The sequence below is a fragment of the Paenibacillus ferrarius genome, assembly GCF_002027705.1.
GTDB classification, from domain to species: Bacteria; Bacillota; Bacilli; order Paenibacillales; family NBRC-103111; genus Paenibacillus_E; species Paenibacillus_E ferrarius.
Genome location: NZ_MBTG01000056.1, coordinates 1 through 57,671 on the forward strand (window position 1 = coordinate 1; position 57,671 = coordinate 57,671).

General features: G+C 46.7%; 55 protein-coding genes and 1 other RNA gene (1 of these 56 running past the window's edge). 49 read left to right on the forward strand and 7 right to left on the reverse strand.

Annotated elements, in window-relative coordinates:
* The first annotated feature begins 29 nt into the window (after positions 1–29).
* The 19 genes from BC351_RS35240 (at position 30) to rnpB (ending at position 18,766) form a co-directional block, all read left to right on the forward strand.
* Positions 30–1,358 (forward strand): IS91 family transposase, encoded by a 1,329-nt coding sequence (locus tag BC351_RS35240; RefSeq protein WP_167388014.1) that lies wholly within the window; start codon positions 30–32, stop codon positions 1,356–1,358.
* A gap of 1,109 nt (positions 1,359–2,467) precedes the next feature.
* The gene (yqfC, locus tag BC351_RS35255) at positions 2,468–2,746 is read left to right on the forward strand and encodes a sporulation protein YqfC (protein ID WP_079419892.1); all 279 of its coding nucleotides are present in this window, start codon (positions 2,468–2,470) and stop codon (positions 2,744–2,746) included.
* 39 nt (positions 2,747–2,785) lie between these two features.
* Entirely contained in the window at positions 2,786–3,979 is a 1,194-nt protein-coding gene (yqfD, locus tag BC351_RS35260) for a sporulation protein YqfD (RefSeq protein WP_079419895.1), read from the forward strand.
* 6 nt (positions 3,980–3,985) lie between these two features.
* Positions 3,986–4,951 carry a PhoH family protein gene (locus tag BC351_RS35265; protein ID WP_079419898.1) on the forward strand — a complete coding sequence of 322 codons (966 nt, stop codon included), beginning with the start codon at positions 3,986–3,988 and terminating at the stop codon, positions 4,949–4,951.
* A gap of 38 nt (positions 4,952–4,989) precedes the next feature.
* Positions 4,990–7,224, forward strand: coding sequence for an HD family phosphohydrolase (locus BC351_RS35270; RefSeq protein ID WP_079420489.1), 2,235 nt, complete (start codon positions 4,990–4,992; stop codon positions 7,222–7,224).
* 24 nt (positions 7,225–7,248) lie between these two features.
* Positions 7,249–7,782 carry an rRNA maturation RNase YbeY gene (gene ybeY, locus BC351_RS35275; protein ID WP_079419900.1) on the forward strand — a complete coding sequence of 178 codons (534 nt, stop codon included), beginning with the start codon at positions 7,249–7,251 and terminating at the stop codon, positions 7,780–7,782.
* Positions 7,782–8,486: a diacylglycerol kinase gene (locus BC351_RS35280; RefSeq protein WP_079419903.1), complete on the forward strand. Its 705-nt coding sequence runs from the start codon at positions 7,782–7,784 to the stop codon at positions 8,484–8,486. The genes ybeY and BC351_RS35280 overlap by 1 nt, the downstream gene beginning before the upstream one ends.
* A 32-nt stretch (positions 8,487–8,518) precedes the next feature.
* Positions 8,519–8,932 carry a cytidine deaminase gene (locus BC351_RS35285; RefSeq protein WP_079419906.1) on the forward strand — a complete coding sequence of 138 codons (414 nt, stop codon included), beginning with the start codon at positions 8,519–8,521 and terminating at the stop codon, positions 8,930–8,932.
* A gap of 6 nt (positions 8,933–8,938) precedes the next feature.
* Entirely contained in the window at positions 8,939–9,838 is a 900-nt protein-coding gene (gene era / locus BC351_RS35290; protein WP_079419909.1) for a GTPase Era, read from the forward strand.
* Positions 9,839–9,936: 98 nt separating this feature from the next.
* Positions 9,937–10,089: a YqzL family protein gene (locus BC351_RS35295; protein ID WP_079419911.1), complete on the forward strand. Its 153-nt coding sequence runs from the start codon at positions 9,937–9,939 to the stop codon at positions 10,087–10,089.
* A 45-nt stretch (positions 10,090–10,134) separates the two neighbouring features.
* The gene (recO, locus tag BC351_RS35300) at positions 10,135–10,884 is read left to right on the forward strand and encodes a DNA repair protein RecO (protein WP_079419913.1); all 750 of its coding nucleotides are present in this window, start codon (positions 10,135–10,137) and stop codon (positions 10,882–10,884) included.
* 185 nt (positions 10,885–11,069) lie between these two features.
* Positions 11,070–11,885: a pyruvate, water dikinase regulatory protein gene (locus BC351_RS35305; protein ID WP_079419916.1), complete on the forward strand. Its 816-nt coding sequence runs from the start codon at positions 11,070–11,072 to the stop codon at positions 11,883–11,885.
* A 92-nt stretch (positions 11,886–11,977) separates the two neighbouring features.
* On the forward strand, positions 11,978–12,442 hold the full coding sequence (locus BC351_RS35310; protein WP_079419919.1) for a YaiI/YqxD family protein: 465 nt from the start codon (positions 11,978–11,980) through the stop codon (positions 12,440–12,442).
* A 48-nt stretch (positions 12,443–12,490) separates the two neighbouring features.
* Complete coding sequence (dnaG, locus tag BC351_RS35315; protein WP_079419921.1) at positions 12,491–14,338, forward strand: DNA primase; 1,848 nt, start codon at positions 12,491–12,493, stop codon at positions 14,336–14,338.
* 36 nt (positions 14,339–14,374) lie between these two features.
* Complete coding sequence (gene rpoD / locus BC351_RS35320) at positions 14,375–15,490, forward strand: RNA polymerase sigma factor RpoD (protein WP_028558036.1); 1,116 nt, start codon at positions 14,375–14,377, stop codon at positions 15,488–15,490.
* Positions 15,491–15,602: 112 nt separating this feature from the next.
* On the forward strand, positions 15,603–16,433 hold the full coding sequence (locus BC351_RS35325; RefSeq protein WP_079419924.1) for a hypothetical protein: 831 nt from the start codon (positions 15,603–15,605) through the stop codon (positions 16,431–16,433).
* Between the two features lie 3 nt (positions 16,434–16,436).
* The gene (locus BC351_RS35330; protein ID WP_079419927.1) at positions 16,437–17,201 is read left to right on the forward strand and encodes a tRNA (adenine(22)-N(1))-methyltransferase; all 765 of its coding nucleotides are present in this window, start codon (positions 16,437–16,439) and stop codon (positions 17,199–17,201) included.
* The gene (locus BC351_RS35335) at positions 17,177–18,286 is read left to right on the forward strand and encodes a Nif3-like dinuclear metal center hexameric protein (RefSeq protein ID WP_079419929.1); all 1,110 of its coding nucleotides are present in this window, start codon (positions 17,177–17,179) and stop codon (positions 18,284–18,286) included. The genes BC351_RS35330 and BC351_RS35335 overlap by 25 nt, the downstream gene beginning before the upstream one ends.
* 62 nt (positions 18,287–18,348) lie before the next feature.
* Positions 18,349–18,766: RNase P RNA component class A (gene rnpB / locus BC351_RS35340), an RNA gene on the forward strand.
* Positions 18,767–18,906: 140 nt separating this feature from the next.
* Here the strand turns inward: rnpB and BC351_RS35345 are convergent.
* Positions 18,907–20,844: a S8 family peptidase gene (locus BC351_RS35345; RefSeq protein ID WP_079419931.1), complete on the reverse strand. Its 1,938-nt coding sequence runs from the start codon at positions 20,842–20,844 to the stop codon at positions 18,907–18,909.
* Positions 20,845–21,015: 171 nt separating this feature from the next.
* On the opposite strand from BC351_RS35345, the gene BC351_RS35350 reads away from it, so the two are divergent.
* From BC351_RS35350 to BC351_RS35420, 15 genes are all read left to right on the forward strand, one after another.
* Positions 21,016–21,516 (forward strand): YpuI family protein, encoded by a 501-nt coding sequence (locus BC351_RS35350; protein ID WP_079419933.1) that lies wholly within the window; start codon positions 21,016–21,018, stop codon positions 21,514–21,516.
* A gap of 76 nt (positions 21,517–21,592) precedes the next feature.
* The gene (locus BC351_RS35355; RefSeq protein ID WP_079419935.1) at positions 21,593–22,687 is read left to right on the forward strand and encodes a glycoside hydrolase family 15 protein; all 1,095 of its coding nucleotides are present in this window, start codon (positions 21,593–21,595) and stop codon (positions 22,685–22,687) included.
* Positions 22,688–22,734: 47 nt separating this feature from the next.
* On the forward strand, positions 22,735–22,950 hold the full coding sequence (locus BC351_RS35360; protein ID WP_079419937.1) for a DUF1540 domain-containing protein: 216 nt from the start codon (positions 22,735–22,737) through the stop codon (positions 22,948–22,950).
* Positions 22,951–22,971: 21 nt separating this feature from the next.
* A complete protein-coding gene (locus tag BC351_RS35365; protein WP_079419939.1) occupies positions 22,972–23,409 on the forward strand; it encodes a fatty acid desaturase family protein in 438 nt (145 codons plus the stop codon).
* A gap of 333 nt (positions 23,410–23,742) precedes the next feature.
* On the forward strand, positions 23,743–25,035 hold the full coding sequence (locus tag BC351_RS35370) for a hemolysin family protein (RefSeq protein ID WP_079420492.1): 1,293 nt from the start codon (positions 23,743–23,745) through the stop codon (positions 25,033–25,035).
* Between the two features lie 120 nt (positions 25,036–25,155).
* Positions 25,156–25,875, forward strand: coding sequence for a lytic transglycosylase domain-containing protein (locus BC351_RS35375; RefSeq protein WP_079419942.1), 720 nt, complete (start codon positions 25,156–25,158; stop codon positions 25,873–25,875).
* Between the two features lie 123 nt (positions 25,876–25,998).
* A complete protein-coding gene (locus BC351_RS35380) occupies positions 25,999–27,177 on the forward strand; it encodes a cysteine desulfurase family protein (RefSeq protein WP_079419945.1) in 1,179 nt (392 codons plus the stop codon).
* A complete protein-coding gene (gene thiI, locus BC351_RS35385) occupies positions 27,174–28,382 on the forward strand; it encodes a tRNA uracil 4-sulfurtransferase ThiI (protein WP_079419948.1) in 1,209 nt (402 codons plus the stop codon). The genes BC351_RS35380 and thiI overlap by 4 nt, the downstream gene beginning before the upstream one ends.
* Before the next feature lie 68 nt (positions 28,383–28,450).
* Positions 28,451–29,131, forward strand: a complete 681-nt coding sequence (locus BC351_RS35390; protein ID WP_079419950.1) for a TerC family protein — start codon at positions 28,451–28,453, stop codon at positions 29,129–29,131.
* A gap of 124 nt (positions 29,132–29,255) precedes the next feature.
* Positions 29,256–31,676, forward strand: coding sequence for a DUF7408 domain-containing protein (locus BC351_RS35395; protein ID WP_079419953.1), 2,421 nt, complete (start codon positions 29,256–29,258; stop codon positions 31,674–31,676).
* On the forward strand, positions 31,676–32,629 hold the full coding sequence (locus BC351_RS35400) for an ABC transporter ATP-binding protein (protein WP_079420494.1): 954 nt from the start codon (positions 31,676–31,678) through the stop codon (positions 32,627–32,629). Before BC351_RS35395 ends, BC351_RS35400 begins: the two co-directional genes overlap by 1 nt.
* Positions 32,601–33,437, forward strand: coding sequence for an ABC transporter permease (locus BC351_RS35405; protein ID WP_244209286.1), 837 nt, complete (start codon positions 32,601–32,603; stop codon positions 33,435–33,437). The genes BC351_RS35400 and BC351_RS35405 overlap by 29 nt, the downstream gene beginning before the upstream one ends.
* Positions 33,438–33,498: 61 nt before the next feature.
* Positions 33,499–35,235 (forward strand): hypothetical protein, encoded by a 1,737-nt coding sequence (locus BC351_RS35410; protein ID WP_079419956.1) that lies wholly within the window; start codon positions 33,499–33,501, stop codon positions 35,233–35,235.
* A 28-nt stretch (positions 35,236–35,263) separates the two neighbouring features.
* Entirely contained in the window at positions 35,264–36,253 is a 990-nt protein-coding gene (locus BC351_RS35415) for an AAA family ATPase (RefSeq protein ID WP_079419959.1), read from the forward strand.
* Positions 36,250–37,152: a DUF58 domain-containing protein gene (locus tag BC351_RS35420; RefSeq protein WP_079419961.1), complete on the forward strand. Its 903-nt coding sequence runs from the start codon at positions 36,250–36,252 to the stop codon at positions 37,150–37,152. The genes BC351_RS35415 and BC351_RS35420 overlap by 4 nt, the downstream gene beginning before the upstream one ends.
* Here the strand turns inward: BC351_RS35420 and BC351_RS35425 are convergent.
* Positions 37,149–38,357 carry an MFS transporter gene (locus BC351_RS35425; RefSeq protein WP_144028631.1) on the reverse strand — a complete coding sequence of 403 codons (1,209 nt, stop codon included), beginning with the start codon at positions 38,355–38,357 and terminating at the stop codon, positions 37,149–37,151. The genes BC351_RS35420 and BC351_RS35425 overlap by 4 nt on opposite strands.
* A 135-nt stretch (positions 38,358–38,492) precedes the next feature.
* Between BC351_RS35425 and BC351_RS35430 the strand changes: the two genes are divergently transcribed.
* The 8 genes from BC351_RS35430 (at position 38,493) to BC351_RS42550 (ending at position 47,371) form a co-directional block, all read left to right on the forward strand.
* Positions 38,493–40,448 (forward strand): vWA domain-containing protein, encoded by a 1,956-nt coding sequence (locus BC351_RS35430; RefSeq protein ID WP_079419964.1) that lies wholly within the window; start codon positions 38,493–38,495, stop codon positions 40,446–40,448.
* Positions 40,432–43,296, forward strand: coding sequence for a VWA domain-containing protein (locus BC351_RS35435; protein ID WP_079419966.1), 2,865 nt, complete (start codon positions 40,432–40,434; stop codon positions 43,294–43,296). The genes BC351_RS35430 and BC351_RS35435 overlap by 17 nt, the downstream gene beginning before the upstream one ends.
* 100 nt (positions 43,297–43,396) lie before the next feature.
* Positions 43,397–43,879: a hypothetical protein gene (locus BC351_RS35440; protein WP_079419969.1), complete on the forward strand. Its 483-nt coding sequence runs from the start codon at positions 43,397–43,399 to the stop codon at positions 43,877–43,879.
* Positions 43,880–44,044: 165 nt separating this feature from the next.
* Positions 44,045–45,886 carry a translational GTPase TypA gene (gene typA / locus BC351_RS35445; protein ID WP_079419972.1) on the forward strand — a complete coding sequence of 614 codons (1,842 nt, stop codon included), beginning with the start codon at positions 44,045–44,047 and terminating at the stop codon, positions 45,884–45,886.
* A gap of 125 nt (positions 45,887–46,011) precedes the next feature.
* A complete protein-coding gene (locus BC351_RS35450; protein WP_420851030.1) occupies positions 46,012–46,296 on the forward strand; it encodes a YlaH-like family protein in 285 nt (94 codons plus the stop codon).
* Positions 46,297–46,330: 34 nt separating this feature from the next.
* A complete protein-coding gene (locus BC351_RS35455; RefSeq protein ID WP_079419974.1) occupies positions 46,331–46,768 on the forward strand; it encodes a hypothetical protein in 438 nt (145 codons plus the stop codon).
* A gap of 1 nt (position 46,769) precedes the next feature.
* The gene (locus BC351_RS35460; protein WP_079419976.1) at positions 46,770–47,051 is read left to right on the forward strand and encodes a hypothetical protein; all 282 of its coding nucleotides are present in this window, start codon (positions 46,770–46,772) and stop codon (positions 47,049–47,051) included.
* Positions 47,052–47,227: 176 nt separating this feature from the next.
* Complete coding sequence (locus BC351_RS42550) at positions 47,228–47,371, forward strand: hypothetical protein (RefSeq protein ID WP_158082341.1); 144 nt, start codon at positions 47,228–47,230, stop codon at positions 47,369–47,371.
* Between the two features lie 43 nt (positions 47,372–47,414).
* Here BC351_RS42550 and BC351_RS35465 read toward each other — a convergent pair whose 3' ends face one another.
* Entirely contained in the window at positions 47,415–47,960 is a 546-nt protein-coding gene (locus BC351_RS35465; protein WP_079419978.1) for a YhcN/YlaJ family sporulation lipoprotein, read from the reverse strand.
* Between the two features lie 113 nt (positions 47,961–48,073).
* Here BC351_RS35465 and BC351_RS35470 point away from each other — a divergent pair, with 113 nt between their 5' ends.
* Both BC351_RS35470 and BC351_RS35480 read left to right on the forward strand, forming a co-directional pair.
* A complete protein-coding gene (locus BC351_RS35470) occupies positions 48,074–49,405 on the forward strand; it encodes a PhoH family protein (protein WP_079419980.1) in 1,332 nt (443 codons plus the stop codon).
* Positions 49,406–49,958: 553 nt separating this feature from the next.
* On the forward strand, positions 49,959–50,189 hold the full coding sequence (locus BC351_RS35480; RefSeq protein WP_144028632.1) for a hypothetical protein: 231 nt from the start codon (positions 49,959–49,961) through the stop codon (positions 50,187–50,189).
* Here the strand turns inward: BC351_RS35480 and BC351_RS35485 are convergent.
* From BC351_RS35485 to BC351_RS35495, 3 genes are all read right to left on the reverse strand, one after another.
* Positions 50,186–50,470: a hypothetical protein gene (locus tag BC351_RS35485; protein ID WP_079419989.1), complete on the reverse strand. Its 285-nt coding sequence runs from the start codon at positions 50,468–50,470 to the stop codon at positions 50,186–50,188. The two genes, BC351_RS35480 and BC351_RS35485, sit on opposite strands and share 4 nt — an antisense overlap.
* Positions 50,471–50,506: 36 nt before the next feature.
* On the reverse strand, positions 50,507–51,601 hold the full coding sequence (locus tag BC351_RS35490) for a coiled-coil domain-containing protein (RefSeq protein ID WP_079419992.1): 1,095 nt from the start codon (positions 51,599–51,601) through the stop codon (positions 50,507–50,509).
* A gap of 100 nt (positions 51,602–51,701) precedes the next feature.
* Positions 51,702–52,667 carry a hypothetical protein gene (locus tag BC351_RS35495; RefSeq protein WP_079419995.1) on the reverse strand — a complete coding sequence of 322 codons (966 nt, stop codon included), beginning with the start codon at positions 52,665–52,667 and terminating at the stop codon, positions 51,702–51,704.
* An 87-nt stretch (positions 52,668–52,754) separates the two neighbouring features.
* Here BC351_RS35495 and BC351_RS35500 point away from each other — a divergent pair, with 87 nt between their 5' ends.
* Positions 52,755–53,885 (forward strand): class I SAM-dependent methyltransferase, encoded by a 1,131-nt coding sequence (locus BC351_RS35500; protein WP_244209287.1) that lies wholly within the window; start codon positions 52,755–52,757, stop codon positions 53,883–53,885.
* 46 nt (positions 53,886–53,931) lie between these two features.
* Here BC351_RS35500 and BC351_RS35505 read toward each other — a convergent pair whose 3' ends face one another.
* Positions 53,932–54,162 carry a DUF2626 domain-containing protein gene (locus tag BC351_RS35505; RefSeq protein WP_028558057.1) on the reverse strand — a complete coding sequence of 77 codons (231 nt, stop codon included), beginning with the start codon at positions 54,160–54,162 and terminating at the stop codon, positions 53,932–53,934.
* A 370-nt stretch (positions 54,163–54,532) separates the two neighbouring features.
* On the opposite strand from BC351_RS35505, the gene BC351_RS35510 reads away from it, so the two are divergent.
* From BC351_RS35510 to BC351_RS35525, 4 genes are all read left to right on the forward strand, one after another.
* Entirely contained in the window at positions 54,533–55,186 is a 654-nt protein-coding gene (locus BC351_RS35510; protein ID WP_079419998.1) for an RsfA family transcriptional regulator, read from the forward strand.
* Between the two features lie 104 nt (positions 55,187–55,290).
* Complete coding sequence (locus BC351_RS35515) at positions 55,291–56,238, forward strand: ketopantoate reductase family protein (protein ID WP_158082342.1); 948 nt, start codon at positions 55,291–55,293, stop codon at positions 56,236–56,238.
* A gap of 13 nt (positions 56,239–56,251) precedes the next feature.
* Positions 56,252–56,653, forward strand: coding sequence for a DUF3397 domain-containing protein (locus BC351_RS35520; RefSeq protein WP_079420003.1), 402 nt, complete (start codon positions 56,252–56,254; stop codon positions 56,651–56,653).
* A gap of 400 nt (positions 56,654–57,053) precedes the next feature.
* A protein-coding gene (locus BC351_RS35525; protein ID WP_079420005.1) for a peptide ABC transporter substrate-binding protein crosses the window boundary here: on the forward strand, positions 57,054–57,671 show its 5' end (the start). The gene runs 1,062 nt beyond the window's last position; 618 of the gene's 1,680 nt are visible here — the first part of the coding sequence; its start codon is at positions 57,054–57,056; its stop codon lies beyond the right edge, outside the window.

Genomic DNA, 57,671 nt, shown 5'->3' on the forward strand with positions numbered 1-57,671 from the left:
TTATTTAAAATTTTTGGTAAAATAGAGGTATGGACCCGAACGTAATGAAGCGAATATTTTTTGATGAACATCGGCATTGGGATGCCTTTGTAGAAAAGCATAAAGAACATATGAGGCCAAATGTCATCAAAGAGGTACAAAAGTTCCGTGGCTGTGGTGATCCTAGAAATGGATTCAAAATTTTAGTCTGTGAAGGATGCCATGACATAAGGAGAGTGCCGTACCGCTGTAAAGGCCGTTTTTGCACAACATGCTCCTGTGGCGAAACGGAAGAATGGAGCCGCGTGTTGATGGAAGATGTCTTCCAAGTCAATCATCGACATGTGGTATTTACCATTGATGAAGGGTTATGGCGCGTCTTTTTGCAGCATCGGAAAATGTTGAAAGAATTCATGGACGAGGCCGTGCGAATCATAAAAGAACATTTTGAAAAGAAACATAAGATTACACCTGGCATCATTGCGGGAATACATACCTTTGGCTCACGTCTGAACTTTAATCCACATGTCCATATGCTGGTGACGATGGGTGGAATGAAATCAAATGGAGAATGGAAAACGTATGATTACGTGCCGTTCGAAATGCTTAGAAAACAGTGGCAAACTGTGGTGTTAAAGCTCATTCGAAGAAGCTTGAACGAAGAAGAGAAGAAACAAGTACAGTCCAGACTGCAGCAAGCCTACTCGGCCAATGGGGAAGGTTTTTATGTGCATGCGCCGAAACAAAAAGGGAACGTAAAGAACCAGCTAGGCTACATAGGACGCTACATAAAGCGACCAGCTATTGCGTTAAAGCGAATCCAGTCCTATGACGGGGAATACGTCGTGTTCAGCTACCACGATAAAAAAAGTGGGGAAGAGAAGACGGAAAAAGTAACGGTCGAAGAATTTATTGCAAGGGTCATACGGCATATTCCGGATGAAAACTTTAAAACAATCCGGTATTATGGGGTCTATTCGCGCAGGCTGAAAAAGGTAAGTAAAATGCTGGTGACAAGTTGGCAAAAAGAAGCAAGGAAGTGGATCGTACGCGCTCAAAGACGTCTGAAGCGCAGAAATTGGAGAGAACGAATACAAAGAATAACGGGTAAAGACCCGCTGGTGTGTCCAAAGTGCGAATGTTACTATGAATACAAGGGGGAAGTCTGTCTAGAAGAAGGCAAACTAACGATTAAATATGCAGTCTGCGAGAGAGCGCGAGGCTGTTTAGAAAGGATGATTCGAGATCTCACCGGGAAGCAAAAAAACAAAAAGCAAAAAGAAGAAACCCCAGTTGTCCCTAAGCAACTACGTGCTGTCGAAACAGACAGTGAAGTATATATGTTTGACTTGTTCGGAAGTGGAAAGCATACCGCTTAATGTCGTGCAAGATTTTGATCGAATGGATCGAGGGGACCGGGCAGTACCGCCACAATTTACATGTGAAAGCTGTGGAGGAGCTATGTATCCAGAGTATTACAAAGGGATATATGGATACGAATACCGGGTCTCAGACCGGTTAGAGAACAAAGAAGTGGAAGGCAGCTCAAAGTAGAATAGAAGAGGGATGGGTGTGAGGGTGGAAAGTTTACGTGCCGCCTTTGAAATCGTGTTTATACCGCGTAATAAATTCAAAAAACACGATTTCAACAGCGGTTGGAACCCCACATCCATCCCTCCCCATGAACAAAAGTATGGGTTTACACGTAAAAGGACCGTCAGGATGTTTTCCCTGACGGTTTTTCTTATTCTAGCTAAGCCTCCAAATTGAAACGTCGAAATCCTCGGTTTTCTTTAGATCCCCAAACCACTCTCAGGCTCAATTATTTGCTGGATGCGGATAGCCATCTTCGCTTAGCAGCGCCACTTGTGCTTGGCTTTTTTATCGTTCCTGCTCCAAGCCTCCTTTATTTTCTCGATTGGCGGTTGTCGTCCATTAAGGTTTGAGCTTACATCCCTCACAGTGTCTCTGCCATCCCCAGGATTGGATAGTCTTTAGCTAAGGAATTGAAATTCCTGCTAAAGTGCAGGCTTTTTCAATCAAATCGTTTAAAAAAGGGGGGATTCCTGCAATTGTGCAGGCTTTTGAAGCTTTTCTCTCTTGAAATTAGAATGGAGACTCAAATGCCTGCATTTTTGCAGGCATTTCCGAATTCTGGCGCATTTGACGAAAAAAAGATGTCTATTTGCAGGTTTTTCATAACCGCAGCCCACTTTTCACATTGAAGCAGAGGCAGTACTTAAAATTCACCGTTACGCTTAGCTTACCCATTACGCACTGCTCACCGTGAGTTCGCCCGAGATTTGCAATTGTACAGTAACCAACTCCATAATCCAGCGGCGCTTTAAACAATTAAACTTGGCTAGGGTACAGCCCCTGCTTTGCAGGTTTTTCACATAAATTTAGCTCACTGAGCATAATTTGGTAGAAAGTCTATGCGCCTTTTCTGTCGTGATGATCATCTAGTTAGAGGGGGTACTGCCCAGCTATGCGTCGCTTGACCCGCAAATGGAACCAATTCACGGCCAAAATCCTCGATCTTCCGCAGGATGTTGTCCAGGACGTGCCGCGAATTACGATGATCGGCAACGTGCAGCTTTATGTGGAAAATCACCGGGGCGTGCTTCATTTTTCCAGTGAAAATTTGAAGCTTGAATTGACGAAAGGAACGTTGGAAGTGTTCGGCCAAAATTTGGTGATTCGAGCGATTCTTTCGGAGGAAGTTTTTATAGAAGGCATCATTGACCATGTGAAATACCTGCCATAGAGGGGCTAATGAAGATTAATGTACACAGGAGGCTGAGTTATGAAACAATCATTGTTCATAGCCCGTTTGCGCGGGTATGTGCGCATTCAGATACGTGGCACAGCGTGTGAAAAAATAATCAATCCCATGATGGAGAAGGGGCTCTCCATATGGGATATTCAAGTCACTTCTGAAGGGAAGCTGGAGCTTCTCATTCTGCTCAGAGACTTCTTCCGGCTTAAGCCGCTTCTGAAACGGACAGGCTGCAGGATGCATGTACTTGAACGGTACGGACTTCCTTTTTTTATGGACAGACTGGGTCAGAGAAAGTTCTTTTTCGGTGGGATGGCTGCATTTATCATTGGCTTGTATGTGTTGACTTCATTCGTTTGGCAGGTTAGCGTGGAAGGAAACGATCGCATTACGGAAGCGGAAGTTTTGCAAGCTGCCTCCAAACAAGGCATCTATCAGTTCCAGTGGAAGTTCAGGCTGAAGAAAACCGAGGATTTATCGCGTGAAATTCAAAGCTTGCTTCCGACTACAGCATGGGTGGGTGTGGAAATTCGCGGCACTCATGTTACAATCAAGGTAGTAGAAGCGACAATCCCTGAGAAACAGCAATTGATGAATCCGCGGAATTTGGTTGCCTCCAAGAATGCATTAGTTACAGAGATTATTTCGGATAAAGGAAAACCGATGGTGAAGCCGAATACGTATGTAAGAAAAGGGGACGTGCTGATCTCGGGCACCATTGGCGATGAGCAAAATAATAAAGTGGTGGTGGCTAGCGGCAAAGTTAAGGGAGTTGTCTGGTATACCTCCCGAATTGAAGCTCCTTTGACGAAAACTTATAAGGTGTACACGGGTGAAACCACGAATCGCAATTATCTTGTATGGGGGACCAGGGCATTGCAAGTCAGCGGGTATGGGAAGCTGAGGTTTGAGCAGTTTGAAACGATTCCTGAACGTAAAACACTTGCTTGGCGATCATTTACACTCCCGCTAGGTTGGCTGCATGAGAGAGTGCTGGAAGTTAATTTCGTAGAGGAGCCGATCGAAGCTGCGAATGCCAAAAAGTCAGGCTTGGAGCAGGCTAGAGCCAAACTACTGAAGGCTTCGGGGCCTGATGCTAGACTTGTAGGTGAAAAAATTTTGCATGAAAAAACAGAGAATGGTAAAATTTATATAGACGTTCATTTTGAAGTCGAAGAAAACATTGCTGAAGAACAACCAATTGTGATACAAGGAGAATGAGGCCTGTTGGTAGAAAACGCGCAGTCAGTCAAACTTACATTGAAAAATCCGGCTGAGGGACTTGCTCTATTCGGTCCGCAAGACAAATTCCTGCACGTGATTGAAGCGGAGATTCCTGCTCAAATCTTTACGCGTGAAGCCGAAATAACGATACAAGGAGCGGCTGCGGAAGTAAACTCACTTCAGCAGCTTTTTGAAGTTCTTTTACAGCTCATACGCAATAATTACACCTTAACTGAACGGGACGTTATTTACGCGGTAGAACTCGCCAAACAAATGAAAGCGGATCAATTGCTTGATCTGTTCAAAGGCGAGATCACAACGACCCATAAGGGCAAGCCTATTCGCGTGAAAACGATCGGACAACGGAAATATGTGGAGACGATTAAGAAAAAGGATATCGTATTCGGAATTGGACCTGCAGGAACAGGTAAAACTTATCTCGCAGTGGTACTAGCCGTTACTAGGCTGAAAGAAGGGGCTGTCAAGCGGATCGTGCTGACTCGCCCGGCGGTTGAAGCAGGGGAAAGCTTAGGCTTCCTGCCTGGCGACCTTCAGGAAAAAGTTGACCCCTATTTACGCCCATTGTATGATGCTCTTAATGACGTGCTTGGCCCCGAGCAGGTTGCCAAATCCTTGGAGCGCGGTTTAATTGAAATTGCTCCTTTGGCGTATATGCGCGGCAGAACACTGGATGATTCCTTTATCATTTTGGATGAAGCCCAAAACACGACACCTGAACAAATGAAAATGTTTCTGACAAGACTTGGTTTTGGCTCCAAGATGGTTATTACCGGGGACGTCACACAAATTGATTTGCCGCGAGGGAAATCCTCCGGACTTGTTGAAGCTAATCGTATTCTCAGTGGAATTGAAGAACTGGGCTTTATCTATTTTGATGAGCAAGACGTGGTAAGGCATTCGCTCGTTCAGAAAATCATTGTTGCCTATAATGCTGAAAATGAAAAGTAATTGTGCAGGTTGTTAGGTAGAGAGGAATGACCTCCGTGATGAAAAATGAAGTGCAAATGAAGGGCAAATTTCATTATCAGCTGAGTGGCTGGAAATACAGTACTGGCATTCGGGTACTGTTGTTTCTTTTGCTGGCTTTTGGTTTCTACATGTCCCTTTATGCTAAGCTCGTCCCGCAGGTGTATGATATTGTGCTTGGAACGACGAGCGAGAAAACGATCTATGCCCCAAGACAAATCGAGAATGCAATTGCAACGGAACAGGCCAAGGAAGACGCAGCCAAACGCGTGCAGCCTGTTTATCGGATTGTGAATCTCAAGAATGATGCGCTGATTGATGCTATTTATGATAAGTTATTGCAAATCAATGCCGACGACGAAGTGAAGTTTGACGACAAAGTCAGCATATACCGGCGTGTCATTCCGCAGCTTATCAGTGATTTGGAGAACGATTCTGTCAAATCATTCCGTGTCAGTGCGCAGTATAATGATTCGTTGCTGGAACAAATCCAGCAAGGGCTGGCGGAGCAGCAATATGCACTGCCGGAGGAGTCGTATTTTAAGCTGCCGCGCTTAACCAAGGAAGATTTGGCGGCGATGCGTCCGGTTACGAAGGATATTGTCGCTAAGCTGATGAATGATCAGATTCTGGATGCGCAAACCGCGAGAGCCAAAGTCGCAGAGCTTGTGAATACGTCGAATCTGACGAAGAATACCTCGCGTGAAATGGTGACGGAAATTGCGAGAGTCGTGATTACGCCTAATAAATTTTTTGATCAAAAAGGTACGGATGATGCTAAGGGACAAGCTCGCGAAAACGTAAAACCAGTCTATATCAACAAAAATGATGTGCTGGTCAAAGTGGGCGATAAGATTACAGAAGAGATCTACGCGAGGCTGGATAAATTGGAATTGTTGAAGGACAAAGCGAATTATTTGCCCCAGCTCGGCTTGAGCATTCTTTCAGCTTTGTTGTCCTTTGTTGTTTTTATGTTCGTCAAACAAAGCACACTTCCGATTAAGTACAATAATTCTCAGCTTGTGATGCTTATTCTGATTTTTATCATCAACGTAGCCTGCATGAAAATTATTTCGCTCGTTCAAAATTTGGACTACCCCTATATCGGATATTTGGCTCCAACGGCACTTGGCAGTATCTTGATCGCCATTTTACTGGACGCGCAGCTTGCTTTTATTTCATCGGTTTTATTTTCGCTGATGGCGAGCATTATTTTTAATACGGAGCATACGCTGTTGTTTGACTTCCGCTATGGGTTAGTCAGCTTAGTCATCTGCTTCTGTGCGGTGTTCACGATTCAGCGGGCCAGCCAGCGCGCAACGATTTTGAAAGCGGGTGTGATGATTGCTTTCTTCTCCATGCTGACGATTACGTCGATGCTGTTGATGGAAGATCACTTCCAGCAAAAAGAAGCGCTCATCTCATTGGCGTTTGCCGCTGCCGGCGGATTGCTGACCGTTGTGTTTGTAATCGGGCTGCTGCCCTTTTTCGAAGTTGCTTTCGGGATTCTGTCTCCGCTCAAACTTGTGGAGCTCTCTAACCCGAATCATCCGCTGCTGCGCAAGCTTCTTACAGAAACGCCGGGAACTTATCATCACAGTGTCATGGTTGGCAATTTATCCGAGGCTGCCGCTGAATCCATCGGAGCTGACGGTTTGCTCTGCCGGGTAGGTTCGTATTATCACGATATCGGAAAGACGAAGCGTCCTAGCTACTTTATCGAAAATCAGACAAATATCGAAAATCCGCATGATCGGATTGACCCGAATTTAAGCAAATCCATCATTATTGCCCATCCGCGTGATGGCGTTGAGATGCTGAAGGATTTCAAAATGCCCAAGCCGATCCGCGATATTGCTGAGCAGCATCATGGGACGACCTTGCTGCATTATTTTTATCACAAAGCGAAGAAGCAAGCGGAAGAGGAAGGCAGCGACAAGGAAATTCGCGAGGAGGATTTCCGTTATCCAGGCCCCAAAGCACAATCCAAGGAGGCTGCGGTTGTCGGAATTGCGGATAGTGTTGAAGCAGCCGTCCGTTCGCTGCGCAATCCGACCTTGGAGCAGATTGATTCAATGGTGCACAAGATCATCAAATCTCGGTTGGATGACGGCCAGTTCAACGAATGCGACATCACGCTCAAGGAGCTGGATAAAGTCGCCAAAACGTTGAATGAAACCTTGTTGGGAATCTTTCACTCACGGATTGAGTATCCGAGTGAGCTCTCGCCCAAGAAACCAGCAACACAAAGTTAATAGCTCTATAAGGAGGGCACAAGAATGGCAAGCTTAGATTTAACCTTAGCGTGGAGCAATGAACAGGAAGTCCAAGAAATCACGCCTGCTTTTATAGAGAAAGTGGAAGAACTGCTGCGCTTGGCCGGTGAATTGGAAGGGATTGCCGCTGGCGAAGTTGCACTTACCTTTGTCGATGATGAAACGATCCAAGAGCTTAACAAGCAATACCGTGATTTAGACAAGCCTACTGACGTGTTATCTTTCGCGATGAGTGAATTTGGCGAAGATGAGCTCCAGATCAATTATGAAGATGATGGAGCTGACACAGAGGGATTGGATGACGAGGAATTAGTGTCTGAGTCGTTCATCGAGCCTCTGGGGGATATTATCATTTCGGTTCCGCGTGCGATTGCACAGGCAGAAGAATACGGTCATTCCGTAGAGCGTGAGCTTGGATTTCTGTTCGTTCACGGCTTCTTGCATTTGATCGGCTATGATCACCAAAGCGAGGAAGAAGAGAAAGTCATGTTTGCTAAGCAGGAGGATATTTTGCTGAAAGCAGGTTTGACACGCTAATGACAGACGGCTTCCGTAAATGGCGCAGAAGCTTCAGGTACGCCTACGAAGGAATCAAATATGCTCTGGATACGCAACGCAATATGAAATTCCATTTTTGCGTTGCTTTTCTTGTTTTGCTGGCAGCGCTTTTTTTCAAATTGCCCAAAACGGATATTCTATTTATTTTGTTAGCGGTCACTTTGATGATTGTAACGGAACTCATTAATACGGCTATAGAAAAAACGGTGGATTTGGCTATGCCAGATCGCCATCCGCTGGCCAAAATTGCTAAGGACGTCGCCGCGGCGTCCGTCTTGGTGTCCGCCGGCTTTGCCGTCATCGTAGGCATGGTTGTATTCTATGAGCCGATTGATCGCTTGCTTCGGAAGTCAAGTACGCAGGAAACTCAAATTTCCGCAGGAACGACGTGGGTGTTGCTTGCTTTAGTCATATTAACGGTTATTGTTATCGAGACTCGCTTTTCAGATAAAGGGAAGTTGGTTCGTCCAAGTTTGTTGACCGCAATTGCCTTTGCTATAGCAACGGTAATTGCGATTTTCGTCTCACAGACCATTGTTGCTTTGCTTGCTTATACGATGGCAGCACTTATTTTTATTATGTTATATGATAAAAAAACGAGACCATTTCCTGCTTTATTTCTGGGAGCCTTAATTGGCGTAGTGGTAACAATCCTCGCTTTTTCCTGCCTAAACATGCTATAACTTACTATACAAAGGAAAGAAGGCTGCCCTCTATGAATCAACAAGAACTCATTGAACACGCGAAAGAAGCGATGAAACGAGCTTATACGCCTTATTCCAATTTTCAAGTAGGTGCCGCGCTGCTTGATGCAGACGGCCATGTTCATTATGGCTGCAACGTTGAGAATGCAGCATACGGACCAACCAATTGCGCGGAGCGCACAGCGATGTTCCGAGCAATCGCGGATGGACACAAAGCAGGCTCCTTCAAAGCCATTGCAGTCATGGGAGACACCGAAGGACCGATTTCTCCTTGCGGCGTTTGCCGGCAGGTGCTTGTTGAGCTGTGCGCGCCGGATATGCCTGTATATTTAGGCAGTCTTAAGGGCGATTTTGTAGAAACAACGGTGTCCGCTTTGCTGCCGGGCGCTTTTACAACGAAAGATTTGCATTCAAATGGAGGATAACTAGAAGTGGCTAAAAAAGAATTTAAATCAGGTTTTGTCTCTATCATCGGACGTCCGAATGTAGGGAAATCGACACTTATGAACCAAATCATCGGACAAAAGATTGCGATTATGTCCGACAAGCCTCAAACAACGAGAAACAAAATTCACGGAGTTTACACTTCGCAGAACGGTCAAATTGTATTCCTGGATACACCGGGTATTCATAAACCTACGTCCAAATTGGGCGATTACATGAGCAAAGTAGCGCATGGCACTTTGGGCGAAGTTGATGCTGTGTTGTTTCTGGTTGATGTTGCAGATGGCATTGGCGGCGGAGACCGCTATATTATTGAGCAGCTGAAGCATATTGAAACACCTGTCATTCTTGTGCTGAACAAGATTGATCTGGTGCAGCCGGAAGCTTTGCTGGCGGTTATAACGAATTACAAAGACTTGTATAATTTTGCGGAAATCGTACCCGTCTCGGCGCTTAAAGGAAACAATGTAACAACGCTGCTGGAGCAGATTATTCGTTATTTGCCTGAAGGGCCGCAGTATTACCCAGCGGATCAAATTACAGATCACCCAGAGCAATTTGTTTGCGCGGAGCTTGTTCGCGAGAAAATTCTGCATATGACAAGAGAAGAAATTCCACATTCTATTGCTGTACAGATTGAGGATATGCGTGTGGAGCCTAATGGCGTTGTTCATATTTCTGCGGTTATTTTTGTTGAGCGGGATTCACAAAAGGGTATTGTTATCGGAAAACAAGGTGCCTTGCTCAAAGAGATTGGAAGACAAGCGCGCAGAGATATTGAGACATTGTTAGGTTCAAAAACATTCCTCGAACTTTGGGTCAAGGTAAAGAAAGATTGGAGAAATCAAGACAGAGTCCTGAGAGATCTGGGCTTCCGTCATGATTGATGCTTCGATGACCTAAACAGTTCCAGTTATTGTCTCGCATAGAGATGCATTCTCTGCACATCCTATGAACATCACGTTCGATGGGGAGGATGCTGAACATGAAAGACTTTTCGTGGACGTATTTTTCAAAGACCGGTGATGTAGACGCCTATTTACTGTACAAACAAGTTACCGGAGAACCAGGTATGGATACCGATGTGCAGGAAGAGGATCAAAGTAACGAAGAGCCGCTCGAGGGTTTGAATATGTAAGCCAATGTTCATAAGATCAGAGCGGCATTTCATGGGGGAAATCATTTGCTGCGTAGTGTACAGGGGATCGTGCTCCGTAGTATGGACTACGGAGAGGGGAACAAGATCATAAGTCTGTTCACCCCCGAGCTGGGTAAGGTTGGCGTTATGGCTCGGGGTGCGAAGAAAGTGAAAAGTAGACATGCCGCCGTTACGCAGCTTTTTACGTACGGCGATTTTGTTTTTTTTAAACAAAGGGGTCAAATGGGGTCGCTGAACAGCGCGGAAATTATTGAAGCTCATCATGCCTTGCGCGAAGACTTGCATATGTCCGCACACGCTTCCTATTTAGTGGAGATGACCGATCGCATGTTAGGCGAAGAGGAAGGCAGCACGTATATATTTGAACAGCTGAAAGCTGGATTGATGGCGATTGAAGAGGGGAAGGACATGCAAATTGTCGTTCACCTTTATGAAATGAAAATGTTTGATTTGGCTGGCTATTTGCCTGTAACGGACGCTTGTGTATCCTGCGGAGAAACATCGGGAATCACGAGTTTCAGTCCTGCTATGGGAGGAACGTTATGCACGCGCTGCCGTTATAAGGACGCAATGGCTATCCCTATTGCAGAAGGAACGTTGAAATTGCTGAAATTATTCCCCCGAATGGATATGCGCAGACTTGGAGCCGTCCAAGTAAAAGAAGAAACGAAAGCCCAGTTGAAAGCCTGTATGCGAGCATATATGGATGTTCATATAGGCGTACAATGGAAATCAAGAGGATTTATCGAACAAATGGAGAAGTATAATATATAGCACGATTGTGCCAACTCTGTGATTTGACATGTGATTTGGCCTCTGCTATGATGTGGTGGAAATCACCTCGCCCTTGTGCTGCCCGCATATTGGTGAGTTTTTTTATGCTTTCGTTCTGTTCTCGTACACGTGACATACAAATGACAATGTAGGGCCTCGTCCCTGCTGAAAGGGGCTATGGGAATATGGATCATCCATTACCTACGCGCGTATATGTGGTATCTGACTCTGTTGGAGAGACCGGGGAGTCTGTCGTTCGTGCGGCTGCTATGCAGTTTCATCCAGTTCCAGTTGAAATTGTCAGAGCTCCATTTATTCATGATTTTGAGGGGATTGATAAAGTCGTGAATGCCATACGCATTCATGGAGGCATTGTTGTCTTTACCCTAGTGATTCCAGAGCTGAGAGATGATCTCATAGCGAAAGCGAAAGAGTTCAACATTCCGCATATTGATCTTCTTGGCCCCATTGTAGCTACCCTTGGGCAAGCTTTGCATCAAGAGCCGCGCAGGCAGCCAGGTATGATCCATCCACTGGATGAGGATTATTTTAAGAAGGTGGAAGCCGTTGAATTTGCGGTTAAGTATGATGATGGCAGAGATTTCAGCGGGATTCAGAAAGCGGATATTATTCTATTAGGGGTGTCTCGTACTTCTAAAACTCCTTTGTCTATGTATTTGGCACATAAAAGATTCAAAGTAGCCAACGTGCCTTTGGTTCCAGAAATGCAGCCACCTGCTGCGATCTATACGGTTCCGAAGGATAAGATCATCGGGCTGCGCATTGACCCGGACAAATTGAATGTGATACGTCAAGAACGCTTGCGTACACTTGGATTAGCAGAAAATGCAACCTATGCCAATGTAGAACGTATTAAATTAGAACTGGCTTTTGCTGATAAAATTATGAGCAAAATTGGCTGTGTGATCTTCGACGTCTCCAACCGCGCTGTGGAAGAAACAGCAAGTTTGGTTATGGATCATATTGAACGAATTCAATAAGGTTTTTATGTTTGTTCTAGCAGGATTTTTTGCAAGTTCATCGTATATAATAGTACGGTGAGATTTCATTTAATGGGCAGGGGCTGAAGGAAATGCGCACAAGAAGCATCATCGTTGATGCCGATGCTTGTCCTGTGAAATCTGAAATTGAGCTTGCAGGTAAGCAGTTTGGTGTACAAGTTGTCCTAGTTGCTTCTTTTGATCACCGAATGAAAGAAAATCCAGGTGTTAAGGTCGTACAAGTTGATCGGTCAGATCAATCTGTCGATCTGTACATTGCCAATCAAATTAAACCTGGGGACATTTTGGTCACACAAGATTTCGGTCTTGCGGCATTGGGATTGGCCAAAGGATCCATTTGCTTGACGAATCGAGGGCAGGAATATACCAATAGTTCGATTGATTTCCTATTGGAACGTCGCCACGTATCGGCAAAAATGCGCAGAAGCGGCAAGCATAGCAAGGGTCCAAAACCTTTTACCGAAGAAGATCGTAAAAATTTTCTACATGGTTTGACAAAACTTTTAAAATATTTGCAGGAAAACGAAAATGAGTAGCGAATAGTAATTAGTCGGAAAAGCGACCTGAATTGTAGGTGGAAGAAAATGAGGTACGGACGCATACCTGAAGAGGTCATTGAGGCTGTACTGGGACGCCATGACATCGTTGATGTGATTGGCAGGCACGTGCATTTGAGCAAGCAAGGGCATTATATGAAGGGACTATGTCCTTTCCATTCCGAGAAAAGTCCTTCCTTCACGGTTACACCGGAGAAACAGATCTATCGTTGCTTTGGCTGTAACGTAGGCGGCAATGTCATTCGCTTTATTATGGAGATTGAAGGGCTTAGCTTCGCTGAAGCCGTCACCAAGCTTGCCGAAGATGCAGACATCCCGATCACATGGGAAGAAGCAACAGAAGAGCAGAATGAACAGCAGCAAGAGAAAGCAAGCTTGCTTAAAGCTTACGATTTTGCAGCAAAGCTGTATCATTTCATTCTTGGCAATACCGATCAAGGCAAAGCAGCCAAAGGTTATTTAACTTCCAGAGGCATATCGGATAAGCTGATTGATACATTCCAAATCGGCTATGCCCCGGCCATGTGGGACACCCTTGTTCAACAGCTTGATAAACGCGGATTCGATTTGGCGTTGATGGAGAGAGGCGGATTGATCTCTGCCAAACACGAAGGGAATGGCTATGTTGATAAATTTCGGGAACGCGTCATATTTCCGATTTGCGACGCAACAGGCAAAGTCATTGCATTCGGCGGCAGATCAATGGGAGATGCACAGCCCAAGTATTTGAACAGTCCGGAGTCGGTTCTTTTTAACAAGAGCAGAACGATGTACAATCTACATCAGGCTAGGCCGAATATGCGCAAACTACAACAAGCAGTTCTCTTCGAGGGCTATGTGGATGTGATCAAAGCATGGGAAGCCGGAATCAGCAATGGCGTTGCCACGATGGGAACGGCATTAACGAAGGAGCATGCCGCACTTCTGAACCGAAACGCGGATCAGATCGTCGTTTGTTATGACGGAGATCAAGCAGGACAATCCGCAGCTTTCAAAAGCATCCCGATCTTGGAAGCGACAGGGAGTCGAGTCGCCGTAGCGATGCTGCCTGATGGCAAAGATCCTGATGATTATGTAAGAAATTATGGTTTTGACCGATTCGTACGGGAGATTATTGAACCTGCCGTGCCATCGATGAAATATAAGCTGCTCTACATCCGCAAAAATTTTAAGCTGCACGAGGATGGTGACCGACTTCGTTATTTGCAATCCGCTGTGAAATTAATCAGTGATCTCCATTCTCCAATGGAACGCGAACATTATTTGAAACAACTGGCTTCTGAATTCCCAGAATCTTCCTATGAGTCCATGAAGTTGGATCTTCATGAAATCTTGCTGCAATCGGAAAAAAACCGACCAGATGGGGATAATAAACCAATTCTGTGGAATAATGTTATGAATAATGGGAGAACAGCGGAACGAACACGCAAGAAAACGCCTTCTCTTTTGCCTGCTTATCACAATGCAGAACGATTAATTCTTGCTGTAATGATGCATGATCGAGATGTTTGTACCCATGTGGAAGCACAGTTGGGTGATCAATTCAATGTTGAAGCTCACGCAGTCTTAGCTGCTTATTTATATGCTTACTACGCTCAGAATGCTGAGCCGGATGCAAGCCGATACATTGCCATGCTGCAAGATGAACAGCTGGAGAGCTTGGCTAGTTCCATTGTTATGATGGGAGCTGGTCATGGAATGAACGAACAAGTGATTGACGACTATATTCGCCAAATTCGCAAAGTTCCCATGCAAGAAGAAGTTGAACGCAAGAAAGAAGAAAGAGTTCGCGCCGAGCGCGCGGGCGACCATCTAAGAGCAGCACAAATAGCAATTGAAATTATCGCCCTAGAAAAACGATTGAAGTCAACTTAGAATTGCTGAATGACTAGGGAGGAGGGAGTCCGTACTATGGCGAATGATCAGCGTACAGAACTAGAGACAGAGTTGACCCTGGACCAGGTGAAAGACCAGCTTATTGAGCAGGGTAAAAAGCGGTCCTCACTTACTTACAAGGATATTATGGAGAAATTAGCTCCCTTCGATCAGGATCCTGAACAAATCGATGAGTTTTTTGAACAGCTTTCCGAGCAAGGTATCGATGTTGGGAATGAATCCGATGAGGATTCCATGAATCCGGAAGAAAACGAGCGCGATGAATTCAATTTCGATGATGATCTGGCGTTGCCGCCGGGAATTAAGATTAATGATCCAGTTCGGATGTATTTGAAGGAAATTGGTCGTGTACCGCTTCTTTCTGCGGAAGATGAAGTTGGTTTAGCCAAACGCATTGAAAATGGGGACGAAGAAGCGAAGAGACGCCTCGCCGAAGCAAACTTACGACTTGTTGTGAGTATTGCCAAGAGGTATGTAGGCCGCGGCATGTTGTTCCTTGACTTGATTCAAGAAGGTAATATGGGTTTAATTAAAGCCGTTGAAAAGTTCGATCATACAAAAGGCTATAAATTCAGTACCTATGCAACTTGGTGGATTCGTCAAGCAATTACTCGTGCCATTGCAGACCAAGCGAGAACGATTCGTATTCCTGTACATATGGTCGAAACGATTAATAAATTAATCCGTGTTTCTCGTCAATTGCTGCAAGAGCTGGGGCGCGAACCTACGCCGGAAGAAATTGCCAAAGAGATGGATTTAAGTACGGATAAAGTTCGTGAAATCATGAAGATCGCACAAGAGCCTGTGTCGTTAGAAACACCGATTGGTGAAGAAGATGATTCGCATTTGGGAGACTTCATTGAGGATCAGGAAGCACTTGCTCCAGCGGATGCTGCTGCATATGAGCTTCTGAAAGAACAGCTTGAGGATGTCCTGGACACGTTGACAGAAAGAGAAGAAAATGTGCTTCGGTTGCGTTTCGGACTTGATGATGGACGTACGCGTACACTAGAAGAAGTAGGTAAAGTATTCGGTGTTACCCGCGAGCGGATTCGTCAGATTGAAGCTAAAGCGCTGCGTAAGCTGAGACACCCTAGCCGCAGCAAACGATTGAAAGATTTCTTGGAATAAATCGCTGTGAGAGGGCCCTGCCAAATTCGGCGGGGTCTTTTTTTCTTTTGAAGCTGCTATAAAAATTAAGCCTAAAATCACCGATAAAGTAGCTAGGAAGGTGAGCGAATAAATGGATGCAGAGAAAAGGAAAGTGATTGTAAGGGAAATCGATCATTGGCGCAGAAGCAAATTGCTTCCTGAGCATTATTGCGATTTTCTTTTGAATTTGTATGTAGATGAGGCAACGCCTAAACCGGCTTCATTAATGGGGATATCGGCAACCTCGGTTACAAACAGTAATTGGAAAATATGGTTAGTCATTATGGCGGTGATTGCCGCTCTGGCCTTATCTGCTCTTAATTTTAACTCTTTTGGAATGCCAATGCAAATTGGAATTTCCGCACTTTTTGTTATCATTTGTTACGCGTTTGCCTATCGGCAATATAATAAAGCGCCGGTCGTTTCCTACTTGCTTTGCGGTGTTTCTTCGATTGCCTTGCTTTTGCTCGGTTTATATTTAATGGATATATACGATGTGCATTCATCGTTTTCATACATTGGATATTTAGCTTTTTGCAGTGTTGTTTGGTTATTTAATGGGCTAATAGGGCGTATGGCTATTTTCCAGATATGTGGATGGATGGGCTTGGTGGGAACCTATGGCTGGCTGCTTCTGCATAAATTTGAGAATCCTGGTTGGTTCTCACTTGAAATTAGTTGGATTCCGGTTAGTATTGTACTTATATGGATTGCATGGCTTGCGCATCATACAAATAAGCAAGCGGCGAGTGTGCTGCTCTTAGTAGGAGGCATCGTTTGGTTTGCGCCTGAAGCGATGACGTTTTTGGCGGATGTAGATATGAGCTCTCGCGTTATTCAATTGTCTTTTACAGGGAAGTTGGTTTCAGCAGGCGTAGCGTTATTTTTGCTGCGTAAAAAATGGGTAGAGTGGGTAATGTAAACGATGGTGAAATTGTCAAAAAGATTGCAAATGATTGCAGATCGTGTTCCAGCAGGATCAAGATTAGCGGATATTGGGTCAGATCATGCCCTGCTGCCAACGTATTTGGCGCAGCAGGGTGTTATTTTATTTGCGGTGGCAGGCGAAGTAAATCCAGGTCCTTTCGAAGCGGCAACACGTCAAGTGCTTGAAAGCGGATTGTCGAAGAAGATTAGTGTACGCTCGGGAGATGGCTTAGCGGTTATTGAAGCAGGCGAAGTCGAAGTCATTACCATTGCCGGTATGGGCGGGAGCTTGATGGCGAGTATTTTGGAAGCCGGAAAGCATAAGCTGCAAGGAGTTACACATCTCATTCTGCAGCCGAATGTCGGGGAAGATTATGTGCGCCGCTGGCTGTTAGAGCAAGGATGGAAGCTGGAGTCAGAAACAATTCTGGAGGAGGACGGCAAAATTTATGAGATTTTGACGGCTTCGGCGGTACCAGATGAGGAAAAGGCGCAGCTCAAGGAGCTATATGCCGATCGTATTTTATCAGAGGGAATCAGGGTAACGAAGGAGCGTTTGCTTCAAATGGGCCCTTACCTGATCCGTCAGGCTCCAGCGGTCTGGTTTACCAAATGGGGTAACGAACTGGACAAGTTAGCGATGATTGTCGATCAGCTCGGACGATCGAGCGCAGAAGCGTCGAAAGTGAAAGCTGAACAAGTCAGCCAAGAAATGAAGGAAATAAAGGAGGTACTCGCTTGTTTGCAAAAGGTCAAACCGTAATCCAGCTGTTTGAACAGCTGGCACCGAAGCATTATGCGATGCCTGATGATAAAATCGGATTACAGCTGGGTTCGCTGCAAAAGGAAATTCAGAAGGTGCTTGTTGCCTTAGATGTTACCGATGAAGTTGTGGAAGAAGCGATTCAGCTTGGGGCAAATCTCATTATTGCCCACCATGCCATCATCTTCAGACCGCTTGCACATCTGCAGACCGATACACCGGCAGGCCGCTTATATGAAAAACTAATTAAAAACGATATCGCCGTGTATATTGCCCATACGAATCTGGATGTAGCCGAAGGCGGCGTCAATGACTTGATGGCGGATATGTTAGGCCTATCGGAGCTTACGCATCTAGAGGATGTACATACGGAAAAGCTGCAGAAGCTTGTGGTCTTCGTGCCTGAGACGCACCATCAGGCGGTGCTGGATGCCCTATTCACCGCAGGAGCGGGGTGGATCGGGCAGTACAGCCACTGCAGCTTCAACATCCCCGGAACGGGAACGTTCCTTCCGCAGGAAGGGACGCACCCGTATATCGGGGAAGCGGGCAAGCTGGAGCGCGTACAGGAAGTACGCGTTGAGACCATTGTAACCGCCAGCGTTCAGCGCAAGGCGGTTCAGGCAATGCTGAAGGCCCACCCCTATGAGGAGGTGGCCTATGACCTCTACCCGATGGATCTCAAGGGTAGAGTGTTCGGTCTTGGCCGCGTGGGCAAGCTGCCCGCGGCCATCACGCTCCGCGAGCTGACGCAGCTCGCGAAGCAGGTCTTCGACGTGCCGGCGGTGCGCGTCGTTGGCGATCTAGCGCGGCCTATACGCAAGGTGGCCGTGCTGGGCGGCTCTGGCGGCCGTTACATGCGGCACGCCATGTTCGCCGGCGCCGATGTGCTGGTCACCGGCGACATCGACTACCACACCGCGCATGATGCGCTCGCGGCGGGACTTACGCTCATCGACGTTGGTCACAACGTCGAGAAGATTATGAAGCGCGGCGTCGCCGAATACCTTGCCAAGCAGCTGATCAAGTCCGATACGCAGGTGATCGCTTCTGCTATAGACACAGAACCATTTCAATTTCTGTAGTATTGGAAATGAAGAATAGTTGTAATTCAAAGTCATTCCTAGTATACTAGCAAATGCGTCGGAAAGTTTGACAGACAATCGCTGGCTGTGGGTAAGCCACAGCGAGAGGAAAGTCCGGGCTCCATATGGCAGGGTGCTGGATAACGTCCAGTCAACGCGAGTTGAAGGATAGGGCCACAGAAATGGACCGCCGATGGCTTGTCTTCGGACAAGATCAGGCAAGGGTGGAACCGTGGTGTAAGAGACCACGAGGTTCTATGGTGACATAGATCCTGGTAAACCCCACTTGGAGCAAGACCTAGAGGAACGCTAGCCGCTTTCGAGGCGGCAGTCTTCGCCTGAGACGCGTTCGGGTTGGTCGCTTGAGCTGTGCAGCAATGTATGGCCTAGATAGATGATTGTCGCTTCAATGGTGGCAGGGGACAGACGCCCGTTACGACCACCGGAAGTACAGAACCCGGCTTACGGCAAACTTTCCATACTGTCGGTTACCCGCAAGGCTTAGGCCTTGCGGGTATTTATTTTGTCCGAGAGCGTGTTGGGTTCTGCCCTTATTATTGAAACAGGGAAGGGCTGCCCACAAGGTCATGTGACCTTCGGGGCAGCCCTTTGTATTGCTGTTACTTGGCAAACTTCTTCGCCATCAAGCGTTGTGGCAGGAACCAATTTTGCGGAAAAGTGAAGGCAGTACTTGTCCGCTGTTCTGCCAGTTGAATCGCTTTGGCAACGTCAATTAATCCGTAACCAAAGTATTTGTCAAAACCTTTTGTACCTAGATCTCGGGCAGAGTCTCGCATAATTTGATAAACTTCCGTATTTTTCAAGTTGGGATTGGTCGATCGAATCAACGCGGCTAAAGCTGTTACATGCGGGCTAGCCATGGATGTTCCTGATAAAGCGGCATATTGATTGTCAGGATACGTACTTGCGATGCTGACACCTGGCGCGGTGACACCAATATAATCCCCATAATTCGAGAAGGAAGCTTTCTGATTCTGAGAATCACTGGCCGCTACGGCAAAAACCTCGGGATAAGCGGCAGGATAGCCAGGTCTTTCGGTATTGTCATTGCCGCTGGCCGCGATAAGCGCTATGTCTTTGTCATACGCATATTTAATGGCATCGTGCAGAAATCCAGAGTCGGCATAATTGCCCAGACTAAGATTCATCACTTTGGCGCCATGATCGGCTGCCCAAATGATCCCTTGTGCAACAGAATAGGTGCTTCCAGCTCCTGTCTGATCAAGAACTTTGACGGGGAGAACTTTGTTGTACCACGTCATCCCGGCAACGCCTAAATTATTGTTGACTAAGGCTGCGATGACGCCCGTGACGTGGGTGCCATGTCCAACATCGTCTTGGGGGTTGTCATTGTCCTTTATCACATTGTACCCAGGCAGCAGTTGCCCCTTCAAATCTGGATGCTGCAGGTCCACTCCAGTGTCTACTACAGCAATAACGACATCTTTGGCTCCGCGATTGAGCTGCCAGCCTTGGACAGTCTCCGTCGAAGGAAGGTTCCATTGATACTTGCTGAACAAGTTATCATTTGGTTTGAAATTGGGCGAAATACTGGATGTTTGTGTATCAGTAGAAACGGTGCCATGCGAATAATTGGAATCACTTGAATTGGCATCTGTTGAATCGGTGGAATCAGCATCTTGATCGTCATAATAATCATTGGTTAGATATAAAAAATGGGGCTCCACATAAGCGACATCCCATTTGCCGAAATAAGCCATCAGCGCTTTGGCTTCCATCCCTTCGGTACGGAAAACATAAGTGTAACCAAGCTTTTGAACAGAAGTGGCTTTGATCTCATTTTTGATCTGAGCAAGCTGGGCTTCAGTGGGGTTCTGCTTGAATTTGACAACAACTTCATTCTGATGGTAATGACTTGTTCCTTGATTATCTTCGGGATGATCGACGACCTTGTCTTGCAAGGTATCTGTATCCACAGACTCAACCTTCCAGCGATTTTCATTAGGATAAGGCTCAAGGCGCAGATTCTTCATTTGGTGATCAGTGACCTGATGCAAAATATCTTGATGAATGACGCCAACCAGCGAGCTGTCTCCTGCTGACGAGGGCATGCCTTGTACAAAATAAACTTGCTGCGCCGCACCGAATTTGGGCGATTGATAATGCCTGCCGGCATCGGCTGCCCGCTTGGCCTCAATTAAATAGCTGTTTGCTTGCTCTTTATAAGAAATAGGAATTTCTCCTGCTTTGATCCCCTGGTCCATGGGTTGATTGGTTTTCGACCAAATGAGGAGATCCATTTTCTCGTGCTGTGTCTTCATTGCGCTGAGTACTTGCGCCGCAGGCTCACCAGCTTCGATTTGACTTAGCACTTTGCTATAATCGGTTGAGCACTGGGTTCTGCACAGATCATCGGTTAGCTTCACATCTTGCTCCAGAAGAGCTAGTTTGGAATTGGTTTCGTGTTTGGCACTATACACTTCCGGTCCAGGTTTGTTCTCATTATTGGAGTGGTGAGGAAAGAGGACAATACCCAAACCAAGAGCTAGAGTTATAGCAGATAGATAACGCCGCATGAATAGACCTCCTTCTAGGTTTGCTTCGTATTCCGTAGACGAAACGATTACCTTTCCTTAGTGTTAGGCGCAGCGGAATGTTTTATGCTTGGAAACTGACGTATTGCATATACCTTTTCAACTCAATTTATGGTAGGATAGGAATAGCGCAATTAGAGGAGGTCTTCATAGATGGCTGTTTTTAATGTGAAAAATATTTGTGATTCAACGCGTACGAAGTTAAAAGAAACAACTGCCAAAATGGAGCTGTTTCTGAATCAACATTCGCTCTCACTGTTAAATGTGGAGAATGATCCCGCTATGGATGAATTTTACCGAGGTTATCTTCAAGATACTCGTCATCTTTTAGTATTCTGTGAAGTCGCGTACGAGAAACTGGGCGTTAGCTTGAGACGTCCTACTTTTAATGTGGATTTTTCGGAAAAAGTGCTGTATGAAGTTTATCATACCTGCGTTAATACATTTTTCTATCCCAAAAATGAATGTTATTCCGAAGATGGCCGTTACGCTTATACAGGACAAGATGCTATTCGTTTCCGCAAAAAGCCTTCGCGTGACGTGCGTGATTTGACGATTGAGCTGTCCAAAGTATTTGAAGAGCTTCGTGAGGATCTTTCTTATTATGAAACAGATTACATCACACAGCGTCGTATGCAAGGCGAGAAAGTATAATTTAACAGTAGCAACAAAAGATAAAAGAGATGCCGATACTCGCGCATCTCTTTTCTTTTAAAAGGGGAGCGAATGGATGGAACGTGATTCATTAATCAAAACCAGTATCTCACTTATTAAATGGAACCAGCATCCCCGCGGAGGCTATATTGCCTCGCCGCTCTTTCCTACATATGCGTATAGCTGGCTGAGAGACGGCACCTTTATTGCGAATGCGATGGACCGAGTGCGCGAAGCGGAAAGCGCAGCCCTCTTTTATAGATGGGTTGGCCGTGTACTGAAGGATAAGCGAGCTCAAGTCAATCTTCTGATTCAAAAGCATGAACGAAAAGAATGGATTGATCGTTCTGAATTTATGGGAACCCGCTATCATTTGGATGGACGGGATGACGTTTCGGAATGGGGGCATTTCCAGCTTGATGGTTATGGCGCTTGGCTTTGGGGACTAACGGAGCATGTTAGACTAACAGGGAATCAGGCAATTCTGGAAGAGTTGAGAGAAAGTGTTGAGATAACGGTTGATTATTTGACGACGTTCTGGCATTACCCGAATTTTGACTGCTGGGAAGAATATCCCGATTATGTGCATCCTGCAACCTTAGCCTGCGTATATGGCGGTTTGAAGGCGCTTGGCGAGCTGGAGCATCGTACGGAGCTGCTGGAGAAGGCCGCAATGATTAAACGGTTTATTCTAGATCATTGTACCGAGGACGGCCGCTTCGTGAAATCCATTCATTGTGTGAACGAAGTTTGGCAGCCTGCGCTGCATGGCGTTGATGCGAGCCTGCTTTGGCTTTCGGTGCCATTTGGCGTATGTGAAGCTGATGATCCTATTATGGTGAAAACGGTCCAAGCCATAGAAGCTGATCTAAAGCATGGCGGTATTCAGCGCTATGTGGAAGACCGCTACTTTGGAGGAGGCGAGTGGATCCTGCTGACGGCGTGGTATGGATGGTATCAGACCAAGCTGGGGAATATTGAAGCTGCGCAGCGCGCGCTTACATGGATCATAAGCCAGGCCGACTCACTCGGGCGATTGCCTGAACAAGTCGCAGATAACTTAAGAGAACCTTCTGCCCATGCGGAATGGATATCCAAATATGGCGAGCCCGCTGTCCCATTGCTCTGGTCTCATGCTATGTTCTTGGTGCTTTCTGACAGCTTGCAGTGAGCATAGATCACCCTGATGACGGGCAAATTGTTAGAGGGGTGATGACGATGCCAGATGTGAAATGTTCAGTTGCCAATTGCGAATATTGGAAGCAAGGCAACAACTGTAACGCAGGGACAATCATGATTGAAGTTGATCAGCATGCAACCGCCAATTACAAGGAAGAGTTTGCCGGGGAATCATTCGATACCGATCATCAGGATGCTGCAAGTAAAGTTGCGAATACATGTTGCCACACATTTAAAGCCAAAAAGAAACATTAGGTTGTTCAGCGTGGAGGCCGTATGACTCAAACCGACGAACCTTTAGACAAAGCCACGAAGGAGCGATTCCAACGGGATCAGCTTCGCACTGAAAGCGGATTGAACCATAAGGAAGAATACGCAGCCGAAATCACAGCACCTTCACCGCCGCGAAGAATTCAATACGCGGAACCGTATGCAAGATCAGCGGCAGCAAGCCGGAATGCCCAGTCTGAGGTTTCCGATGAGGAAATTGAAGATTTGGTTGAAGTTGTGACGCGCAATAAGGCAGTAGGTTATATCGCCTTGTTCGTAGCCTTGGCTTCACTGTTTGTCTGGCCCGTCTTGCTGGGTATCTCGGGAATTGTGCTGGGGATTATTGCGATCGTTATGGGAAACAAGGGGTTGGGCTCATGGTCCATTGCCCTTGGGTTTATTGCCGCCGCCGCCTATTTTTTACTAGTTCCCTATTATGGCTAATGGAAAAAACAAGCCGACTTATCGGCTTGTTTTTCTTTTTGTATGAAAAAATCAGGAGAATTCGGGATTCAGCGGGATAAATAGCGGGTAATGACTCATTACAGCATCATTTTAGTGCTTATACTCCCATTTGCTCGTACTATTTGGCTTCAGGAGTCATATTCGCACCTTTGAATGCTTACAGTATTATTATATAATGAAAAGTGATATTTCAAATTCAAATCGAAATTAAGGGAGGTGTACCTATTCTCCTTGGTGCGGCTTCGCGCTTGATAGGGGATAGGTAAGGTATTGGAAGATCCTTTGCCCGAAACGTTAATTAGTTTTCTATTAATGTTTGGACTGGTATTGTTAAACGGTTTTTTTGTTGCTGCTGAATTCGCGATGGTCAAAGTAAGAGGTAGTCGAATTGATTCACTTGTCGGTGAAGGTCGCCGCAATGCTAAATTCGCTCAAGGAATCATGAATAATCTCGATGCCTATCTAGGTGCATGTCAGCTTGGGATTACACTCACTTCGTTGGGACTTGGTTATGTCGGGGAGCCGACGTTCGCCAAAATTCTGGAACCGTTATTTGCACCGCTGCATTTGCCGGATTCGGTGTTCCACACGATTACTTTTATTATTGCCTTTTCCTTAATGACGACATTGCATATTACGCTCGGTGAACAATTCCCTAAGACTTATGCAATTCGGAAAGCAGAACAAATAACGCTGCTCTCAGCGGGACCTATGGTTTTATTTTATAAAGTGATGTACCCGTTTATTTGGATCCTGAACGGTATTTCCAACTGGATGCTTCGCCGTGCAGGGATTGAACCTACAACGGAGCATGAAGCAGCGCATACCGAGGATGAAATTCGAGTCCTCATGAAAGAAAGTCACAAAAACGGACTTATAGATAATACAGAGCTCACGCTTGTTGATAATATATTCGGATTTGCGGAAACCACAGCCCGGGAGATCATGATTCCAAGAACAGAGATGGAATGTCTGTACGCTGGACTTTCCTATGCGGAGAATCTGGCGATTGCGATTAAAGAGATGCGCACGCGCTACCCCGTTTGTGACCCTGACAAAGACAACATCATCGGCTTCGTTCATATCAAGGATTTGCTCAAGCCAGATGCCAATCTGAAAGGGATTAAGAAAATTATTCGACCGATTACTACGGTCCCAGACTCTATTCATATCAGTGATTTGCTGAAAATGATGCAGAAAAGAAAGAGCCAGATGGCCTTGCTGATCGATGAGTATGGCGGTACATCGGGTCTTGTCACACTGGAAGACATTATGGAAGAGATTGTTGGCGAAATTCAGGATGAATTCGATGAAGAGCGTCCAACGATCGAAATCAAAGATGAGATCAGCTTCTCCATCGACGGCTTATTGCTTATTGATGAAGTTAACGAATACTTCGGACTTGAAATTGAATCCGATGACTATGATACGATCGGCGGCTGGATCTATTCCCAAACAGAGATTCCGCCAAGTAAGAACCAACAGGTCAACTATAATGATGAATTCATGTTCATCGTCGAAGAAACGGATCATTTGCGGATTTCGCGTGTCATTGTCCGCAAGTTGACAAATGAGAATGAAATGTTGCAGCAAAATATTTCTTGACCGGAAAGAGGGACAGTCTAATGACTGTCTTTTTTTTGAAATTTGGGGATGGTCGTCAGGGCGCAAAACGTGTACAATATACCTAACAATGATAAAAATGGTAGAAACGAGGCCTGACGGATGAACAGCACGAACAGCATAGACCCTAGAGTGATGAAAGAATTACTCCAGCTTCAGATGCTCAGTAAAATGAGCTTGCTCTCCGGTGACAACGCAGCTTCAAGCAAGGATGACTCGAACGACTTCAGCGCACTGCTTGAGACGGTCATGGGACAAGCTGCCGGAGCAGGAATTTCCGGTCAGTCAAGCACAGACACGCTCAGCTCGCTGCTAGGTAATAACACAATGAATAGCGTTCCAGGCCCCTTGGCCGCTCTGAACAAGGCCTATTCACCTTTACATTCAACCAACAGCAAATCCATAGCCACTCAATATGAAAGTATTATTCAAGAGGCTAGCAGCAAGTACGGGATTGATCCTTCCTTAGTTAAGGCGGTCATTCAGCAAGAATCGGACTTTAATCATAAAGCCGTCTCTTCCGCCGGTGCCAAAGGGTTGATGCAGCTCATGGATGGAACGGGCAGCGGTTTTGGCGTGACGAATCCGTTTGATCCCAAGCAAAATGTAGATGCAGGGACGCATTTTCTCAGCAGCCTAGTTAAGAAATATAATGGAAATGAAGGCGTAGCGCTTGCCGCTTACAATGCAGGTCCAGGTCGAGTGGATCGTTTAGGCATTAAAACAGATCAGGATCTGTCCAATAAGCTGCATTTGTTGCCCGAAGAAACACAAGCTTATGTATCCAAAGTGTTTAATCGTAAGCAGAATTTCTCACTCTAATCAATGATGTTCAGAAGCTGATTTCCGCGAGTATCATGCGGCGATCAGCTTTTTGCGCTGCGAGGGAAGCTTGAGTTATGAGTGATAATAGGCTTTAATGGGAAAAAGGGGACTCAGTCAGTTATGCTTTATTGGGACTACGCGGCAACATCGCCGTTATATGAAGAAGTGATAGATACCATAGCGGAAGTGATGAAACTTCACTATGGCAATCCATCTTCCATCCATCGCCTAGGCGTTCAAGCGGAGAAGCTGCTGCATAGCTCGAAAGAAGTCATTGCAGGAAGCTTGGGCGTGCTGCCGACTCAAATTATTTGTACATCAGGTGGGACCGAGAGCAATAATTTGGCGATTAAAGGTGTGGCTTATAGCTATCGCAATCGCGGCAAGCATCTGATTACGACACAAATCGAGCATCCTTCTGTGAAGGAAGTGTTTCTACAGCTAGAGCGCGAGGGATTTCGAGTCACTTATATACCTGTTAATCATAAAGGCTGTGTGGAGCTTGATGCTCTAAAAGCGGCTATTTGCGAGGATACTATTCTAGTCAGTGTGATGTTTGTCAATAATGAAGTCGGAACGATGCAGCCCATTCAAGAAATTGGTCAATGGCTGGCTAATTATCCGAAAGTATTGTTCCACGTCGATGCTGTACAGGGAATTGCCAAGCTGCCTTTTCATCCGAAGGAGTGGGGAGTGGATCTTTGCAGCGCATCTGCACATAAGTTTCGGGGCCCCAAAGGTGTTGGATTCTTATACCGCAGAGAAGGTGTACAGCTAGCGCCGCAGCTTGTCGGCGGAGGACAGGAATATGGTCTTCGCTCAGGCACGGAAAATGTCCCGCTCATTGTCGGTATGGCGAAAGCGCTTCGGTTATCTATGGAGCATCTGCAAGCCAAAATGGAGCAGAAATATCGCGTCCGGCATTTGCTGGTTGAAGGAATCAGCAAGATTCCTGAACTCACGTTGACGGGTTCGGATCTGGCCGAGGAAATGGCTCCCCATATCGTTCATTTTGCTTTTGCCGGGATGAAGGCAGAAGTTGTTGTACATGCCTTGGAGCAAAGAAACATTTACATATCGACCAAGTCAGCATGCGCCTCGGACGAATCAGACCCGAGTTCGGTTATGTTAGCTTTAGGCTGCAGTCGGGAGCAAGCGGTAAGCGGCTTAAGAGTCAGCTACTCGGAAGAACATCAAGAGAAAGAGGCGGAACAGTTTCTTGCAGCCCTTCGTGAGGTTGTGAAGGAACTGGCCCCGCTGTCAAAACAAGCATCGGAAAGAAGAGGGAAGCGAAGATGAAACCGGATTGTTTGATTTTGCGTTTTGGCGAATTAACACTAAAAGGGAAAAATCGCAAACGATTTGAGCGCAGCGTAATGGCGCAAATTCGTAAAGTTTTGGGGTCTTTTCCCGATTTAAGGTATATTTCTGAATACGGACGCGTATATGTGGAGCTAGGGGGAGCAGCTTACGAAGAAGCTTCGGCGGCTTTGCAGCGCGTATTTGGACTGGCGTCTTTCAGCCCTGCCTATCATGCGCCCATGGAGGTAGAAGCTATCCAAGAGATCGCTTTGCAGATCATGCAGGCTCTTCCGAAACAACCAAAAACCTTCAAGGTAACGGTACGCAGAGTAAATAAATCATTCCCGCTGGATTCGCAGCGAATGAATTATTTGGTAGGCGGGTATGTCCTGCAAGCGAGCCCTGGTTTACAGGTTGATGTGCATCAGCCTGAGGTCGAGCTTCGCGTAGAAATTCGCGAGGAACAGGTGCTTTTGTATGCGGAAGTGATTGAGGGGGCAGGCGGCTTCCCGTCCGGAACGAGCGGCAAAGCGCTGCTAATGCTATCAGGCGGTATTGACAGTCCAGTTGCCGGATGGCTTGCCATGCGCAAGGGGCTTACGATTGAAGCGATTCACTTCCATAGCTTTCCTTACACAAGTGAGCGCGCCAAGGAAAAGGTCATTGATCTGGCGCACCAGCTAGCTTCGTACACGGACTCGTTGAAGCTTCACCTTGTTCCGTTTACTGAAGTCCAAACTTCGATTCACGGCGCTTATCAGGACAATTTATTAGTAACGCTTATAAGAAGAGCGATGTACCGCATCGCAGAGCAAATTGCTGATCGCGAAGGGTTAAACGGCTTGGTCACCGGAGAAAGCTTGGGACAAGTGGCCAGCCAAACACTGCCAAGCCTGAATGTCATTGGACGAGTGGTTACATTGCCGCTGCTGCAGCCGCTGATGATGATGGACAAGCAAGAGATTATTCGTCTGGCTGAATCCATCGGTACTTTTCCAATCTCCATCTTACCTTATGAAGATTGCTGTTCCCTCTTTCTTCCGCCATCCCCGAGCACGAACCCGAATCTCCGGATGGTTGAGAAAATTGAGAATAGTATGGACTTCTTGCCAGAACTCATCGAGAGAGCCGCAGCGCAGACAGAAACCATTGAAATTGTTCATGGACAGTTGAAGAAGGTGTCAGACGCGCATTTATTCTAATGCGTTTATCGGCCTTCCGAAGGTGACCCCCGTCGCCGGCTAACCATGCATTCCGGGAGGTTGTTAGCATGTTGGATGCGCTCATTTTATTTTTGCAGATTATGTTAATCAATATTGTGCTTAGTGGGGATAATGCCGTTGTGATTGCGCTGGCGAGCAAAAATCTGCCAGTCGAGCAGCGCAAGCTTGCCGTCTGGTGGGGGGCATTCGGAGCCATTGCATTGCGGCTGGTCCTGACCTTAGTAGCCGTAAGCTTGCTGGATATCCCTTACATACAGGCAGGCGGCTCGATTCTGCTCTTCTGGATCGCCATTAAGCTGCTTACCGATGATGACAGTCATGCGAATGTGAAAGAGGCGTCAACGCTTGGCAAAGCGATTTGGACCATTATCGTGGCCGACTTTGTGATGAGTCTGGATAATGTGCTAGCCATCGCGGCTAAAGGAAACGGGAATAACACCGTCATTATTCTGGGCATCGGGCTCAGCATCCCTATCATTATTTGGGGGAGTACGCTTGTTATGAATCTGCTTCAGAAATATCCGATTCTGGTATTCATGGGTGCAGGAATTCTAGGCTATACGGCCGGTGAAATGTTCGTGAAGGACGAGAAGATGATTGATTGGGTGCTGATTAATTATGAATATCTGCATGTCTGGATACCGATAGCAGCTGCAGCGCTGGTTATTATGATCGGATTAAGCGTCAAAGGGCTGCGGATGCATCAGCTTAAAACCAGAAACGAATAGATGGGAAGGAAAGCGCCAAGCTGGTGATGCAGCTTGGCGTTTTTTTTATACGACAAAATTGAAACTTTTTTCCAAATTTGCCGTCTATTTATGAGACAAGCAAGTTGAGAAGGGAGTCAATCGCGTGAATGTTAGTCCGATTACCAAAGCTTCATTTCGTTTGATAGGTAAGATAGCATGTTTGATCATTGCCTTATGGCTTCAAGGAAACGCACTTTTTTTGGAGAAAGCTCATGCTGAAACCGCGATGATTGAGATTCAATCGGAGATCGGATTTGGAGCAGCGAACGTGAAACAAGGGGCTTGGACCCCGGTCAAGATAACTCTGCGCAATAATGGCACTGATCTATCGGGCGATTTGGTGATCAAGGTGGCCAATCCCAATGGGAACAAGGATTTTAGCTATGCGCAGCAGGTTGAGCTGCCCAAAGGCAGTACAAAAGTGGTCACGCTTCTGATACCCGGCTATTCGTATACGAGCAGCAATAATTCCATAGCATTGTATGAAAAGTCCGTTAAAAGCGGGAAGAAAGTCCCTTTAGATGGCAAAACCTATTTGGAAGCCTTCCAGTTCCCTAAGGAGACACTGCAAGTAGGCGTCTTAGCTCGGGATGTAGATACAATGAATTTCCTGAGCTTGCTTAACCAAGCGGGGAAGAAACTAAATCTCATTCACCTGAAGCAGCAGGAAATACCACAGGAGGCACTTGGGTTAGATAGCTTTGATGTGCTCGTTTTCAATGATTTTGCATCCGATACATTGTCCAAGGAACAAGTGCAGGCTGCCAAGCTATGGGTGAAACGAGGCGGCACGCTTCTTCTAGCTGGAGGCGCAGGGTACTCGAAGACAGCAGCTCCGTTTGCTGAGATGGCTCCTGTGGCCTATCAAGGAACAGAGTCGGTCCAAGCACTCTCCGAAGTGGCTAAAATGGGTGAGAAGGAGCTGCAGCTTACACAGCCTTTTACGCTTTCCAAAGCGTCATTGACGAAAGGCTCCGTAATTGTATATGAGAATACGCTGCCTATCTATGCTCGCAGCGCTTACGGAGACGGTTACGTGGCTTATGCTGCGTATGATTTATCTCTGAATCCAATGGCCTCGTGGAACGGTAATGCGCGATTATGGGAACAGCTATTAGCTGAGCCAATTGAAAAGGCAAACGCCTACAACTTGAATCAAATTCGTAATGGCAATAACGGTTACTGGGAAATGAATCAGGCATTGGAGTACTTTCCGTCTTTGCTGCCGCCCAAATTAGGTGGACTTGCCATCGTACTTCTGATTTATGCGATCGTAGTTGGACCGCTGCTTTATTTGATTTTGCGCCGCTTAGATCGCAGAGAATGGGCATGGTATGTCATTCCGTTAGTTGCGATTTTTACAAGCGTTGGAATATTTCAATTCAGTGCCTCCAATCGGGGGAACAAGATGGCCCAGACGTTCAACACGGTCGCTTTGAATGGATCCGGTTCCGGAATGAAACAATCCATGACGTCTGTCTTTCTGCCAAAGGGTGGGAATCTTGAGCTCAACTTCCCGGAAAAGGGAACGGTTTCTCCGTTCTTCCAAAGCGATGTGTATCCAAACTTGCAGCTGCATGACAGCAATGAGTTTACTATTCGCCAAGAACAAGAAAGGACAATCGTTGGTCTCCAGGATATTCCGTATTCTTCCGTCAGCAAATTAGTCTTTAACGGAGAGCAGCCAATAGAGCTGGGAAAACTTGACTATCACATTACAGAGTTGTCAGCCAACGGGACAAAAGGCGAAATTACGAACAACACCAAGAAGGATTTAACAGACGTTGCACTTCTTATCAATCAATCTTATGTCAATCTAGGAGCTGTAAAAGCCGGTGCTTCATCGAGTTTTGACACAGCGATCGGCAATCGTAATTCGAATGGGATGAATTATGGACAGCTGGCTTTTCCATTTCCAACTACGAACAGCAATCTGGATGACAGCTTACACCAGCGTGCCATGTTAAACACGTTTATCCAACGTAAATCCAAGATTTCCGGAGGATTCACGCCGATGATTATTGGTTGGTACAAGGAACAATCATCGTTGTCGCTTACTTCGAACAGTACGGTGCCAACGGAAGAAATTACGCTGGTTGCACAAGAGATGAAGCTTGACTATGTCGCGCCTGACGGTAAAATCGTAATTCCTAGCACGGCGATCCTGCCAGAATTCGTGGATAACCATTTGAAAATGAGTGCTGTTCAGTTTCAGGAGGGACCTTACATGCAGCTAGGCAGCGGGGATATCACGCTGGTGTACCACCTGCCTACTCTGCCAGGGGCTGTCTATCACAAGCTTGAGATAACTGGAGATCCTAATCCGGAAGTAAGCTTGGAATTATGGAATGCACAAACGGGCGCATGGGAGCCATTCCCCTTAAAATCCTACCAGACATGGGAGGGAGATAAGCTGCAGCCTTATATCGTAGAGGGGAAAACGATTCGGATGAAAGTTGCGACGGTTCAAAATAATACGATGTTCCGCATTCCGGCTGTTTCTCTGGAAGGATCGGTGAAATGATGATTATAACCAAGGAGTTAACAAAACGGTATGGGAATTTTACGGCGCTGGATTCTTTAACCATGCAGATTGATAAAGGTACCGTATTTGGCTTTGTAGGTCCCAACGGAGCCGGCAAATCAACCACGATGTCGATTCTGGCTACACTGCTGAACCCAACCTCCGGTTCGGCTCAAGTTGGCGGGTATGATGTCACCGAGAAACCAAAGGAAGTTCGCAAACTGATCGGCTATATGCCTGACTTTTTTGGCGTCTATGACAATTTCAAAGCAACGGAATATCTCGATTTCTATGGTGCCAGTTATGGCATATCAAGAGCTGACCGCTTGAAGTTGATTCCACAGCTGCTGGATCTTGTCAATTTAACGGAAAAAGCAGATTTCTACGTGGATTCCTTATCACGAGGCATGAAGCAGCGTCTCTGCTTAGCCAGATGCCTAGTCCACGAGCCAGAGGTGCTGATTCTCGATGAACCGGCCTCAGGGCTTGATCCAAGAGCGCGAATTGAAATGCGAGAGATCCTAAAAGAACTTAAGGCGATGGGGAAAACGATCATCATCTCTTCGCATATTTTGCCGGAGCTGGCAGAGATGGTTGACGAAATAGGTGTTATCGAATATGGCAAATTGATTGCCAAAGGCAAGGTTTCAGATATTCAAAGCCGGATGAAAGCCAATCGTGTGCTGCAAGTTCGTTTGGCAAGCAGAGCGGAGGAAGCTGTCGTCTATTTGCAGCAGCAGCCGCATGTGACGATGGTGCTTCAAGATGAGAAAGGGCTGCATGTCCATTTTGGCGGGGCGGACGAGGATCAGACGAATCTGCTGGCGCGATTAATTCAAAATGGGTTTCCTCTCCTGTCGTTCAGCGAAGCATTAACGAATCTGGAAGATGTATTTCTGGAAATCACGAAAGGGGGCGGCGCACATGATGAACAGCAAGTTAAATTGGATTAATCCTGTGATGGAAAAAGAATTCCGCTTGCGGATGCGGACAATCCGATCACCGATATCCATACTGGTCTATCTGCTGGCGATTGGCTTGATTGCGCTTGGGTTCGCCTATATCAACATGAGAAACATGCAATCCGGTGTGCTTAGCACGGCTAATAGCAGCCAATTATTTTATTTCCTGAGTGGAACTCAATTAGTTCTTATCGCCTTCATGACGCCGGGTCTAACGGCTGGGGTCATCAGCGGGGAGCGGGAAAAACAAACACTCAACATGCTTTTGACGACAGAGCAAAGCTCTGGGACGATTATTTTGAGCAAGCTGTTTGCGTCGCTTAGTTTTATGCTGCTTACGGTAGTGGCGACAATGCCGTTATACAGCATAGTGTTTCTATATGGCGGAGTATCTCCGCTGCAAGTGCTGTCTGTTTTTGTTTTTTATATCTTTGTGATGCTGCTCTTAGGGTCAGTTGGGATCTTTTTTTCCACAATTCTTAAGAAAACAGTCATTTCGGTTATTGCTACGTATGGCTTTGTGCTTTTCATTTTTGGATTTACCGCATTGGCGGGACTATTTTTTGGCAATATTGGCCGCAGAGGAATGAATGAAGAAGTGCTGGGTTACTTTTTGAGCTTTAATCCGATGGCCGTTCTGGTCAGTTTAATGGTGCCGGATTTTGCCAAGGAGTTGTTTAAGGGACATACGCATCTGCAAATGTGGCATATTTTCGTGGCCGCGTACGCCGTGCTGCTGAGCCTCTTACTTTGGCTGAGTGTAAGATATTTGAGACCGATTATGAAACGTAGAAAATAAATGGGTGATACAAGAAAAGGTGTAATTATCGATAAAGCCATCAGGAAGGAGCTGTCTGCTTATGAAGTATACCTCGCTGGATGATCTGCTTCAGTCTGTGAAGCTGCGTCTCTTGAAAGCGAAAGGGTTGGACTACCTTTTTCGCAGTTTGACTATAGGCATTGCCTTTGCCTGTCTTTGGCTGCTTGGCGGACGGTTCTTCCTGATTAGCGGTTATCGGTATGGAGCAATCATTAGTGTGGGTGCTGCGGTTGTTATTGGAGCTGCTTGGTTATTCCTGCAGCGTCCAAAGATCATTGATGCGGCAAGGTTATTGGATCAACATGGCTTGGATGACCGTATTTCGACGGCGCTCCTAAGCACCCGGCAAACCTCAATCGTTGCCGCCTTGCAAAGGCAGGATGCCCTTGATCAAGCAAATGGCTTTGTGGCAAAACGGTTAAAAGCCGTTGTTGCGTTCTCTGTCCCGAGAAGACGTTGGATTCCCGTTGCTGCTGGTTTAATGATCGCAGGAGGACTATTGATTCTGCCGAATTCAAATGATGCTGCGCTTCTGCATGTCAAGAAAGACAAGCAATGGATTGAAGACGAGCGGAAACAGGTCGCTGAGCTCGTGAAGGAATTGGCCGCAAAACCGTCTCCACTGCCAGTGACCAAGCAAATGACGGAGGATCTAAAGGAGCTGGAGAAGCGCTTAAGTCAAACGCCAACGACAGCTAAAGCATTGGAGGAGCTGGAGAAATCGCTGAAGAAAATGGAAGCAGCCGTAGGAGAGCTGGAAAAACAACAACGGCATGCCGAGCAGTGGGCCGAATCGATGCAGCGGACAGAAGCGCTGCGCGAGTTAGGCAAATCTCTTGCACAGAAGAATGCGGAAAGCGTTCAGCGCGAGGCTGCTAAGCTTGCTGAGCAAGTGCAGAAGATGACGCCGCAGCAGAAACAGCAGCTCGCCAGTGAGCTCGAGCGCTTGGCAGCCTCGGCTGCTGCCGGCTCGCCGGATGCAGAGCAGCAGCTGCGCCAGCAGCTTCAGCAGGCCGCCAGCGCGCTGCGCAGCGGTGAGGACGCTGCAGAGCAGCTAAGCCAGCTGCAAGCCGGCCTTGCGGCTGCCAGCGCCGCGCAGCAAGCTCTGGCGCAGCAGCAAGCGCAGGCGGCGGGGGCGGCGGCAAGTCTCGCCGCCGGAGCCCTGCCGCAGGCTCGCGAGCTTGCGGCAAGCGGGGCGCAGCCGGGGCAGGCGTGGGCGACCGGCGGCCGCGCAGAGCAGTTGGCCGCTGCTGGCAGCACGGCGGCCCCAAGCGCCAGTGCTCTGCCAGCCGCAGGCGTGGCGGGAGCGAGCGCTGCGCCGAGCAGCGGCGCGGGTGCTACTGCGCCCGGAGGGGGCGCAGGCACGAGCGGAGCCGCTGGAGCAAACGGAGCCGCTGGCGCAGGTGCAGGTGCAGGTGGAGCGCCCGGGGGCGGCACAGGAGCGAATGCCGCGGCTGGGGCCGGCGGCGCATCTGGCGGCAGCGGTGCTGGTGGGACGCAAGGCGGCACGGGCGCGGGTTCGCGCGGGCTTGTAGCGACGCCGAGAGAACGCTTCGGCACCGGAGGCACCTACATCGATGGCGGGCCAAGCCGCGGGGGCGGCGAAGTCAGCCAAGGCGGATCGGCTCCGGCCATTGATGGAGCCTCGCGTCCGTACGAAGATGTCTATGCCGATTACGCGGCAGAAGCTTCAAGCTCGCTGAATCGCACCGAGCTCCCGCAGCATATGCAAAATATCGTGCGAGATTACTTCTTGGAAATTCAACCACAACGGTAGTTTGAGAGGAACAGGAGGGGCAGAATTAATGGTCGAATCCAAAGAACAATTAGATAGCTGGAGAGCAGCGGTCGAGCAAATGAAAGAGCAGATTGGTCAAGTCATCGTTGGCCAGCAAGAAGTCGTCGAGCAGATGCTTTGGTGTATTTTAGCTGGAGGGCATGCGCTGCTTGAGGGAATACCAGGTCTCGGGAAAACCATGCTTGTGAAAACGATCGCGGACACAGTGGATCTTAGCTTTTCACGCATCCAATTTACACCGGATTTAATGCCTGCAGATATTACAGGAACGAATGTGATTCAATTTGGGACTCAAGGTGAAACTTCTTACAAGTTCCAGCACGGTCCGTTGTTTGGTCATGTCGTTCTCGCAGATGAAATCAACCGGGCAACACCCAAAACCCAAAGTGCTCTGCTCGAAGCCATGCAGGAGAAAACCGTTACGGTGGGTTCCGAAACTTACAAGCTCCCGACGCCCTTTTTTGTTTTGGCCACACAGAATCCATTGGAGCAAGAAGGAACATATCCGCTCCCTGAAGCACAGCTTGACCGATTTTTACTTAAAATTCATGTCACGTATCCAACGAAAAACGAACTAAAGGAAATTGTTATCCGAACAACCTCGGGTCAGCGGCTGCAGGCCGAAAAAGTAGCAGATGGCTCACTCTTGCAAGATATTCAATCAGGACTCAAAGAAATTCTTGTTTCTGATGAGGTCCTTGACTTTGCGGTTCAATTGTTAATGAATACGCATCCAGAGGAATCTACGGCACCTGATGAAGTCAAAAGATACATTCGATATGGGTCAGGACCTCGTGGTGTCCAAGCTATGATTTCCGTGTCAAAAGTTAGAGCATTTCTCGCTGGTCGTTATCATGTCTCGAAGCAGGATGTGTGTGTGGTCGCTGTTCCGGCATTGCGACACCGTTTATTTCTTAATTTTGAAGGTCAGGCTATGGGGATTTCGCCGGATCTTATTGTTCAAGCCATCATTAGCTCAATGGAGAATGGACGATGAGAGGTGGTTTAAATTTACTGGATCCCGCCCTAATGCGGCGATTGGATCAGATGAGTATCGCTGCAAAAAGCCGCATTCGCGGAACTATGCAGGGCAGTAGACGCTCTAAGCAGTTAGGTTCATCACTCGAGTTTGCGGATTATCGTTTATACACGCCAGGTGATGATACACGTCAATTAGATTGGCATGCCTACGGGCGAACAGGAAAACCGTTCATTAAGCTATTTATGGACGAGCAGGAGCTTCAGGTTCATTTGTGGTTGGATGCTTCAAAATCGATGGATTTTGGACGCAAAGAAGGGGTCATCCCTTCTAAGTGGGAGTATGCCAGACAGTTGGCGGCAGGCATTGGTTATTTGTCATTAAACCGTTATGATCGCGTAAGCGCTGCAACGTTCACGAATGAGGTTACGAAGCAACAGAAGCTGCTTCGCGGGAAAGGGAGTTCATTGCGGCTTTTTGAATTTCTGGCAAGCACTGAACCAGATGGGATCGGGGATATTAGCGCTGCATTTCGCAATCCAGCGATTTTACCCCGGCAGGCAGGGATGACTTGGGTGTTTTCGGATTTTTTTTACGAACAAGGGCTTGAAGACGCTTTGAAATATTTGCTTGCAGCGAAGCAAGAAGTGGTAGTTGTCCAAGTGCTGGCGCCTGATGAGCTTGACCCTTTGCTCACGGGAGAGCTGCGTTTGCTTGACAGCGAAACAGGGGCAGCCAGAGAAGTGGCGATGAGCAGCAAGGTGCTTCAAGCGTATAAAGAGGCAGCATTTCAGTATACACAGACGCTTAAGTCGTTTTGTTATGAGCGTGGGATCACTTATCTCCTTGCCTCAACGGATGTGCCTGCGGCTGATTTTCTGCTTGGAGAGTTAAGGCGAAATGGGCTTGTTCGTTAGCGCTGTGCCCCTTGAGCCCTGCTGCGTCTCGCATGCCAGTAGCACCAGCCATAAATTAGGATGAACACCACGATAAGCACAGTTGAGCAGCGGTACATGACTGCATAGCTTCCACTGAAACTGGCCAAAGCACCTAAAGCCATCGCACCTAAGCCAATGCCCAAATCGTTAGCTGAAAAAAAAGTTCCGTTAGCTGCGCCGCGGCGGCTAGGCGCAGCTCGCGCAATGGTCCAGGCCTGCAAGGCCGGCTGTATAGATCCGAAACCAACTCCATAGCACAGCGCAGAAACTGCGAGGCTTACCTCGGAATGCGCATAGGACAGCAGAAGCAGTCCAGTGATCGTGAACAGAGCACCGGGAAGAAGTACCCACTGAGGTCCTTTTCGATCAAACAGTACTCCTGTTATCGGTCTTACGATAAGGACCATCGAAGCATTGCAAAGAAAAAACCAGCCGACATTAGAAATACCCGCTTCATGTCCGAACAATGTGATGAAAGTGACAATACCTCCATAACAAATCGCGGTGCATAGTAATAAAAAAGAAGGCAGCAAGGCAGTTCGCTCCCACAAACGATCCGTGAATTTCGGAGGTTGAGCCGACTTTTCTGGAGGCAGCGGTTTACTGTATGTAATAAAAAGCGAACTAAATAAAGAAAGCAGTGCCAGACAGGTTGAGATTAGCAGTACGCGGGGGAACCCATAGGTTTGCAGGATCCATAATCCGGTTAAAGGCGCCAGCGCCATGGCAAAAGTGTTGGAAAGTCCGTAGTAGCCCATGCCTTCTCCTCGCCGCTCAGGCGGGATAATATCAGCGATGACGGTGCCTAACGAGGTCGTTGACAGGCCCCAGCCGATACCATGGACGAAGCGGGCAGCGAGAATCAGCGCAACCGCAGCCATATAGGAATACCCAGCTATCGTCAACGTGCAGATGGCTAATCCAACTAGCAGAACGTGTTTTCTGCCCAGTAAATCAAGTGCTCTACCAGCGAAAGGCCGGGTAATCAGTGAAGAAATGGTGAAAATCCCAATCACGAGACCGACTTGCACATCGCTGCCTCCTAATTGTGAAACATGAGTCGGAATAGTGGGAATGAGCATTTGAAAGCTGAAGAAAAGCAATAAGTTTGACAATGATGTGATTAGAAAAGCTTTGGTCCAAAGCGGCTTTCTTTTCTTATCACTTACAGATACTGATTTCATGTTGCCTCCCATGTTGTTCATAAGCAAAGGTGTTAGACGAGGGAAAAACAGGTCTACGCCAAGTAGTATGCCCAAGCGATGATATTCGAACGCAAGATAAATAGAATGACATTTGCCGTGGAAAGGTGAGTACTTATGCAATTCGCATCGTTAAGCGGGCTATGGTTCTCGCTGGCTATCCCCGTTATCTTATTGCTGTATATGTTAAAGCGCCGGTACACGGATACCGTGGTACCCAGTCACATGCTTTGGCAGCGGATTCTTCGAGAGCAAGAGGCTAATCGGCCTTGGCAGCGGCTTCGCAAGCATCTACTGCTGTTTCTTCAATTGTTGGCAGCCATATTGCTGATACTTGCTTTGATACAGCCTTTGATTCGAGGCCAGCAGGCAGCGGCGAAGGCTCATGTCTTTTTCGTTCTTGATGCTTCAGCAAGTATGCAAGCCTCACCCGGCATGAAAACAAGGTTGGATGCCGCAAAGCAAGGGATTCTTGATTATGCGTCGGATGCAGCCGGGAACCGCAGCTATTCTCTTTTAGTTATGAAAGATCAGCCCGAACTGATCTTGCAGAAGGAAGCGAGTGTGGCGGCGCTCCAGAATGCGCTTGAGAAGGTAGTGCCTTTTTATGGCAAAACAAAGGTGCAGGAGGCACTCTCGTTAGCTTCGGCATTAACACGCGAAGAAGCAGACGGAGAAGTGCGTATCTACACGGACCGGCAGTGGACGGATAAAATCGAGGGCATCACGTTTGCTATCCCAGTAAGTATGCAGGATTTCGGGGACGCTTCGGTAAATGTGAAAGGAGACGGAAACCAGGGAGGGAACCAAGCGGACCAAGGTTTGACCAATGTGAGTATCGTCCAATTTGGGGTAAAGAGCAGCGCGCAAGCTGCGGATACAAGAGCAGTAGCTGTGTTGAAGAACTGGGGGACTGTGAGCACGGCGGTCAAAATGACGTTATATGCGGATTCGCAGCCGGTTCACGAGGAATCCCTTCAACTTAAGGCTGGTGAGCAAAAAACATATGCCATACAGCAGATGCAAGCGGCTAAAGTGTACAAGCTCCATTTGGACGTCAAAGACGCCTTGGAGACAGACAACACAGCTTATGCTTTTCCAGAAGGAACAGGCCATTTGCAAGCTGTTTATGTGGGCGAGGGGAATTTGTTCATGCAAAAAGCTTTGTCTTTGGCAAATGTAGATGTGCTGCAAATGCAAAAAGGAAAAGACGGAGCTTACCCTATCCCTTTGGGGCTTGCTCCTGATTTGATCGTTCTGGATGGGATAAGTGAAGTGGATTCAGCCTTGCAATCAAACCAATGGCAGCAATTACTGCGGTCTAAGCCGTTGTGGGAGCTGGCATCTATGGCTGAAGCGGAAGTCGCTGTGCCTCAAAAAGCATCCTTTACGATAGCGGAACATCCGGTAACTCGCTACCTTCGTCTTCAGGATGTCAACATTGTGAAAGCTCAGCTCAACTCACGGCTCTCTTGGGGGAAAAGCATTGTTTCATCAGCTGAAGTTCCGTTGATCCTTGCGGGTACAGAGAATGGCCGTCCAAGGCTTTCTTTCAGGTTTCCGCTGGAACAATCCGATTTAGCGCTGCGGTCTGAATTTCCTATACTTGTTCAAAATGCGGTCGCTTGGCTGACTGAACATCAAGGTGGCAATCTAGGTCGGATCATAGCAGGCGAACGCTTGAGCATTGCGCTCCACCCGGAAGCTGTGAAAGCGGTTTGGCAAACAGGGATGTCAGGTGTTCCGAAGCAAGAAGCCGAGCTGGTGCAAAAGGGGTTGTCAGGCGTTCAAACGGTGCCGCTGCTTCCCGGTTTATATGACTTTGTAGAGTATAATCTTGAGGGCCGTGAGCTGCAGTCGCGATTGCTGGAAGTCATTATGGACCCTAGGGAATCGAACATCAACGCGAAGCAAGAAAGTTCTCTGACGTTTCAATCAGTTCAAGGGAATGCGGAGAAGTCCAACACGGGGGACAGGGTTGGTTTTATTGGTCTTCTACCTTGGCTCATTGCAATTTTGCTGGCGTTACTAGTTGTCGAATGGGAGGTGTACAGACGTGGGTATTCAGGTTGAGCATCTTCGCGTCCTGCTGCTGCTGCCGCTGCTTCTTATCTACATCGGATGGTTGTGGATAAGTCTTCGCCGTCTCCAAGGTCCTAGGAAAAAAGCAGTTGTTGCACTTCGCTCTATGATGTTGATCCTGCTTGTTTTTGCTCTGGCAGGCACACAGCTGTTCACAAAAACCAACCAAAGAAGTGTTGTGTTCGCAATTGACCGCTCTGAAAGTGTCAAGGAAGATAGGAAAGAGTTAGCATGGATTCAAGAGGCGGTGAAAGCGCGGACTTCAGAGAAAGATCAATCAGGAGTTGTCTCGGCTGCGCTGCAAGCTTCCATTGAGAAACCCGTTGATGCCAGAAACTTGGATGGATTTCAGTTTACCGCCGAAGCCAACCCGCAGTTTACTAATTTAGCTTCCGCTCTCCAGCTAGCAGCTGGATTACTTCCAAAGGGAAACTCAGGACGTGTAATTATGATGTCGGATGGCGAAGAAAATGTGGGTGACCTTCTAAGCCAAGGCAAGCTTCTGCGCGATCGCGGCATTCAAGTAGATGTGGTTCCGCTTGTGGGCAAAGAACGTAAAGATGCTGCGATTGAAACGGTTCGAATACCAGACAAGCTCTATCAAGCGGAAGCTTACACGCTCCAAGTGGTCATTCGTTCCACAACCACAGGTCCAGCGCAATTGCGAGTGTTCGAGGACAACCGCGAAATGTCGGTTCAATCGGTGCAATTGAATAAAGGGGAGAATGTATTCGCTCTGCAATCTCTTGCCAAGGAGCCGGGATTCCATCGGTACCGAGCGGAGGTTTATCTGGAAGGCGATGAGCAGTCGGCCAATAATACACAGTATGGATTCAGCAAGGTTCAGGGTCCTCCGAAGGTATTGATCGTGGAAGGAACGGCGGGCAGCTCTCAAAATGTAGAAAGCGCTCTGCAAGCTGCAATGATTCCTTTTGAAACGATCGCTCCTGAGCTGCTTTCCAACGCTTTGGTCACCTACACGGGGTATGAAAGTATTATTTTAAATAATGTAGCCGCAACCCAAATTCCGCAGTTCAAAATGGACATGATCGAGCAGGCCGTGAGGGATTACAGCATTGGCCTTGTCATGCTGGGAGGGGATAACAGCTACGGTCTAGGCGGTTATTTCAAAACACCAATCGAGCGGGCGCTCCCTGTATATATGGATTTGCGGGGAAAACGAGAAATTCCATCGCTGGGTATCGTGCTCGTCATCGATAAATCGGGCAGCATGTCCGGTGAGAAAATGAAGCTGGCGCAAGAAGCCGCATCACGCACGGTGGATTTGCTTAGAGAGAAAGATACGATAGGCGTGCTTGGCTTTGATTCGTCGCCGAACTGGTATGTAGAACCTCAAAAGCTGACAGATAAGAAGGGGATTATTCAGAAAATTAATGCGATCCCAGCAGACGGAGGGACGGAGATATATACAGCCGTTGAAGAGGCTTATTCCAAGCTTTCCAAGGTAGAAGCTCAGCGGAAGCATATTATTTTACTGACGGATGGTCAGTCTGCCACGAATCAAAGTTATGCAGCTCTTACCGAGAACATGCAAAAAGAACAAATCACCATGTCGACAGTCGCCATTGGAACGGATGCGGATCAATCACTGCTCAGTAAGTTAGCCGAGCTGGCAAAGGGAAGGTATTATGCGGCAGTGGATCAGAGTACGATACCGGCTATTTTTAGCCGCGAAGCTGTATTGATTTCGCGGACTTATGTCGTCAATCAGCCTTTTGTACCTACCGTAACCGGTGGTTCGGATTGGCGCAGTTTTATGGGCCAGGTTCTTCCTGTTCTGAATGGCTATATAGCCACAACGCCCAAAGAAGCTGCTGAGGTTGTTCTTGCAAGCTCCGAGCCGGATCCGGTTTTGGCTAGATGGCAGTATGGCTCAGGACGTTCTGTTGCATGGACAAGTGATGTGACAGGAGCGTGGTCGGCCAATTGGGTCACGTGGCCTGCTTTCCCCCAAATGCTTGCGAGTATGGTCAAATGGACATTTCCGCAGTTTCAATCCTCTCCGATTGACCTGCAAACACATCTGACAGGCAATGAGTTGTCGCTGGAGGCTTCGAGTGGGAATCCAGAATGGATTGGCGGCAGCGGTGATGAGGAGCTTCGAGCGATCGTGACGGATGAATCTTTGAGCACGCAGGAGATCAGCTTCACCTCTACAGCTCCAGGGAATTATTCAGCACAGCTGCCTGTGGATAAGTCAGGCGTATATATGGCGAAGACAGAGCTCCTTGCATCCGGCGGCGGAGAGGGAGCAGAGAAGCGCGTCATCGGCAGTTCGACGACCGGGTTCGTGATTCCCTATTCTCCGGAATATCGGATCACGGAAGGTCAAGGGCTTAGCAAGCTTCAGCAGCTTGCTGAGCTTACAGGCGGACGGATGCTGTCGCTGGAACATCCGGAAGAAGCCTTTGCTTTCGCTTCTGCTGCGCAGAAGCGATTCACCCCCATCAGCGTGTATCTGCTGATGGCGGCGCTCGCGCTGCTGCTGATGGACATCGCAGCGCGTCGCTTGTCGCTGCCGCCCGGCCTGTGGGCCCGGGCGTTCAACGGGCGGGCCGCGGCGGCGGGCCCGCCAGAGCAAGCGGAGACGCCGATGGGGCGTCTGCGGGGACGCAAGCAGCTTGCGGAGCATAAGCTGCAGCGCAAGAGTGAGCGCCTCGCCGAAGGCGGCGCTCTGCGAGCCGCGGCTGCGCCGCCGCGGCCGATCCCGGAGCAGCCTGCGGCAGCAGCTCCGGTGCCCCCTCCAGCGGCGGCTGTGCAGACGCCGCCGGACAGCATGAGCCGTTTGCTGGAAGCCAAACGGCGGGGCCGCAAATAGGAGATGACCCTAGCATTTTCGAAGAAGGTGCGATACACTATTTGTAGAAGGGTGTCGAAAGCGGACGCCTTATTGACAAGTGAATTAGGAGGGGATTTGATTGGCTAGAAATAGCTACTCCATCGGTGTCCTGTTAATCGGCCTGGCCGTCGTATTGCTTCTCGGAAAACTAGGTGTTTTTCATGTGCTTCTTTCCTTTTTTTGGCCGCTCGTTTTGCTCATTCCGGGGCTCTTGTTTCATTTTTTGTTTTTCAACCGCACGCTGCCGGTTGGCGTTCTTGTGCCGGGCGGCATCTTGACGACGTATGCCGTCATGTTCTTCTATTGCAATCTTTTTGGATGGCATTCCATGAGTTATCTTTGGCCTGGCTTTATTCTAGGCGTAGCCATTGGTTTATACGAGCTTCATCTGTTCGATCGCGGAAGTGATCGCGGTGTACTAATCGCCGCCATGATTTTGGGAATTATTTCAGTTGTCTTTTTTGGACTCACTTTGCTTGTCCACTTAGGCGTCTATGTAATCGCTTTGATCCTTGTTTTTGCAGGACTTTTTATGATGTTTCGCAAGCGGAAAGTTTGGTAGTTACAGACAGCTGTATGTAAAAGTTTTATGTTGGTTGGGTTTTTACCTTGCATAATGTCGTAAATCTGCGTATAATAAGGGTAAATGTCAAGCGTCGGCGCTTATGTCCGACGCTTGTTTTATGAACAGAGACGAAAATTATAGGGTAGAGAGGGTTTGACATTCATGCACGCAAGAGACAAGATTCGCAATATTGCTATCATCGCGCACGTTGACCACGGCAAAACAACACTCGTAGATAAATTGCTTCAACAATCCGGAACATTCCGCGATAACGAGGCTATTCAAGAAAGAGCAATGGATTCCAACGATCTAGAGAGAGAACGCGGTATTACCATCCTTGCAAAAAATACGGCGATTAACTATAAAGATTACTTGATTAACATTGTAGATACACCTGGACATGCTGACTTCGGCGGAGAAGTTGAACGTATCATGAAAATGGTAGACGGCGTATTGTTGGTTGTTGATGCTTTCGAAGGCACAATGCCACAAACGAAGTTCGTTCTGCGTAAAGCATTGGAAAGCAACCTTTCTCCAGTTGTTGTTGTTAACAAAATTGACCGTCCAAACGCACGCCCTCAAGAAGTTGTGGATGAAGTTCTTGACTTGTTCATTGAACTTGGTGCAACGGATGAGCAGCTTGATTTCCACGTTGTATATGCTTCCGCTCTTCAAGGTACGTCCAGCTTGGATGCAGAGAAGCAAGATGCTAACATGGAAGCTATTTATGAAACAATTGTTAGCCACATTCCGGCTCCTACAGAGGATGTTGAACAACCGCTTCAGTTCCTTGTTACATTGATGGATTACAATGAATACCTGGGTCGTATCGGTGTTGGCCGTGTGAACCGTGGTAAAATTCGTCAAGGGCAAACTGTTGCGGTTATGACGCGTGAAGGCGGACAAAAACAAGCTAGAATCGAGAAATTATTCGGTTTCACAGGCTTGAAACGGATTGAAATTGAAGAAGCAGCTGCAGGGGATATCATTGCGATTGCAGGGATCAAAGATATCAATATTGGTGAAACGGTCGCAGATCCTGCGAATCCGGAAGCATTGCCTGTCTTGAAAATTGATGAGCCTACGCTTCAAATGACCTTTATCGTAAATAACTCACCGTTCGCAGGACGTGAAGGGAAATGGGTAACTTCCCGTAAAATCCGCGAGCGTCTATACAAAGAGCTTGAAACTGATGTTAGTTTGCGCGTTGAAGATACAGACAGCCCGGATGCGTTTGTCGTATCAGGCCGCGGCGAGCTTCACTTAGGTATTTTGATTGAAAACATGCGTCGTGAAGGTTTTGAATTGCAAGTTTCCAAACCAGAAGTTATCATCCGTCAAATTGACGGACAAAAAATGGAGCCAATCGAGCGTTTAATCATCGACGTTCCAGAAGACAGCATGGGTTCCGTTATGGAGAGCTTAGGTTCCCGCAAAGCGGAAATGGTTAACATGATCAACAACGGCAGCGGCAACGTTCGTCTTGAGTTCTTAATCCCAGCTCGTGGATTGATCGGTTACAGAACGAACTTCTTAACACTTACACGCGGTTATGGGATTATGAACCATGCTTTTGACAGCTATGGTCCTTACCAAGGCGCTGGTGTAGGCGGACGTCATGAAGGAGTTCTGGTTTCCAGTGAGTCCGGCGTATCGACACTTTACGGAATTCTTTCTGTAGAAGATCGCGGAATCTTGTTCGTACATCCACAAACAGAAGTTTACGAAGGAATGGTTGTTGGCGAGCATACGCGTGACAATGATATCATCGTTAACATCTGTAAGGAAAAAGCGGTAAACAATATCCGTTCTGCGAACAAAGAAGAAACGGTCAAAATGAAAACTCCTCGTATGTACTCTTTGGAGCAAGCGCTTGAGTATTTGAATGATGATGAGTATTGTGAAATCACACCAAAATCTGTTCGTATCCGTAAAAAGATTTTGAACAAAAGCGAGCGCGAGCGTGCAGAAAAGCACCGCAAAACTGCGGAAGCAAACGTATAGTTCACAAAGTGTTCTTAATAGGGGGAATGTCAGCCTTTGGGCTGCGTTTCCCTTTATTTTTTTGGGCGTATGAGCGATAATGATGTAGACTTTATTTTTTGGAAATGGAATGGAGTGTATGTTGGATGACTGCCTTGAATGAATGGTTTGGTAATCACATTTACATCACGTATCTATTAATCTTTATATTTATGTCTTATGTGTATAACAAGGTTTTCCGTACGCGCAAGCTCCCGGTTCTCAAAACAGCTCTCATCTATGTTTTGATGGCGCTTGGATCTGTGATGCTGCTAGGATTTCAACTGGTCGGCCTGCCGATTGTGCTTTGTTTGACGGTAGCGATTTCATTGATGTTTCTTGTGCGAATTCGTTACTTTATTGAGAAAAGAAGCGGGAATCGACCTACCTAAACGAACTTTTCTCTAAGGGAAGACGGGGGTACTAATGACGCGATACTGGTTAACGCCTATTCTAGGCTATTCACCTCTGATTCTAGGATCTGAGCGAATTCATTGCACGCCGCTTGCCGACTTGGAAGCTTTTCGCCTTATCGCAAGCAGGAAGCATCCACGATTGCTGCCTATGTTCAAGGCGGGTCTGCTGCTTAGTGATGATGAAGACGTATGTGGTTCAGAGCTCGTAGAATTGGATTTATCGGAGTTAGAGGACATTGTATTTAATGGAGATCCTTACCATCTCTCCCATTGCGCAGAGGCTTTTCTGGACTGTCTCCTTACGCGTCAGGAAACGTGGGAACTGGTTTCATCCATTTCGGATATCGATTGGGACGACCAAGACCACGATGTCCAGTGGAAACAACAATGGTTGCGCTGGATAGAAGCTGGCTGCGACGTTATTATTCTCAGAGAGGATGGATATTAATTTGAATCTCCAGGATACTTTTTTCAATTGGCTCCAAATGCATATTGTTCATCAAGCAAGGCCGGACGATGAAGCCGCCAAAGAGACATTGGACTTTTTTGCGCTTATTTTGCGTGAAGATCATGGTGTTCAGCATCTCGAGCTTGTGAATGAAACCGACCGTCAGAAGATTCACATTGCCTACGAGAAAGACGGCATTTCCAGCAAACAAAGCTTTGACCGGGAATCCGCGGAGAAGCTGTTGGATGATATTAATTCCAATCCGATTTACAATAATCAATAAGGACAATTTGTTCATAACTTTTTGAATCAGACGTACAATAAGGTATATCTGGGTTAAAAAGGAGTGTTCACATGCGCCGAAAATAGATACATATGGGTGGAACGCTTGCCACCGGCTATGCTATACTGTAAGTGTAAGGATCGTTTTCAACCACCTTAGTAGGAGGCGCAGACGATATGGCTGAACACATCCCAGCTTTGCCGGAGCAAATGATTGAGCGCGCCCACATGATGATTAAACCTGAATATGAGAAAACTTGCACGAGCCGCGTAATGGTAAACATGCCCGGCCAAGTTTTTGTTGCGATAAAAAAAGCCTAGATCTGCGCTCATGCAGTCAGGCTTTTTGTTATCTTACCGCGAATTACGGGTTAGGATTTCCTGCTGGATTCGCGTCATTGGGTCCTTGATTATTCGATGGATTGCGAATATCACGAGGCAGCTGTGGCATCACACGGCCCATGATATCAGCCATTTGTTCAGCAAACCCGGTAATCGGCCTGCCAGCTTGGATGTTGTCCCGGATGTTGCGCAGCCGTTGATCCAAATCCATATCGGCTGTTACGATTGCATTCACGCCGTAAGGATCTTTCTTGAGCGCCTCGGCTACGGAGTATTTGACCGTACCGACTTTGGCTCGATCCAGTTCCTTATTAATGTTAATGCCAACGACAGCGGTATTGCCGAAGACAACGCAATGTGCGCTCTCAACCTGCGGGATGCTGGTGGCTAACTGCTCCAACCGCTGTGCAACAGCTTTTGAATCTTTTATCTCGAGCTTTTGCGGGGCAATTTGTTGAACTTTAACTTGTTTTTGATTTGTATCTTGAGAGGGGGCACCACTTTTCGGCGCTTGACTACATCCAGCCGCGAGGGCCAGTACCAACGAACATACGTACAATAGTCTCACTAGAATCGATCCTTTCCTCAAATCTCGCGTTTAGTTTGTCCTGCACAGCTAGGTTGTATGTATCATCAAATATAACCAATGATCTAACGCCAAATCTGGGAGGGGACACACCAATGAAAAAAATTTACGTGTTAGATACCAATGTACTGCTTCAGGACCCTAATGCTTTATTCGCATTCGAAGATAATGAAGTAGTCATACCCGCCGTGGTGTTGGAGGAAATCGATTCGAAGAAACGAAATGCGGAAGAAATTGGCCGTAATGCAAGGCATGTCTCTAGATTGCTGGATGGCCTCAGAACCAAAGGCAACTTATCGGACGGTATTACACTAGAGCATGGCGGCAGCATTAAAGTGGAGCTCAATCATCGCAGCTTTGCGAAGCTGCAAGATACTTTTGCTGAATTAACGAACGATAACCGAATTCTAGCGGTCGCGCTCAATTATCATTTGGAAGAGCAGGAGAATGAACTTCCGAGACCGGTCGTGATCGTAAGTAAAGATACATTAGTTCGTATTAAGGCAGATGTGCTAGGTATCCCTGCCCAAGATTATTTAACGGATCGTATCGTCGCACAAACGGATATGTATACGGGATATATCACCCTTTTTGTTCATCCTTCGGTGATTGATGAATTTTATTCGTACCGCTTCTTGACGGTGACCTCTCTTAATCTCAACTATATGCTGCATCCGAATGAGTTTGTCATCTTGCGGGATGAGCTTGGGTCTTCCAAATCAGCCTTGCTGAAAGTGACGACAGACGCCAAAAAACTGGAACCGCTCTTTATGAGCAATGATCCCATCTGGGGAATTGCCGCGCGGAATGCGCAGCAACGCATGGCTCTTGAGCTCCTGCTCAATGACGATATCCCGCTCGTCACCCTGACTGGGAAAGCGGGTACAGGCAAGACCCTGCTGACGTTGGCTGCTGGACTTATGAAGATTGAGGATGACCGCAAATACAAGAAGTTGTTAATTGCTCGGCCAGTTGTGCCAATGGGCAAAGATATTGGTTATCTGCCTGGTGAAAAAGATGAAAAGCTGCGTCCGTGGATGCAGCCGATCTATGATAATCTGGAATATTTGTTTGACACAAAAAAACCTGGAGACATTGAAAAAATACTCGCCGGACTCGGCAGTATTCAAGTAGAAGCACTTACGTACATTCGTGGACGTTCCATTCCCGGACAATTCATCATTATCGATGAAGCTCAGAACTTATCGAAGCATGAAGTGAAAACAATCGTTTCTCGTGTAGGAGAAGGTAGTAAAATCGTTCTGCTCGGCGACCCGGACCAAATTGATCATCCTTATCTGGATGCCTCCAGCAATGGTCTGACTTATGTGGTCGAAAGGTTCAAACAAGAAGGAATCAGCGGACATATTACGCTTGAGCGCGGTGAGCGTTCGCATTTGGCTCAGCTTGCGGCAGATTTGCTCTAAAACATGCAAAAGCTTCATCCGAGCCCGCTCTGAGCCTGCCGAAAAGGTCGGCTCAGCAGGGAAGAAGCATCGAACCCGCCCCGAGCCTGCCAAAAAGGCAGTCTCTCAGCTCAGGAAGAAGGCTGCCAGCCAGCAAAAGTAAGCTGAGCCAGCCCAAAAGACCGGCTCAGCAGGTGAAAAGCATCGAACCCGCCCCGAGCCAGCCCCAAAGGCAGTCTCAACCCCGGAAAATGGCTGCCAGCCAGCATAATTAAGCTGAGCCGGCCAAAAAGACCGGCTCAGCAGGTGAAAAGCATCGAACCCGCCCCGGGCCTGCCAAAAAGGCAGTCTCAACCCCGGAAAAAGGCTGCCAACCAGCAAAAGTAAGCTGAGCCCGCCCAAAAGGCCGGCTCAGCAGAGAAAAAGCATCGAACCCGCTCCAAAAGGCAGTCTCAGCCTCGGAAGAGGCTGCCAGCCAGCAAAAGTAAGCTGAGCCAGCCCAAAAGGCCGGCTCAACCTAAAGAAAACCATAACAAACAGGCGAATATTCATCATTGGATGGATATTCGCCTGTTTGTGTTTTAGTGTTTGTATATTTCACACGATGCTAAGCAAGGATCTCAATACGGCTGCGATACGCTTTGGCGATGCCTTTCATCAGCTCTTCCAGCTGACGATCGACAACAAATACTTCGCGGTCTTGGTCATCCTTGTACAGGGCAAGCAGATGCTCTTCGATCTGAAGAGCGGCTTGGTCAACTTCCGCTTGTGGACTGTCCGTTGTGAAGCGGAAGGATACGACTAATAGTTATTTTCTAATGGGCTCGTAAACCCGTAATCACTGAAGAGATCCGTTAATTCGGCGTTACTTGGCAGCAGTCGCAGTGCCATGGAATCTGTTTGGATGTTCAATTCTGTCATAACCGCTAAGGCGGCTAACTTCTGTACTTCCTGGCTAACAATAAGCATTTCTTTGTCGCGGTCAAATACGTCAGCTTTGCCTGCAAGTGCTTTGTCAATCTGTGCAAACAATCCGGGGAGTTTATCATCCGGCAGGTCCATTAATAGACCGATTTTGGGTTCCATGGGTATTCCTCACTTTGGTTAGTAGTCCATGCTAGTTTACAAGGATAATTTAAGTTTCACAACTGCGACGCCATTTTTGGTTTCGACGCTAACGACATCGAGGTAACTGACCATTTTTTTGGGGACGAAGCCAAGTTGAAATTCTTTGGTGAAATCCTCAATTGTTGTGTCAGGAAGCTGGAAGCCGTTGAATTCAAGCTTATCGACGACGAAACGGACTTCATTCATATCTGGATTTTCTTTCAAAATAAACTTTCCTTCTAAGGACGCTTCGATTTGATCTTTTTTACCTTTGGCCATAATGTGCCCATCGGTAAAAGTGAAATTCAGATCTTGCAGCAAGTTGTCTTTTTCGTGAATGTATGAATTGAAATCGGTGTCGCTGATGGTGATAACCGGATTTTTAATGGAGGACAGGTCCATGAATTTATTTTCTTTGGTTACGTATTGTGGAAGCTCGCGGAAGGCTATAGCCAAGTTAGTTAGATATTCCCTGAATAAAGGAACACCTTCTTGTTTCCACTGCTCATTTAAATTTTTAATCTGAGTTTGGATGACTTGTCCTTGCGCGCTGACGGCCAATTGTTTGTCCAACTCCGCTTGAAGGGTGACGAGACGTTCCCGCTGAAGAAGGAATTTCTCTTTGGTCGCCTGAAGCTCGGTTCGCGACGTTTCTAGTTCTGTTTTTAGGCTTTTTAACCTGTTGAACGAATCGGTGAAAGCCGATAGAGCGCGTTGATCATTCGTGATGATCATTTGCAGGTATTCAAACATGCGCAGTGCGTCTGAGAAGGATCTTACGCTGAACAGCAGCATCCAAATTGAATCCCGATCGCCTGTATAGTAAGCCCTCATCACTTTGCCGGCATGCTTCCTTGTACTGTCGACATGGTTAGTCTGCTTGACGATATCTTGTTCATTTTGCCCGATTTGAACGACGATTTTGGCGTCCTGCTCATTTAATCGGCTAACCTCTTTGTCAATTTCAAAAATGGTAAGTCCTTTCTGTACGAGTTCTTTGGCTTCATCGGAAGCAGAACGCGGTTCTTCCGCTAAGACGGGATAGAAAGGCAGCGTGAATTGTGTGAATAAAAGCAAGGACAATAGTAAAAGTGCAAATTTATATTTCATCGAACGAATTCTCCCCCTATGAACAGATTATCATATTTCTATTAAATGAAGCACAAAAAAATACTTACCTCTGGGGAAGAGGCAAGTATTGGGCTTACTTCTATTTCTTCGCTGGTGCAATAAGCTTAAGAATTTCGTTGAAATTTTTCGCGTTTTTAGGTACTTCTCTTGTCAGTGGGGAAGCTTGGTTGATAGCATCGTAGGTTTGATGAAGAAGAATGTGATTGTCCTGCGACTTGCCATCCGTAGTCAGTGAAAAGTTGATATCAACGGTTTGATCACGAATAAAACCTTTATCGTCAATAGCGACTACTAATTTACTTGGCGCTTTAAGCTGAATGCCGTTAAGTTGTGTTTTTTTGAAGTCTTCGGCTTGAGCGGCTGTCAGCAAACCGTTATTTTGTAATGTGCCAATAAACTCAGGCAGCTTGGCTTGCAGTGCAGTATTGACCTCTTTTTCGTTTTTGCTGGTAAGCTCCACGCTAATGGATTTGGCGGAAGAGCCGTCTTTCAGCTTGACGGGATCTTTGGCTTCTTTGTACCATTTGGCGTCAATCCCGCTAAATACAAGATTGCCAAGCGTAGTAGACAACTGAGACGTATTTTTCAAAGTATCCAAGGAAAGCGGGCTTTTGCCGGCTTGGCTCATTTGCTGCATATCAATGGCATAGAACTCATCAGCAGTCTTATTTAGTGCTGGCATATTAAAATACAATTTGTTATCTTTAATGAGAATTGGTATCTCAAAAGGCGACGTAGATCCCTTAGGCGTAATTTTTAAGTCCGTTTGGAATTGCAGCGGCTCCAGGTTGCTAATCCCTTTCCAATCGATCGTGCTCTCTTTGAACAAAGACAGCAGGCCATTCGTTAAAGGGTTGGAAGACTTCATCAGGCCATCGCTTATGGATAACGTGGTACCCCCTTCAAACGTATAAGAGGTCATTTCTTTTTGTTTGCTCAGAGATTGCTCCAAGGCTTCTTTAACTTTGGTGTTGTCAGTACAAGCTGTGAGCGATATGAGGCTGATCGCTGTTACTGCTGTTAAGGTGATCCACTTCTTTGACATGCTAATCTGTCTCTCCTTCCATAATCCTACTTTATTATAATGGTTTCCTATAGGTTTGTCTGTAAGTAAACAATTGGAGGGCTCCTATTGAATTTAAAAAATCAGCTTGGACACCCGGATGTGGTGAAGACTTTGCTCACGGCTATCCAATCGGACGGCAGCGGAGCTGTCACATTTCGCGATTATATGGATATTTGTCTCTATAACGAGCCTCATGGTTATTATCGGAATGAAAATCCGAAGATTGGCAAGCAAGGCGACTTTTATACAAGCTCATCAATCGGTTCTATCATGGGTGAAATGATCGCAGCATGCATTTGCAAGGAGCTGCCTGCGGATTATTCTGAGCATGAAGCCATTCACATTGTGGAATGGGGTGGAGGGGCTGGGCGCTTAGCTCTGCACCTTTTGGATGAGTTGAAAAGAATGACTCCAGCTGTATATGAGCGGGTAACCTACACGATGATTGAATCGAGCGCATATCATCGAGAGCTGCAGCGCGCGGCGCTTCAGGCGCATTCCTCGAAGCTTAGATTTACCGATGCGGCAGAGTGGCTTGTAGAAGAACCTCAAGAGAATGTCTATGTAGTTGCAAATGAGCTTCTGGATGCCTTTCCTGTTCATCGAATTCGTTACAAGGATTCCGCTTTTCAGGAGTCCTATGTAAGCTGGCAAGAAACAGAGCAGGTTTTCCAAGAAATTTGGCGTCCATTGCAATCCGAACATATAGTAGACTATCTAACTCATATTGAAGTTCAATGGCTGGACGGGCAAATTGGGGAGATTAATCTTGCTGCCGATCGTTGGATAGCAAATGTGGGTCAACGTATGGCGAGCGGATGCTGCATTGTGATTGACTATGGAGACAGCGATACCGAGCTTTACGCAGCTCACCGCTTCCAAGGATCATTGATGTGCTACCGCCAGCATCAAGCGCATGACAATCCGTGGATTCATCAAGGGGAGCAGGATATAACCGCTCATGTGAACTTTAGTGCTTGTGAACGGGCTGCGCGGCAGCAGGGATTTGCACCCATTACAATTCAGACGCAGCGTGAGTTTTTGGTGGAGCAAGGGATATTGCAGAGGCTGCAGGACCATTATGATCCGAATCCGTTCAGTGACGTCTCCAAACGAAATCGTGCTATTAGGCAGCTTTTATTAAGCGATCAGATGAGCGAGCTGTTCAAAGTGCTTATAGCCATGAAAAAAAGGTGATCCGCGGGGCGGGTCACCTTTTTGCTTGTTGTTAAGGTTAAGGGAATTAGATTGACATTTTGAAAAATGACCAGTACGTAAATCCGCTGAAGGAAATAATCATATATCCCCAGAACAACAATATGTAGGTACGTTCTGACAAGCGCATATAGCCTAGAATAACGAATACGGCTGTTTGAAAAAAGAAAATTAGAGACATAGGTATCATATCGCCTGCTAAGCTCATCAGCGCGATAACAAGTGTCCAAAAACCTAGAACCCGAAACATGCGATCCATTCTCGTTACATCCCCCTCTCGTACCACGTTGCACTTTAACTACAACACATTATACCTTTTGAACTGAACCGTGTAAACCGTCAAACGGTGACGAAATTCAAAACATTTCATCAGATAGTAGTAGTATGCCTTTTTATCGGAATCCCATGTATGAGTGTCAAAAAATTTGGCAATACCATTTAGTATCAAATAGATTCTATGAACTCTAGTACGGGCATAGAAATAGTACTAATGGCACGAATCAATTTATACCTGTTATCTACGAATTGATTCTTCTTTATTCACTTTGGAAGCAAGCTCGGTAATGTTCCTGCGAGCCAGAAGCTTTCAGTTAGATGTATCTGTACATTATGTTAGGAGGTTTGACCTTATGTCGGCAATTAGACAAGATGCTTGGAGCGATGAAGACGACTTGATCTTAGCGGAGGTGACACTGCGTCATATCCGAGAAGGAAGCACGCAATTATCTGCGTTTGAGGAAGTTGGGGAACGCATTGGACGTACAGCAGCCGCCTGCGGTTTTCGTTGGAACAGCTTTGTACGGAAGAAATATGAGGCAGCCATTCAAATTGCCAAAGCGCAGCGTCAGAAAAGAACACAGCTTAAGAAGCATGCCGCGGTTTCTATTTCAGGCGCATCCTCGATTGGATTGCTGGATAATCCGGATTTATCAACGGGTAAAACAGAAACTTTTACCGAAGAGACGTTATCCATTGATGCTGTCATCCGCTTTTTGAGACAATGGCGAAGCACATATCAAGATATGAATCGCCATATCAAAAACTTGGAAAAAGAGCTGCAGGACAAAGAGGATGAATTAGATAGGCTTGGAAGAGAAAACAATAAGCTGAACAAACAAGTCAATGAAGTGGAAACCGACTACCGTGTCGTCAATGATGATTATAAAGCGCTGATTCAGATTATGGATCGGGCGCGTAAAATGGCCTTTTTAGTGGAAGAAGAGGAAGAGGAGAAGCCGCGTTTCAAAATGGATGCAAACGGAAATTTAGAAAGAGTAGAGTAGACTAGTTGTATGACTTTAGCCGGAAGCTTCAGATCAAGGTGAACCCTTGGACTGGGGCTTTTTTGTTGGTTATAATGGAGTTTGGGACGAGAGGGGTTGAAGTAATGCGTATTATGATTGTAGGGGCAGGCTCTTTGGGACTATTATATGCTGCCAAGCTAGCGGCTTTATGTGAACATATAACCGTCATTGCAAGAACGAGAGAGCAAGCTGAGGAGTTGACTGCACGGGGGATTGCGCTCATAGGTGCAGATAAAGAGAAGCGAAATGGTAATAACGCGTCAATAACATTTAACTACTATATAGAAGAAGCGGAATTCACGGGGTCTTTGAAACAATCGTATGATTACCTTTTTCTCATGGTCAAACAACCTTCCATCACTGAGAAACTTGTTGCTTATGTGAAAGCGCAAATGAATGAAAGCACTTATTTGGTTAGTTTTCAGAATGGTATTGGCCATGAAGAAATGTTGAAAAGCGCCATAAGTCCAAATAGATTGCTGATGGCGATCACGACAGAAGGGGCTAGACGAGAGGGTCTGACAGCTGTCGCGCATACCGGGGCGGGCACTACATTCCTAGGACCTTTAAATCAGGAGGAGGGTTTAGGTCAATTATCTCATATTTTGTTGGTGGAGCTGCTTCAGAAGGCAGGATTTCAGGCAGAGATGTCGAACAACATGGATGTAAGAATATGGAGCAAGCTGATCATCAACGCGGTCATTAATCCTCTAACAGCCATAATGCGTGTGCAAAATGGCGAACTGCTGCATTCAACCTGGTCGCTAAGCTTGATGGAAAGCTTATATCGAGAAGCACTTGTGTTAGCTGAGGCCAGAGCTGTGCGGCTTCCTGACACATTGTGGAACACCATTCTTGATGTCTGCGCGGCTACTGCAAAGAACCATTCCTCGATGCTCCAAGATATACTTCATGCTCGTACAACTGAAATAGATCGGATTAACGGAAGCCTTCTGGAGATGGCGAAGTCGCTGAATCTTAAGCTTCCAACGCACCAAACGGTTTATCAAATCGTCAAAGCTCTAGAATAAGAAGGTGTCTCTGATGTGGAAACTGCTGTCCAGCTGGTTTATGAATTTATATGCCCTATTGGCTGTTGCGCCATTTATTACGTTTATCCTTTTGTGGCTCCTCGTTTATGTTTTTCTTCGGGATAAGAAGATGACAACGCGATTAACGATGGATGTGACGACGTTCTTTTTGCTGGGGTCTGTTTCTTTGATGTGGAATCAATTGTTCCATACGAATTTTGGGTTCTGGTTAATCGCGCTCGTTCTGCTTATTGCTTTTGGCATTATTGGCGGCTATCAAACGAATCTCAAAGGCAAAACGGATTTAATGCGGGTAAGCAGGGTAGTCTGGAGACTTAGCTTTCTGGGGCTTTCGGCACTTTATATTTTATTGTTTTTTCTGCATGTCGGGAAAAACTATATTTTCTTGACGTAGTCTCCCGTTATTCATGCGAATGGGAAGAAAAATTCATTTTTTTCTATGATCTTTGTAATATTTATTGAAGATTTGTAGAAAATAACAATGAATTTCGTCTAGATTTTATTGACCGATGGTTGTATAATTAGAATCCGTGAGGCGCATTTCCGCCTTATATGATTATAACATTATTCTTACAAAGGTAAATTAATTCTGGACAATCTTTGGTAATATGTTATAATTCCTTGCGTAGAGTCTAGTAATTTTTTTTACCATAGCTTTGCGTAAGATATCCTAACATGTTTGAAGCGGTTTCATTTTATTATTGGGTTCATGGTGTAAAGTTTATGTAATAATAACTCTCAAACACACCTAGCCATAGATGTCTAGATATACATAATTTTAAAGGAGGAGTTTTATGAAAGCGACGAAGTGGGTTTCAACAGCAGTAGCATTAACCCTGATGGGTAGTGTAGCAATTGGTTGTGCTAAAAAAGAGGAAAATCCTTCAACATCTCCTGGGGACACGAAAGGTACGTCAGCTCCAGCTTCCAACAAACCGCAAGAACTGAAAATCAATTTTACAGCTGAGCCTCCAATCATGGATAGCTCCAAAACAACAGCAAATGCTGCATTCACGTTCCTTGCCGCATTTAACGAAGGACTTTATCGTACAGATAAAGATGGGAAGGCTACTCCAGCACTTGCCAAAGATTTCCCGAAAATCTCCGCAGATGGTCTGACATATACGTTTGACATTCGTGATAACGCAACTTGGTCAGATGGACAGCCTGTTAAAGCACAAGATTTCGTATATTCCTTCAAACGTACACTTGATCCTAGCACAAAAGCTCAATACAGCTTCATCGTTGCTTGGATTAAAGGTGGAGAAGCAGTTACTAAAGCAAAAACGCCTGAAGAAGTTAAAACGGCACAAGATGCTCTTGGCGTAAAAGCTATTAGCGATAAACAGCTTGAAATTAAACTTGAAAAACCGGTAGCCTTCTTTACACAATTGCTTGCTTTCGCAACTTTC

Bases quoted from the DNA above. Each gene is read 5' to 3' on its own strand.
- BC351_RS35240 (WP_167388014.1), top strand. From the start codon at position 30: ATGGACCCGAACGTAATGAAGCGAATATTTTTTGATGAACATCGGCAT.
- yqfC (WP_079419892.1), top strand. From the start codon at position 2,468: ATGCGTCGCTTGACCCGCAAATGGAACCAATTCACGGCCAAAATCCTC.
- yqfD (WP_079419895.1), top strand. From the start codon at position 2,786: ATGAAACAATCATTGTTCATAGCCCGTTTGCGCGGGTATGTGCGCATT.
- BC351_RS35270 (WP_079420489.1), top strand. From the start codon at position 4,990: ATGAAAAATGAAGTGCAAATGAAGGGCAAATTTCATTATCAGCTGAGT.
- ybeY (WP_079419900.1), top strand. From the start codon at position 7,249: ATGGCAAGCTTAGATTTAACCTTAGCGTGGAGCAATGAACAGGAAGTC.
- BC351_RS35280 (WP_079419903.1), top strand. From the start codon at position 7,782: ATGACAGACGGCTTCCGTAAATGGCGCAGAAGCTTCAGGTACGCCTAC.
- BC351_RS35285 (WP_079419906.1), top strand. From the start codon at position 8,519: ATGAATCAACAAGAACTCATTGAACACGCGAAAGAAGCGATGAAACGA.
- BC351_RS35295 (WP_079419911.1), top strand. From the start codon at position 9,937: ATGAAAGACTTTTCGTGGACGTATTTTTCAAAGACCGGTGATGTAGAC.
- BC351_RS35305 (WP_079419916.1), top strand. From the start codon at position 11,070: ATGGATCATCCATTACCTACGCGCGTATATGTGGTATCTGACTCTGTT.
- BC351_RS35310 (WP_079419919.1), top strand. From the start codon at position 11,978: ATGCGCACAAGAAGCATCATCGTTGATGCCGATGCTTGTCCTGTGAAA.
- dnaG (WP_079419921.1), top strand. From the start codon at position 12,491: ATGAGGTACGGACGCATACCTGAAGAGGTCATTGAGGCTGTACTGGGA.
- rpoD (WP_028558036.1), top strand. From the start codon at position 14,375: ATGGCGAATGATCAGCGTACAGAACTAGAGACAGAGTTGACCCTGGAC.
- BC351_RS35325 (WP_079419924.1), top strand. From the start codon at position 15,603: ATGGATGCAGAGAAAAGGAAAGTGATTGTAAGGGAAATCGATCATTGG.
- BC351_RS35330 (WP_079419927.1), top strand. From the start codon at position 16,437: ATGGTGAAATTGTCAAAAAGATTGCAAATGATTGCAGATCGTGTTCCA.
- BC351_RS35345 (WP_079419931.1), bottom strand. From the start codon at position 20,844: ATGCGGCGTTATCTATCTGCTATAACTCTAGCTCTTGGTTTGGGTATT.
- BC351_RS35350 (WP_079419933.1), top strand. From the start codon at position 21,016: ATGGCTGTTTTTAATGTGAAAAATATTTGTGATTCAACGCGTACGAAG.
- BC351_RS35355 (WP_079419935.1), top strand. From the start codon at position 21,593: ATGGAACGTGATTCATTAATCAAAACCAGTATCTCACTTATTAAATGG.
- BC351_RS35360 (WP_079419937.1), top strand. From the start codon at position 22,735: ATGCCAGATGTGAAATGTTCAGTTGCCAATTGCGAATATTGGAAGCAA.
- BC351_RS35365 (WP_079419939.1), top strand. From the start codon at position 22,972: ATGACTCAAACCGACGAACCTTTAGACAAAGCCACGAAGGAGCGATTC.
- BC351_RS35370 (WP_079420492.1), top strand. From the start codon at position 23,743: ATGTTTGGACTGGTATTGTTAAACGGTTTTTTTGTTGCTGCTGAATTC.
- BC351_RS35375 (WP_079419942.1), top strand. From the start codon at position 25,156: ATGAACAGCACGAACAGCATAGACCCTAGAGTGATGAAAGAATTACTC.
- BC351_RS35380 (WP_079419945.1), top strand. From the start codon at position 25,999: ATGCTTTATTGGGACTACGCGGCAACATCGCCGTTATATGAAGAAGTG.
- thiI (WP_079419948.1), top strand. From the start codon at position 27,174: ATGAAACCGGATTGTTTGATTTTGCGTTTTGGCGAATTAACACTAAAA.
- BC351_RS35390 (WP_079419950.1), top strand. From the start codon at position 28,451: ATGTTGGATGCGCTCATTTTATTTTTGCAGATTATGTTAATCAATATT.
- BC351_RS35400 (WP_079420494.1), top strand. From the start codon at position 31,676: ATGATTATAACCAAGGAGTTAACAAAACGGTATGGGAATTTTACGGCG.
- BC351_RS35405 (WP_244209286.1), top strand. From the start codon at position 32,601: ATGATGAACAGCAAGTTAAATTGGATTAATCCTGTGATGGAAAAAGAA.
- BC351_RS35410 (WP_079419956.1), top strand. From the start codon at position 33,499: ATGAAGTATACCTCGCTGGATGATCTGCTTCAGTCTGTGAAGCTGCGT.
- BC351_RS35415 (WP_079419959.1), top strand. From the start codon at position 35,264: ATGGTCGAATCCAAAGAACAATTAGATAGCTGGAGAGCAGCGGTCGAG.
- BC351_RS35420 (WP_079419961.1), top strand. From the start codon at position 36,250: ATGAGAGGTGGTTTAAATTTACTGGATCCCGCCCTAATGCGGCGATTG.
- BC351_RS35425 (WP_144028631.1), bottom strand. From the start codon at position 38,357: ATGAAATCAGTATCTGTAAGTGATAAGAAAAGAAAGCCGCTTTGGACC.
- BC351_RS35430 (WP_079419964.1), top strand. From the start codon at position 38,493: ATGCAATTCGCATCGTTAAGCGGGCTATGGTTCTCGCTGGCTATCCCC.
- typA (WP_079419972.1), top strand. From the start codon at position 44,045: ATGCACGCAAGAGACAAGATTCGCAATATTGCTATCATCGCGCACGTT.
- BC351_RS35450 (WP_420851030.1), top strand. From the start codon at position 46,012: ATGACTGCCTTGAATGAATGGTTTGGTAATCACATTTACATCACGTAT.
- BC351_RS35455 (WP_079419974.1), top strand. From the start codon at position 46,331: ATGACGCGATACTGGTTAACGCCTATTCTAGGCTATTCACCTCTGATT.
- BC351_RS42550 (WP_158082341.1), top strand. From the start codon at position 47,228: ATGGCTGAACACATCCCAGCTTTGCCGGAGCAAATGATTGAGCGCGCC.
- BC351_RS35470 (WP_079419980.1), top strand. From the start codon at position 48,074: ATGAAAAAAATTTACGTGTTAGATACCAATGTACTGCTTCAGGACCCT.
- BC351_RS35485 (WP_079419989.1), bottom strand. From the start codon at position 50,470: ATGGAACCCAAAATCGGTCTATTAATGGACCTGCCGGATGATAAACTC.
- BC351_RS35490 (WP_079419992.1), bottom strand. From the start codon at position 51,601: ATGAAATATAAATTTGCACTTTTACTATTGTCCTTGCTTTTATTCACA.
- BC351_RS35495 (WP_079419995.1), bottom strand. From the start codon at position 52,667: ATGTCAAAGAAGTGGATCACCTTAACAGCAGTAACAGCGATCAGCCTC.
- BC351_RS35505 (WP_028558057.1), bottom strand. From the start codon at position 54,162: ATGGATCGCATGTTTCGGGTTCTAGGTTTTTGGACACTTGTTATCGCG.
- BC351_RS35510 (WP_079419998.1), top strand. From the start codon at position 54,533: ATGTCGGCAATTAGACAAGATGCTTGGAGCGATGAAGACGACTTGATC.
- BC351_RS35515 (WP_158082342.1), top strand. From the start codon at position 55,291: ATGCGTATTATGATTGTAGGGGCAGGCTCTTTGGGACTATTATATGCT.
- BC351_RS35520 (WP_079420003.1), top strand. From the start codon at position 56,252: ATGTGGAAACTGCTGTCCAGCTGGTTTATGAATTTATATGCCCTATTG.